48 protein-coding genes (2 of these 48 running past the window's edge) are annotated in these 57,671 nt (G+C 60.6%); 23 read left to right on the top strand and 25 right to left on the bottom strand.

What is annotated here, in order from left to right; genetic code table 11:
• Positions 1–99, top strand: partial view of a hypothetical protein gene (locus CKW38_RS29520; protein WP_003224520.1) — the 3' portion only. Its footprint begins 60 nt before the window's first position; only the last 99 of its 159 coding nucleotides appear in the window; its start codon lies beyond the left edge, outside the window; its stop codon occupies positions 97–99.
• Between the two features lie 136 nt (positions 100–235).
• Here CKW38_RS29520 and CKW38_RS05230 read toward each other — a convergent pair whose 3' ends face one another.
• Positions 236–748, bottom strand: a complete 513-nt coding sequence (locus CKW38_RS05230; protein ID WP_007919183.1) for an MgtC/SapB family protein — start codon at positions 746–748, stop codon at positions 236–238.
• Between the two features lie 123 nt (positions 749–871).
• Between CKW38_RS05230 and CKW38_RS05225 the strand changes: the two genes are divergently transcribed.
• The 3 genes from CKW38_RS05225 to mapR all read left to right on the top strand — a co-directional run bounded on the left by CKW38_RS05225 (position 872) and on the right by mapR (position 4,553).
• The gene (locus CKW38_RS05225) at positions 872–1,120 is read left to right on the top strand and encodes a DUF3203 family protein (protein WP_007919185.1); all 249 of its coding nucleotides are present in this window, start codon (positions 872–874) and stop codon (positions 1,118–1,120) included.
• 195 nt (positions 1,121–1,315) lie between these two features.
• The gene (gene ccoG, locus CKW38_RS05220; protein ID WP_095112068.1) at positions 1,316–2,746 is read left to right on the top strand and encodes a cytochrome c oxidase accessory protein CcoG; all 1,431 of its coding nucleotides are present in this window, start codon (positions 1,316–1,318) and stop codon (positions 2,744–2,746) included.
• A gap of 397 nt (positions 2,747–3,143) precedes the next feature.
• Positions 3,144–4,553: a GntR family transcriptional regulator MpaR gene (gene mapR / locus CKW38_RS05215; RefSeq protein WP_007919188.1), complete on the top strand. Its 1,410-nt coding sequence runs from the start codon at positions 3,144–3,146 to the stop codon at positions 4,551–4,553.
• Between the two features lie 149 nt (positions 4,554–4,702).
• On the opposite strand, the gene CKW38_RS05210 is transcribed toward mapR, so the two are convergent.
• The 7 genes from CKW38_RS05210 to tpx form a co-directional block, all read right to left on the bottom strand.
• Positions 4,703–5,449 carry an SDR family oxidoreductase gene (locus CKW38_RS05210; protein ID WP_007914361.1) on the bottom strand — a complete coding sequence of 249 codons (747 nt, stop codon included), beginning with the start codon at positions 5,447–5,449 and terminating at the stop codon, positions 4,703–4,705.
• Between the two features lie 189 nt (positions 5,450–5,638).
• Positions 5,639–7,720, bottom strand: coding sequence for a bifunctional diguanylate cyclase/phosphodiesterase (locus CKW38_RS05205; protein WP_095112067.1), 2,082 nt, complete (start codon positions 7,718–7,720; stop codon positions 5,639–5,641).
• Between the two features lie 221 nt (positions 7,721–7,941).
• The gene (locus CKW38_RS05200; protein ID WP_095112066.1) at positions 7,942–9,414 is read right to left on the bottom strand and encodes an efflux transporter outer membrane subunit; all 1,473 of its coding nucleotides are present in this window, start codon (positions 9,412–9,414) and stop codon (positions 7,942–7,944) included.
• Complete coding sequence (locus CKW38_RS05195) at positions 9,411–12,518, bottom strand: efflux RND transporter permease subunit (RefSeq protein WP_007914366.1); 3,108 nt, start codon at positions 12,516–12,518, stop codon at positions 9,411–9,413. The genes CKW38_RS05200 and CKW38_RS05195 overlap by 4 nt, the downstream gene beginning before the upstream one ends.
• A 142-nt stretch (positions 12,519–12,660) precedes the next feature.
• Positions 12,661–15,762 (bottom strand): MdtB/MuxB family multidrug efflux RND transporter permease subunit, encoded by a 3,102-nt coding sequence (locus tag CKW38_RS05190; RefSeq protein WP_095112065.1) that lies wholly within the window; start codon positions 15,760–15,762, stop codon positions 12,661–12,663.
• The gene (locus tag CKW38_RS05185; RefSeq protein ID WP_095112064.1) at positions 15,759–17,066 is read right to left on the bottom strand and encodes an MdtA/MuxA family multidrug efflux RND transporter periplasmic adaptor subunit; all 1,308 of its coding nucleotides are present in this window, start codon (positions 17,064–17,066) and stop codon (positions 15,759–15,761) included. Before CKW38_RS05185 ends, CKW38_RS05190 begins: the two co-directional genes overlap by 4 nt.
• Before the next feature lie 175 nt (positions 17,067–17,241).
• Positions 17,242–17,742, bottom strand: a complete 501-nt coding sequence (tpx, locus tag CKW38_RS05180) for a thiol peroxidase (protein ID WP_095112063.1) — start codon at positions 17,740–17,742, stop codon at positions 17,242–17,244.
• A gap of 342 nt (positions 17,743–18,084) precedes the next feature.
• Between tpx and CKW38_RS05175 the strand changes: the two genes are divergently transcribed.
• On the top strand, positions 18,085–18,510 hold the full coding sequence (locus tag CKW38_RS05175; protein ID WP_095112062.1) for a YciI family protein: 426 nt from the start codon (positions 18,085–18,087) through the stop codon (positions 18,508–18,510).
• A gap of 174 nt (positions 18,511–18,684) precedes the next feature.
• On the opposite strand, the gene CKW38_RS05170 is transcribed toward CKW38_RS05175, so the two are convergent.
• Positions 18,685–19,053 carry a DUF6124 family protein gene (locus CKW38_RS05170; protein ID WP_095112061.1) on the bottom strand — a complete coding sequence of 123 codons (369 nt, stop codon included), beginning with the start codon at positions 19,051–19,053 and terminating at the stop codon, positions 18,685–18,687.
• A 650-nt stretch (positions 19,054–19,703) separates the two neighbouring features.
• On the opposite strand from CKW38_RS05170, the gene CKW38_RS05165 reads away from it, so the two are divergent.
• The 14 genes from CKW38_RS05165 (at position 19,704) to CKW38_RS05100 (ending at position 36,220) form a co-directional block, all read left to right on the top strand.
• Positions 19,704–20,492: a hypothetical protein gene (locus tag CKW38_RS05165; RefSeq protein ID WP_095112199.1), complete on the top strand. Its 789-nt coding sequence runs from the start codon at positions 19,704–19,706 to the stop codon at positions 20,490–20,492.
• 10 nt (positions 20,493–20,502) lie between these two features.
• A complete protein-coding gene (locus tag CKW38_RS05160; protein ID WP_095112060.1) occupies positions 20,503–20,703 on the top strand; it encodes a hypothetical protein in 201 nt (66 codons plus the stop codon).
• 12 nt (positions 20,704–20,715) lie between these two features.
• Complete coding sequence (locus tag CKW38_RS05155) at positions 20,716–21,666, top strand: transporter (RefSeq protein WP_095112059.1); 951 nt, start codon at positions 20,716–20,718, stop codon at positions 21,664–21,666.
• A 23-nt stretch (positions 21,667–21,689) separates the two neighbouring features.
• Positions 21,690–22,670 carry a MoxR family ATPase gene (locus tag CKW38_RS05150; RefSeq protein WP_007914385.1) on the top strand — a complete coding sequence of 327 codons (981 nt, stop codon included), beginning with the start codon at positions 21,690–21,692 and terminating at the stop codon, positions 22,668–22,670.
• Entirely contained in the window at positions 22,667–23,602 is a 936-nt protein-coding gene (locus tag CKW38_RS05145; RefSeq protein WP_095112058.1) for a DUF58 domain-containing protein, read from the top strand. Before CKW38_RS05150 ends, CKW38_RS05145 begins: the two co-directional genes overlap by 4 nt.
• Positions 23,599–24,198, top strand: coding sequence for a DUF4381 domain-containing protein (locus tag CKW38_RS05140; protein ID WP_095112057.1), 600 nt, complete (start codon positions 23,599–23,601; stop codon positions 24,196–24,198). The genes CKW38_RS05145 and CKW38_RS05140 overlap by 4 nt, the downstream gene beginning before the upstream one ends.
• Entirely contained in the window at positions 24,185–25,177 is a 993-nt protein-coding gene (locus CKW38_RS05135) for a VWA domain-containing protein (protein WP_095112056.1), read from the top strand. Before CKW38_RS05140 ends, CKW38_RS05135 begins: the two co-directional genes overlap by 14 nt.
• Position 25,178: 1 nt before the next feature.
• Positions 25,179–26,759, top strand: coding sequence for a VWA domain-containing protein (locus CKW38_RS05130; RefSeq protein WP_095112055.1), 1,581 nt, complete (start codon positions 25,179–25,181; stop codon positions 26,757–26,759).
• Positions 26,756–28,198 carry a BatD family protein gene (locus CKW38_RS05125; RefSeq protein WP_095112054.1) on the top strand — a complete coding sequence of 481 codons (1,443 nt, stop codon included), beginning with the start codon at positions 26,756–26,758 and terminating at the stop codon, positions 28,196–28,198. The genes CKW38_RS05130 and CKW38_RS05125 overlap by 4 nt, the downstream gene beginning before the upstream one ends.
• A complete protein-coding gene (locus tag CKW38_RS05120) occupies positions 28,195–29,217 on the top strand; it encodes an HAD family phosphatase (protein ID WP_095112053.1) in 1,023 nt (340 codons plus the stop codon). Before CKW38_RS05125 ends, CKW38_RS05120 begins: the two co-directional genes overlap by 4 nt.
• A 70-nt stretch (positions 29,218–29,287) precedes the next feature.
• The gene (locus CKW38_RS05115) at positions 29,288–30,862 is read left to right on the top strand and encodes an arylsulfatase (protein WP_095112052.1); all 1,575 of its coding nucleotides are present in this window, start codon (positions 29,288–29,290) and stop codon (positions 30,860–30,862) included.
• Positions 30,863–30,994: 132 nt separating this feature from the next.
• Complete coding sequence (locus CKW38_RS05110) at positions 30,995–33,499, top strand: fused MFS/spermidine synthase (RefSeq protein WP_095112051.1); 2,505 nt, start codon at positions 30,995–30,997, stop codon at positions 33,497–33,499.
• A 100-nt stretch (positions 33,500–33,599) separates the two neighbouring features.
• Positions 33,600–35,228 (top strand): J domain-containing protein, encoded by a 1,629-nt coding sequence (locus tag CKW38_RS05105; protein WP_095112050.1) that lies wholly within the window; start codon positions 33,600–33,602, stop codon positions 35,226–35,228.
• Entirely contained in the window at positions 35,225–36,220 is a 996-nt protein-coding gene (locus CKW38_RS05100) for a DUF3829 domain-containing protein (RefSeq protein ID WP_095112049.1), read from the top strand. The genes CKW38_RS05105 and CKW38_RS05100 overlap by 4 nt, the downstream gene beginning before the upstream one ends.
• A gap of 48 nt (positions 36,221–36,268) precedes the next feature.
• Here CKW38_RS05100 and CKW38_RS05095 read toward each other — a convergent pair whose 3' ends face one another.
• Positions 36,269–36,943 (bottom strand): DUF3313 domain-containing protein, encoded by a 675-nt coding sequence (locus tag CKW38_RS05095; RefSeq protein ID WP_038368954.1) that lies wholly within the window; start codon positions 36,941–36,943, stop codon positions 36,269–36,271.
• A gap of 212 nt (positions 36,944–37,155) precedes the next feature.
• Between CKW38_RS05095 and CKW38_RS05090 the strand changes: the two genes are divergently transcribed.
• A complete protein-coding gene (locus tag CKW38_RS05090) occupies positions 37,156–39,516 on the top strand; it encodes a tetratricopeptide repeat protein (protein ID WP_095112048.1) in 2,361 nt (786 codons plus the stop codon).
• A 619-nt stretch (positions 39,517–40,135) separates the two neighbouring features.
• Here CKW38_RS05090 and CKW38_RS05085 read toward each other — a convergent pair.
• The 3 genes from CKW38_RS05085 to CKW38_RS05075 form a co-directional block, all read right to left on the bottom strand.
• Positions 40,136–41,110 (bottom strand): hypothetical protein, encoded by a 975-nt coding sequence (locus CKW38_RS05085; RefSeq protein ID WP_007919007.1) that lies wholly within the window; start codon positions 41,108–41,110, stop codon positions 40,136–40,138.
• Between the two features lie 234 nt (positions 41,111–41,344).
• Positions 41,345–41,824 carry a DUF934 domain-containing protein gene (locus CKW38_RS05080; RefSeq protein WP_095112047.1) on the bottom strand — a complete coding sequence of 160 codons (480 nt, stop codon included), beginning with the start codon at positions 41,822–41,824 and terminating at the stop codon, positions 41,345–41,347.
• Positions 41,821–43,494 carry a nitrite/sulfite reductase gene (locus CKW38_RS05075; protein ID WP_095112046.1) on the bottom strand — a complete coding sequence of 558 codons (1,674 nt, stop codon included), beginning with the start codon at positions 43,492–43,494 and terminating at the stop codon, positions 41,821–41,823. The genes CKW38_RS05080 and CKW38_RS05075 overlap by 4 nt, the downstream gene beginning before the upstream one ends.
• A gap of 352 nt (positions 43,495–43,846) precedes the next feature.
• On the opposite strand from CKW38_RS05075, the gene ccoN reads away from it, so the two are divergent.
• Positions 43,847–45,274 carry a cytochrome-c oxidase, cbb3-type subunit I gene (ccoN, locus tag CKW38_RS05065; RefSeq protein ID WP_095112198.1) on the top strand — a complete coding sequence of 476 codons (1,428 nt, stop codon included), beginning with the start codon at positions 43,847–43,849 and terminating at the stop codon, positions 45,272–45,274.
• A gap of 18 nt (positions 45,275–45,292) precedes the next feature.
• Positions 45,293–45,511: a CcoQ/FixQ family Cbb3-type cytochrome c oxidase assembly chaperone gene (locus CKW38_RS05060; RefSeq protein ID WP_095112045.1), complete on the top strand. Its 219-nt coding sequence runs from the start codon at positions 45,293–45,295 to the stop codon at positions 45,509–45,511.
• 306 nt (positions 45,512–45,817) lie between these two features.
• Here CKW38_RS05060 and CKW38_RS05055 read toward each other — a convergent pair whose 3' ends face one another.
• The gene (locus CKW38_RS05055; RefSeq protein ID WP_095112044.1) at positions 45,818–46,309 is read right to left on the bottom strand and encodes a hypothetical protein; all 492 of its coding nucleotides are present in this window, start codon (positions 46,307–46,309) and stop codon (positions 45,818–45,820) included.
• A 212-nt stretch (positions 46,310–46,521) separates the two neighbouring features.
• Here CKW38_RS05055 and CKW38_RS05050 point away from each other — a divergent pair, with 212 nt between their 5' ends.
• Positions 46,522–47,214, top strand: a complete 693-nt coding sequence (locus tag CKW38_RS05050) for an aspartate/glutamate racemase family protein (RefSeq protein ID WP_095112043.1) — start codon at positions 46,522–46,524, stop codon at positions 47,212–47,214.
• A gap of 1 nt (position 47,215) precedes the next feature.
• On the opposite strand, the gene CKW38_RS05045 is transcribed toward CKW38_RS05050, so the two are convergent.
• The 11 genes from CKW38_RS05045 to CKW38_RS30585 all read right to left on the bottom strand — a co-directional run.
• Complete coding sequence (locus CKW38_RS05045; RefSeq protein WP_095112042.1) at positions 47,216–47,734, bottom strand: GNAT family N-acetyltransferase; 519 nt, start codon at positions 47,732–47,734, stop codon at positions 47,216–47,218.
• Positions 47,735–47,926: 192 nt separating this feature from the next.
• Complete coding sequence (locus CKW38_RS05040; RefSeq protein WP_095112041.1) at positions 47,927–48,907, bottom strand: LysR family transcriptional regulator; 981 nt, start codon at positions 48,905–48,907, stop codon at positions 47,927–47,929.
• A 156-nt stretch (positions 48,908–49,063) separates the two neighbouring features.
• Positions 49,064–50,011 (bottom strand): peptidylprolyl isomerase, encoded by a 948-nt coding sequence (locus CKW38_RS05035; protein WP_095112040.1) that lies wholly within the window; start codon positions 50,009–50,011, stop codon positions 49,064–49,066.
• Positions 50,008–50,478 carry a YbjN domain-containing protein gene (locus CKW38_RS05030; protein ID WP_095112039.1) on the bottom strand — a complete coding sequence of 157 codons (471 nt, stop codon included), beginning with the start codon at positions 50,476–50,478 and terminating at the stop codon, positions 50,008–50,010. Before CKW38_RS05030 ends, CKW38_RS05035 begins: the two co-directional genes overlap by 4 nt.
• A 17-nt stretch (positions 50,479–50,495) precedes the next feature.
• Positions 50,496–51,125, bottom strand: coding sequence for a DNA repair protein (locus CKW38_RS05025; RefSeq protein ID WP_095112038.1), 630 nt, complete (start codon positions 51,123–51,125; stop codon positions 50,496–50,498).
• Between the two features lie 17 nt (positions 51,126–51,142).
• Positions 51,143–52,840 (bottom strand): putative porin, encoded by a 1,698-nt coding sequence (locus CKW38_RS05020; protein ID WP_095112037.1) that lies wholly within the window; start codon positions 52,838–52,840, stop codon positions 51,143–51,145.
• Positions 52,841–52,880: 40 nt separating this feature from the next.
• Positions 52,881–53,585 carry an energy transducer TonB gene (locus CKW38_RS05015; protein WP_007915486.1) on the bottom strand — a complete coding sequence of 235 codons (705 nt, stop codon included), beginning with the start codon at positions 53,583–53,585 and terminating at the stop codon, positions 52,881–52,883.
• A gap of 3 nt (positions 53,586–53,588) precedes the next feature.
• Positions 53,589–54,014: a biopolymer transporter ExbD gene (locus CKW38_RS05010; protein WP_007915482.1), complete on the bottom strand. Its 426-nt coding sequence runs from the start codon at positions 54,012–54,014 to the stop codon at positions 53,589–53,591.
• A gap of 11 nt (positions 54,015–54,025) precedes the next feature.
• Positions 54,026–55,822: a DUF2341 domain-containing protein gene (locus CKW38_RS05005; RefSeq protein ID WP_095112036.1), complete on the bottom strand. Its 1,797-nt coding sequence runs from the start codon at positions 55,820–55,822 to the stop codon at positions 54,026–54,028.
• A 14-nt stretch (positions 55,823–55,836) separates the two neighbouring features.
• Positions 55,837–57,435, bottom strand: a complete 1,599-nt coding sequence (locus CKW38_RS05000; RefSeq protein WP_095112035.1) for a ShlB/FhaC/HecB family hemolysin secretion/activation protein — start codon at positions 57,433–57,435, stop codon at positions 55,837–55,839.
• A 56-nt stretch (positions 57,436–57,491) separates the two neighbouring features.
• On the bottom strand, positions 57,492–57,671 hold the 3' portion of the coding sequence (locus tag CKW38_RS30585; protein ID WP_007915478.1) for a transposase. The gene runs 432 nt beyond the window's last position; the window shows 180 of its 612 coding nt (coding positions 433–612); its start codon lies beyond the right edge, outside the window; it ends in the stop codon at positions 57,492–57,494.

Raw genomic sequence — 57,671 nt, 5'->3', positions numbered from 1 at the left:
GAGACCGAGCCGCAGCCGATTCCCGAGCAGGAACCACCGGGAACCACACCGCCGCCCAAAGAAGAACCACCGACGACGATGCCACCCGTCATCGTCTGATTGATCGTTAACTGATCGTTCCCACGCTCCGCGTGGGAATGCAGCCCGGGACGCTCCGCGTCCCAAAGCGGACGCATAGCGTCCATTGAGGCGTTTCCACGCAGAGCGTGGCAACGATCATCCGGCGCAGGAATGATCAGTGGTCATCAGTTTTTTCCTCGTCCTTTTCGAAGAGCTTCACGATGCGCGGCATCACGCTGAAAATCCCCAGCGCCAGAAAGGTACTGAGCAGCGCCGTTGCCTCCCTGCCCAACCCCGCCGCGACACCAATGGCCGCCGTCATCCACAGCCCGGCAGCCGTGGTCAGGCCTTTGACATGGCCTTCATCGCCTTCCTTGTTTTTCAGGATAGTCCCGGCACCGAGAAAGCCGATCCCGGCGATCACCCCCTGCACCACCCGGCTCATCGCATCCGACTCCGCCCCTGACGTTTGCGGCACCAGCACAAACAGCGCGGCCCCAAGCGCTACCAGCATGTGCGTGCGCACCCCGGCAGCCTTGCCCTTGTGCTCGCGCTCAAACCCCAGAATCCCGCCCAGCACCGCCGCCATCAGCAGGCGAACGGTAATCCGCGTCAATTGCGAAGCATCGCCAACGTCGGCGAATTCCGCTTGCAGGGTTTCCCACACTTCATGCCACCACGCGTTCATCGTGCAGTCCTTGTTATTAGTCGGTAAACGATGGACAGCGGCGACCATTAATCAGTTGCGCAGAACGATCGGCAACGCGCGCGCCCTAACCTTGCAGACCTCCCTGAAAAAAGGACTGCTCCCATGCCTCTTCGAGTCGATGAATCCAACCCCGAACAAAAAGTGTGTTTTTTCGCCGTCGAACACGGCGAGGAAATTCGCATTTGCGACACCCTGGAAGTCATGACAGATAGCGAAAAATCCATGTCATTCGTGGAAATAGAAGGCCGGCGCGTTTACATCACAGAGGCAGAGGCTGACGCCTTGACCGTCGCAGGCGCCAAAGACGGGCGCAAACACCTGAAAGCCGACGAGAGTGATTCGGTGATTTGACTGACTTCGATCAACACCCCGCGCAAACGTCTGCGATAGGCGTTTGCGCCTTTGCCTGCGCGCTGCTTCAAGTTGTCGCAGACGCTACCCAAAATCTCATCTGATCCGCTTTTTATTGAAATACCTGAGTCTGTTATGCAAACAGATCGAAGCTCATAGTGCGCTGGCCTGATGGAGGCTGATGAGCGAATAATCATGAGCGAACAAATCCCCGTCCGAACCGTAGAAGCATCCCCGACTATAAAGAAGGTGCCCGCACGCCCAATGAAGGCGACGGCCAAGTCCAGCGACAACCAGATCCACACCCGCAGCTTCACCGGCCTGTTCCGCACCCTGCGCATGAGCGGCGCGGGATTTCTGTTCGTGCTGTTTTTCGGCACCGTGTGGCTGAACTGGGGCGGCCGTCAGGCGGTGCTTTGGGATTTGTCCGAAAGCAAATTCCACATCTTCGGCGCGACGTTCTGGCCGCAGGATTTCATCCTGCTCTCGGCGCTGTTGATCATCGCCGCCTTCGGTTTGTTCGCCATTACCGTGTTTGCCGGCCGGGTCTGGTGCGGCTACACCTGCCCGCAGAGTTCGTGGACATGGATCTTCATGTGGTGCGAGAAGATCACCGAAGGCGAGCGCAACCAGCGGATCAAACTGCAAGCTGCGCCGTGGAGCCTGAACAAACTGGCGCGGCGCGCCGCCAAACACACCTTGTGGCTGGCGATCAGCGTGCTCACCGGCCTGACCTTCGTCGGTTACTTCACGCCGATCCGGCCACTGGTCGAAGAGTTGCTGACCCTGCAAATCGGCGGCGTCAGCCTGTTCTGGGTGCTGTTCTTCACCGCTGCCACCTACATCAACGCCGGTTGGCTGCGCGAGGCGGTGTGCATGCACATGTGTCCGTATGCGCGGTTCCAGAGCGTGATGTTCGACAAAGACACCCTGGCGATTTCCTACGACGTGGCCCGTGGCGAAAACCGTGGCCCGCGTAAACGCGACGTGAAACCGCTTGAAGCCGGCCTGGGTGATTGCATCGACTGCCAATTGTGCGTGCAGGTCTGCCCGACCGGCATCGACATCCGCGATGGCCTGCAGATGGAATGCATCGGTTGCGCGGCGTGCATAGACGCCTGTGACTCGATCATGGACAAGATGAACTACCCGCGTGGTTTGATCCGCTACAGTTCCGAGCGCGAATTGCAGGGTGGCAAGACTCACCTGCTGCGTCCGCGTTTGATCGGTTACACCGTGGTGCTGGTGGCGATGATCGGCGCATTGGCATTGGCGCTGGTCGAACGGCCGATGGTCTCGCTGGACGTGACCAAGGATCGCGGCTTGTTCCGTGAAAACGGTCAGGGCCAGATCGAAAACATCTACACCCTCAAAGTCATCAACAAGACCCAGCAACGTCAGGACTACAACCTCAGCCTGGTCGACGGCGACGGCTTCCAGTTGCAAGGCAAGACTCAACTGAGCCTCGCACCTGGGGAAATTGTCGATGTGCCGGTGTCGGTGGCGATGACCACGGAACGCCCGGCCAGCAGCTCGCAGACCTTGAGTTTCAAGATTGCCGACAGTGATGAGCCTAAGGTTTATAGCGTGGCGAAGAGCAGGTTTGTTGCGCCGATGAATCGCTGAGCCGTTAGAATCCGCTCCCTCACCCCAGCCCTCTCCCAGGGGGAGAGGGGGCCGACCGAGGTGTCTGTCGCTATACATCGACCTGACAGACCGAGTCGATTATGGATTCAGCAAAACGCTTTCAGACCGAGTCGATTGGGATTCAGCAAAACGCTTTCAGACCGAGTCGATTGTGGATTCAGCAAAACGCTTTCAGACCGAGTCGATTGGGATTCAGCAAAGCACTTTCAGGCCGAGTCGATTATGGATTCAGCGAAGCACTTTCAGGTCGGTGTAGTTCACAAGCATCCCCCGATCAGTCCCCTCTCCCTATGGGCGGTCCGACGTTTCGGGAGGGCTAGGGTGAGGGGCAGTTCCCCTGACACACCTCATCATCAACCAGCACCAAGGCTCCTCGATGAAACGCTACGAAAAATTCGCCGACGACATCGCTGAACTGATCCGCTCCGGCGTCCTCGGCCCCGGCCAGCGCGTGCCTTCGGTGCGTTACGCCAGCCAGACCTACGGTGTCAGCCCGTCCACGGTGTTCCAGGCCTATTACCTGCTTGAACGCCGTGGCTTGATCCGCGCCCGACCGCGCTCCGGCTACTTCGTCAACACTCACGCGCCGAGCCCGTTCTCAGAGCCGGTGATCAGTAGCCACGTCAACGACTCCACCGAAGTCGACGTCAGTGAACTGGTGTTCTCGGTACTCGATTCGATCAAGGACCCGAGCACCGTGCCCTTCGGCTCAGCGTTCCCCAGCCCGACGCTGTTCCCGCTGCAACGCCTGTCGCGCTCGCTGGCCAGTGCCGCCCGCGAGATGGACCCGCGCATGGTCGTCACCGACATGTCGCCGGGCAACCCGCAACTGCGCCGGCAGATCGCCCTGCGCTACATGGTCGGCGGCCTGATGCTGCCGATGGAAGAGTTGCTGATCACCAACGGCGCCCTCGAAGCGCTGAACCTGTGCCTGCAAGCCGTCACCGAACCGGGCGATCTCGTGGCCATCGAAGCGCCGGCGTTCTACGCCAGCCTGCAAGTCCTCGAGCGGTTGAAACTCAAAGCTGTGGAAATCCCCGTGCACCCGCGCGATGGCATCGACCTCGGCGTGCTTGCGCAAACCCTGGAACGCCACCCGATCAAGGCTTGCTGGTGCATGACCAGCTTCCAGAACCCGATGGGCGCGACCATGCCCGAGGCGAAGAAACAGGAATTGGTCGAACTGCTGCGCCGCCATCAGGTGCCGCTGATCGAAGATGATGTCTACGCCGAACTCTATTACGGCCAGCAGGCACCAAAACCGGCCAAGGCCTTCGACACTGAAGGTCTGGTGATGCACTGCGGCTCGTTCGCCAAGAGCCTGGCCCCCGGCTACCGCATCGGTTGGGTCGCCGCCGGCCGCTACGCGCAAAAGATCGAACGGCTGAAACTGATGACCTCACTGTGTGCCTCAATGCCGGCGCAAGCGGCGATTGCCGACTATCTGCAACACGGCGGCTACGACCGGCATTTGCGCAAATTGCGTTATGCGCTGGAAGAACAGCAGAGCGCGATGCTTGCGGCGATCGCCCGCTATTTCCCGGCGCAGACGCGGGTCAGCCAACCGGCGGGCGGCTACTTTTTGTGGCTGGAATTGCCGCCGCAGATGGATTCGTTGAAGTTGTTTCAGATGGCACTGGCGCAAGGCATCAGCATTGCGCCGGGGCCGATCTTTTCGCCGACGCAGCGGTTCAGGAATTGTATTCGGTTGAACTATGGCAGCCCGTGGACCGAGGATTCGGAAAAGGCCATGGAGACGTTGGGGCGGATTGTGCGGTCGTTCTGACAGATTGTTGCTGACTGCAGTGGCCCCATCGCCGGCAAGCCAGCTCCCACAGTGTTCTATGTCACCGCGTATGTTGTGTACGACACAGAAACCTGTGGGAGCTGGCTTGCCAGCGATGGGGCCGGATCAGGCAACACAAATCCCAACGATCAGCGCCCGCCACCCAAATCAACAAACGTCCCGGTCGCATAAGAAGCCTTATCCGACAACAACCAGACAATCGCCTCCGCCACCTCATCCGGCCGCCCCCCACGGGCCATCGGAATCGCCGACTCCAGCTTGCTGACCCGATCCGGATCGCCGCTCAGCGCGTGGAAATCGGTGTAGATGTAACCCGGGCGCACCGCGTTGACCCGAATCCCCTCGCCCGCGACTTCCTTGGACAAGCCGATGGTGAAGGTGTCGAGCGCACCTTTTGAGGCCGCGTAATCGACGTACTCGTTGGGCGAACCAAGGCGTGAAGCCACTGACGACACGTTGACGATACTGCCGCCCTGCCCGCCGTGCTTGGGCGACATGCGCAGAATCGCGTGCTTGGCGCAGAGGATCGGCGCCAGAACGTTGGTTTTCATGATTTTCAGAATGCGGAATTCGGACATTTCATCGACCCGCGATTTGTGTCCGACGGTACCGGCGTTGTTCACCAGCGCAGTGACACGGCCCAATTCGCTGTCGACCCGCTGGAACAGCGCGATCACTTCGTCTTCGATGCTGACGTCAGCGCGCACGGCGATGGCGTGTGCGCCCAATGCACGGACTTGCTCCAGCACGCTTTGCGCAGCCTGCTCGTCTTGCTCATAGTTGATGCAGATCCGATAGCCTTGCTCGGCAGCCAACAGCGCCGTGGCGGCGCCAATCCCGCGCCCGCCACCGGTGATCACAATGACTTTATCCATGCTGGCCTTTCTCCCCCAATGCACACGTAACAGTCGGGGGGAAGAATAACCGCCATTGGCGGGTTTTGCATGAGGTCTGTTGTGTCTGGCCGGACGCCTTCGCGAGCAGGCTCGCTCCCAGACTGCATTCGTGCACCACGCCGTCCCTGTGGGAGCGAGCCTGCTCGCGAAGAACGATAGCGCGGTCGATCAGACCGCCGCCACCGGCTTGCCGCGCGCAATATCCTGCATGAATCTGTCCGCCGGCATCGGATGCCCCAACAGATAACCCTGCAACGAATCACATCCCAGCTCAGTCAGAAACGCCTGCTGCACACCGGTTTCAACACCTTCAGCGACAATGCGCAAACCGAGCGCCTGGCCCAATGCGACAATCGCCGAAACAATCGCGGCATCGTCACTGTCATGCTCCAGATCGCGCACAAAGCCACGATCGATCTTCAGCTCGTTGGCCGGCAAACGCTTGAGGTACATCAGGCTGGAATAACCCGTGCCGAAGTCATCGATCGACAGATCGACGCCCATGTCCGACAACTCCTGCAACACCGTCATGCTCGCATCGGCATCGCTCATGGCCGTGGTCTCGGTGATTTCCAGCGTCAGGCTGTTCGCCGGCAAGTGATGCGTGGCCAACGCCTTGGCCACGCTGCGCACCAGTCCGGCGTGGCAGAACTGCAGCGCCGACAGGTTCACCGCGATACGCCAATCGGTGTAACCGAGCACGTACCACTCGCGCATTTGCCGACAGGCTTCATTGAGCACCCATTCACCGATCGGAATGATCAGCCCGGATTTCTCCGCCAGTTCGATGAACTTGTCCGGCATCAGCATGCCGTGAATCGGATGCTGCCAACGCAGCAACGCCTCAGCCCCGACCGGACGGCCGTTGGCGGCGTCGAACTTCGGCTGGTAATGCAAACTGAACTGGCTGTGCTCCAGCGCTGCGCGCAGGTCCTGCAACAACTGCAACTGCTTGCGCGCGTTGTTGTTCATCGACGCGTCGAAAAAGCTGTAACCGTTCTTGCCGCCGCCCTTGGCGTGGTACATCGCCGCGTCGGCGTTCATCAGCAGTTCCTGCGCGGTCTGGCCATTCCCCGGGTACAGGGCGATGCCGACGCTGGCGGATATCTGCAAATCATGTTCGGCGACGCGGAATGATTGCGCGATCAGGCCGACCTGACGTGCCGCCAGTCCCAGTGCGTCATCGGGTTCGGTCAGACGCACCAGCAGCACGAATTCATCGCCGCCGATTCGCGCCAGTGTGTCCGGACCGCGCAAGTCTTCACGCAGACGCAAGCCCACTTCCCGCAATAACTGGTCGCCCATATGGTGACCGAACGCATCGTTGACCGGTTTGAAGCCGTCCAGATCGATGAACATCAAAGCAAAACAGCCACCCTGCTCATGGACCTTTTTCATCGCCTGATTGATCCGGTCATCCAGCAGCATGCGGTTCGGCAGGCCGGTCAGGGTGTCGTGCAGGGCCAGTTGCGTGAGTTCGCGGTTGGCCACGGTCAATGAGTGCGCCAGATCAGCGGTGCGCGCTTCCAGGCGTGCGTCGAGAATCGATGTGAGCAAGGCAATCGACAGCACTGCCAACGTGGTGATCAACACCAGACTGTCGAGGCCGTTGCCCTTCAAGCCATTGACGGTGGCACCACAGAAACTGCCATCAGGAAACTGCGCGGCGGCCATGCCGGTGTAATGCATGCCGACAATGGCGATGCCCATGATGATCGCCGCCCCGCCCCGAATCAGTCGCACATAAGGCGAATGCTGACGCAGGCGGAAAGCGATCCACAGTGCCGCCGCCGAGGCGCCGACGGCAATCAGCAGCGAAGCGCCAAACAACGTCGGATCGTAATCGATCCCCGGCGTCATGCGCATCGCCGCCATGCCGGTGTAGTGCATGGCACTGATCCCGCTGCCCATGATCAGCGCGCCGAACGCCAGTTGCAGAATCGGCAGTTTCGGCTGACTGACCAACCATAAGGCGAATCCACAGGACAACACGGCGATGAGCAGCGACAGCGCGGTCAGGGCGATGTCATAGCCCAGGTCGATCGGCAGTTTGAAGGCCAGCATGCCAATGAAATGCATCGACCAGACGCCGATGCCCATGGCAAACGCACCGCCGGCAGTCCAGAAATGCACCGCCCGGCCCTTGGCCGTGGCAATGCGACCGGTAAGGTCGAGCGCGGTGTAGGAAGCGAGAATCGCCACACACAACGAAATGAAAACCAGCGTGGAGGAATAACTACCGATGAGCATGGGAATTCTCGTGGCCACCCAACGCGGATTGCGTCCGTTCTCGGTCGGGCAAAGGCGGCGATTGTACTGATTGCGCAGAAGAACGCACTGAGAAAGTGAGCAATTGGCCATCAAGCCGATGAAACGCTTGTTCGATCGTCCGACGAGGCTCTTGCCCAGCGCTCACGGCTTTACCCGATCGTTCCCACGCTCTGCGTGGGAATGATCAGTGAAGCCAACCTTCAGCGGGTGTTATCGCTCACATCCAGCTGCCCGTCCCAACCACCGCCCAGCGCCGCAATCAATTGCACGCTAGCAATCAAGCGGCTTTGCAGAATGTTGAGCACGCTGCGCTCATTGCTCAGCGCCGTGGCTTGCACCACCACGACGTCGATGTAAGCAATCAGCCCGGCCTTGTACTGGTTTTCCGTCAGGCGCAGGGAGTCGCGCGCCGCATCGAGCGCCTCCTGGCGCACCGCCGCTTCGTCTTCATACACCTTGAGCTGCACCAGATAGTTTTCCACTTCGCGGAAACCGTCGAGCACGGTCTGACGGTACTTGGCCACGGTCTGGTCATACACCGCCTCGGTGCGGTCGACTTCCGCCGAACGAATGCCACCGTCAAACAGCGGCAGCGCCAGTTTCGGCCCCACCGACCAGAAACGGTTAGGCAGGCTGACCAGGTTCTGCGAAGTACTGCTGCTGTAGCCGCCGCTCAGACTCAAGCTCAGATCCGGGTAATACGCCGCTTTGGCCACGCCGATGTTGGCGTTGGCGGCAATCACCGAACGCTCTGCCGAAGCGATGTCCGGGCGCCGCTCGAGCAACTGCGAGGGCAGGCTCAACGGCACTTGCGGCAGCTTTGGAATGGTCTGCACTTCGGCAATGTTTAAATCCGCCGGGGCTTGCCCGGTCAGCACGGCAATCGCATTTTCGAATTGCGCGCGCTGCCAGATCAGGTCAACCAGATCGGCCTGGGTGCTTTTCAGTTGTGTCTGTGCCTGCGCCACCGCATCGCGCCCGGAAACCCCGGCGCGGTACTGGTTCTGGGTCATCTTCAACGAGCGTTCGTAGGCGGCGACCGTGGCTTCGAGCAGGCGTTTCTGCTGATCGATCACGCGCAGTTGCAGGTAGTTCTGCACCAGCTCCGATTGCTGGCTCAGGCGCATCGCAGCCAGATCGGCAAAACTGGCCTGAGCGCTGGCCTCATCGGCTTCCAGTCCACGGCGCAGCTTGCCCCACACGTCCGCTTCCCAACTGACGCCCAGTTCGGCGTTATAGGTGTCGCGGATACCGCTGGAAGAACTGCTCAGACTCGAACTGCTGTTGCCAGTGCCCTGACTGGAGCGGGTCTTGCCGAGGCTCAAGTCTACTTTCGGGTAAAACGCGCCACGGGCACTGCGCACCAACGCCTGAGCCTGACGGTACTGGGCTTCCGACTGCGCGACGGTCTGGTTGGAATTGTTGAGTTTCTCGATCAAGCCGTTGAGCTGCTGATCGCCATACAACTCCCACCAGGCCCCACGGGCCAGTGAATCGCTCGGGTTGGCCTGAGTCCAGCCCTCGGCCTCCTTGTACTGGGCGATTTCCGCAGTTTGCGGCCGTTGGTAGTCCGGGCCGACGGCGCAGGCACTGAGCATCGCCACGCACAGCGACAGGCTCAGCAGACGCGAGCCGCGAACGGTGGCCAGATTGAAAAGCGAACGGTCAGTCATAGCGGAGTTTCCAGAGCGGCGTCAGTGCGCACGCCACGCCATTTGTTGAAACGATGGCGCAGCTTGTCAAGATAGAGGTAAACCACCGGGGTGGTGTAAAGCGTCAGCACCTGGCTGAAAATCAGCCCGCCGATGATGGTCAGGCCCAGCGGCTGGCGCATTTCCGCGCCTTCGGCCCGGCCGAGCAGCAACGGCAAGGCACCGAGAATCGCCGCCAGCGTGGTCATCAGAATCGGCCGCAAGCGTTGCAGACAGGCGCTGCGGATCGATTCCAGCGGCGACAGCCCCTGATGCCGTTCCAGTTGCAGCGCGAGGTCGATCATCAGAATGGCGTTTTTCTTCACCACGCCAATCAGCAGGAACAACCCGAGCAACGAGATCAGGCTGAACTCGCCGCCCAGCGCATAGATCGACAGCAACGCGCCGACACCGGCCGACGGCAGGGTCGACAGAATCGTCAGCGGATGAATGTAGCTTTCATACAGCACACCCAACACCAGATACACCGCCAGCAACGCGCCGAGAATCATGAACGGCTGGCTCTTCTGCGTCGCGGCGAAGGCGTCGGCGGTGCCGGCCATTTTTGCGATGACGTCTTCCGGCAGGCCGAGCTTGGCAATCGCCCGCTCGATCGCAGCACTGCCCTGCTCCACCGTCACGCCTTCGGCCATGTCGAAGGAAATGTCTTCGGAGGCGAACTGGCCTTCGTGGCTGACGCGGTCGTCTTCCAGGCTGTTTTCGTAATGAGCGAACGTCGACAGCGGCACCCGCGCACCGTCAGCGGTGATCACCTGCACCTGCTTGAGCGTCACCGGGTCCTGGGCGTATTTCGGATTGACCTCCATCACCACCTGATACTGGTTGAGGCTGTCGTAGATCGTCGAAATCTGCCGCTGGCTGTAGGCGTTGTTCAATACCGAAGTAACCATGTCCATGTCGATCCCCAGGCGCTTGGCCTGATCGCGGTCGACGATCAACGTCACTTGCTGGGCACCCGCTCCCTCTCGGGCGTCAATCGCCGTCAGTTCCGGCAAGGCCCTTAACGCGGTAACCACTTTTGGATACCACTTGCGCAACTCGCCCAGATCACCACTTTGCAGGATGTAGCTGTACTGCGACGTGGTCTGTTCGCGGCCGCCGCCAAATTGCAGATCCTGATCGGCCATCAGCATCAGTTGCGCACCGGGGACCTTGGGCATTTCCTTGCGCAGGCGCTCGATGACTTTCTGCGCGTTGAGCTGGCGCTCCTTGATTGGCTTCAGACGCACCAGCATGAAGGCGTTATTGGTGCCGTTGCTGCCGCCAATGAACCCGGCGACACTTTCCACCGCTTCGTCCTTGAGCACGGCGCGGCGGAAAATTTCCATTTTCGGCTGCATCACGCTGAACGACAGGCCGTCGTCGCCGCGTACGAAACCGATCAACTGGCCGGTGTCCTGCTGTGGCATAAAGGTTTTCGGCACCACCACGTACAGCGCAACGTTGACGCCGACGGTGATCAGCAAGCTGAGCAAGGTCAGACGCCGGTGACGCAGCACCCAGTCGAGGCTGCTGGCGTATTTGCCGACCATCCAGTCGTTGGTGCGACGGCTCCAGCGTTGCAGGCGGTTTTCCTGGCCGGGTGTGTGCGGCTTCAGCCAACGGGCGCAGAGCATCGGCGTCAGCGTCAGGGAAACCACCAGCGACACGACGATGGCTGCGGCCAGGGTGATGGAAAACTCGCGAAACAGGCTCTCGACGATCCCGCCCATAAACAGGATCGAGAGGAACACCGCCACCAGCGAGACGTTCATCGACAGCAAGGTAAACCCGACTTCCTTGGCCCCGAGGTACGCGGCCTGCATCGGTTTGACGCCTTCGTCGATGTGCCGGGAAATGTTCTCCAGCACCACAATGGCGTCGTCCACCACCAGACCGGTGGCCAGAATCAGCGCCATCAGCGACAGGTTGTTCAGCGAGAAACCGTAGAGGTACATCACCGCAAAGGTGCCGACCAGCGACACCGGCACAGCCAACGTCGGAATCAGCGAGGCGCGGAAGTTACCGAGGAACAGGAACACCACCAGAATCACCAGCGCCACGGCAATCAGCAGGGTCATCTCGGCTTCGTGCAACGTTGCCTTGATCACCGGCGAGCGGTCCATGGCCAGATTCAGCTTCACGCTGGCCGGCAACACCGCTTGCAGGGCCGGCAACTGTGCCTTGATCTCGTTGACCGTCTCGATGATGTTGGCGCCGGCCTGGCGGTTGATCACCAGCAGCACGGCGGCGTCATCGTTGAAGAAGCCGCTGTTGTAGCGGTCTTCGACGCCATCACTGACCTTGGCCACGTCCTTGAGGCGCAGCGCTGCGCCATCGGCATAGTGGATGATCAGTGATTCGTAATCCTTGGCTTTTTCCAGCTGATCATTGGCCTGGATCTGCCACAAACGCTGGCCGTCTTCGACCGAACCCTTCGGCCGGCGCACGTTGGCATCGGCGATGGTCTTGCGCACATCGTCGAGCGCTACACCGTACTGATTCAGCGCCTGCGGTTCGAGTTCGATACGCACCGCCGGCAGCGAACTGCCGCCGATCTGTACTTCGCCGACGCCCTGCACCTGTGAAAGGCTCTGGGACAAAATGGTCGAAGCCAAATCGTAGAGCTGGCCTTTTTCCAGCACGTCCGACGTCAGCGACAGCACCATGATCGGCGCCTGCGACGGGTTGACCTTCTTGTAGGTCGGCATGCTGCGCATCCCGCTCGGCAACAGGTTGCGCGAAGCGTTGATCGCCGCCTGCACTTCCCGCGCCGCGCCGTTGATGTCGCGGTCGAGGTCGAATTGCAGAATGACCCGGGTCGAACCCTGACTGGAACGGCTGCTCATGGTGTTGACGCCGGCAATCGCACCGAATGAGCGCTCCAGCGGCGTCGCCACGGTGGATGCCATGACCTCCGGGCTGGCACCGGGCAGGCTGGCCTGCACGACGATCACCGGGAAGTCCATTTGCGGCAGCGGCGCCACTGGCAGCAGGCCGAAGCTGACGCCGCCGAGCAGCATGATTGCCAGGCTGAGCAGCATCGTCGCGACCGGACGCTTGATGAAAGGACCGGAGAGGTTCATTGACCGCAATCCCCAACGTCACACCAATCCCCTGTAGGAGTGAGCCTGCTCGCGATAGCGGTGTGTCTGTTTACATTGATGTCGCAGGTGCCGGCCTCATCGCGAGCAGGCGAAGGCCTACAGGGGTTATGTGTTCGGACAGTCATACCGACACCTCTTCAGTGTCAGCATTAGTCTTGCCAAAGCGTCGACCGAGGCGGTCGAAATACAGGTAGATCACTGGCGTGGTGAACAGCGTCAGCACCTGGCTCACCAGCAGACCGCCAACCATTACCAGACCCAACGGCTGACGCAATTCAGCCCCGGAGCCGGTGGCGAGCATCAACGGCACCGCACCGAACAGCGCCGCCAGCGTGGTCATGAGGATTGGCCGGAAGCGCAGCAGCGCCGCCTGATAAATCGCCTGTTCCGGCGCCATGCCTTGGGTGCGTTCAGCATCGAGGGCGAAGTCGATCATCATGATCGCGTTCTTTTTCACGATACCGATCAGCAGAATGATACCGATGATCGCGATCATGCCCAGGTCATTGCCGCTGAGCAGCAACGCCAGCAACGCACCGACCGCCGCCGACGGCAAGGTCGAAAGAATGGTGATCGGGTGAATGTAGCTCTCGTACAACACGCCCAGCACGATGTACATGGTCACCACTGCCGCCAGAATCAGCAGCAAAGTGCTCGACAATGACGCCTGGAAAGCTTCCGCTGCACCCTGGAACTGGGTCTGCACACCAACCGGCATGCCGATGTCTTTCTGTACCTGCTCGATGATGTCGACCGCATGCCCCAACGCCACGCCGGGTGCGAGGTTGAACGACATCATCACTGCCGGGAACTGGCCGATATGGGTGATCGCCAGTTGCGCCTGACGCTCTTCCACGTGGGCGAGACTCGACAGGCGCACCTGTGCGCCATCGGTGGTCTTGACGTGAATCTGGTCCAGCGCCTGCGGGCCGATCTTCTCCCCGGCCTGGGCCTGCAGCACCACGCGGTACTGGCTGGCCTGGGTGTAAATGGTCGAGATCTGTCGCTGCCCGAAGGCGTCGTACAGCGCATCGGTGATGTTCGCCACCGAAACGCCCAGGCGTGAGGCGGCATCGCGGTCGATCACCAGATAGACCTGCAAACCCTTGTCCTGCAAATCACTGGCGACGTCCGTCAGTTCCGGACGCTGGGCCAGCGCTTCGACCAAGCGGCCGCTCCACTGGCTGAGCAGTTCGGAATCCGGCGAAGACATGCTGAACTGGTATTGCGTGCGGCTGACGCGGTCCTCGATGGTCAGATCCTGCACCGGTTGCATGAACAGACGGATGCCAACCAGTTTGTCCAGCTGCGGTTGCAGGCGCGCAATCACTTCTGTGGCGCTCAGATCGCGCTCACCGTGAGGCTTGAGGTTGATCAGCAAGCGGCCGCTGTTGAGCGTGGCGTTATCGCCGTCGACACCGATGTAGGACGACAGGCTCTGTACGGCCGGATCTTCGAGAATGATCTTCGCCAGCTCTTGTTGACGCTCGCCCATCGCCGCGAAGGAAATCGACTGCGGAGCCTCGGAAATACCCTGAATCACCCCGGTGTCCTGCACCGGAAAGAAGCCCTTCGGCACCACCATGTACAGAAACACGGTCAACGCCAGCGTGCCGATAGCCACCAGCAAGGTCAGCGGCTGATGCTTGAGCCCCCAGCGCAGCATCCGACCATACTCGGCGATCATCCAATCGATGACTGCACCGCTGGCGCGGTAGAAACGGCCCTGCTCATGTGCTTCTGGCTCACGCTTGAGCAAGCGCGCGCACATCATCGGCGTCAGGGTCAGCGAGACCACCAGTGAAATCAGGATTGCCACAGCCAGAGTGATGGCGAATTCGCGGAACAAGCGCCCCACCACGTCGGCCATGAACAACAGCGGAATAAGTACCGCGATCAGCGACAGGGTCAGGGAAATCAGGGTAAAGCCAATCTGCTTGGCGCCCTTCAGTGCGGCCTGCATCGGGCTGTCGCCCTCTTCGATGAAGCGCGCGATGTTCTCGAGCATGACGATGGCGTCGTCGACCACAAAACCGGTGGCAATGGTCAGGGCCATCAGGGTCAGGTTGTTCACCGAGAACCCGGCCAGGTACATCACGCCAAAGGTGCCGATCAGCGACAGCGGTACGGCCACCGACGGAATGATCGTCGCACTGGCGCGGCGCAGGAACAGGAACGTCACCATTACTACCAGGGCGATGGCGATGAGCAATTCGTGTTGCACATCAGTGACCGAGGCGCGAATGGTTTGCGTACGGTCGGTCAGCACGGTGACATCGAGGCCGGCCGGCAGGTTGTCGGTGATGCTCGGCAGCAACGCCTTGATGCGGTCGACCACCTCAATGACGTTGGCACCCGGCTGACGCTGGATGTTCAGCAGCACGGCCTGATTCTTGTTGGCCCACGCCGCGAGACGCTCGTTCTCGGCGCCATCGACGATTTCCGCAACGTCCTTGAGCCGTAACGGCGCGCCGTTCTTGTAGGCGAGGATCAGATTGGCGTAGTCCTCGGGCGAGGTCAGTTGGTCGTTGGCGTCGAGCATTGACACGCGGGTCGGGCCGTCGAAGTTGCCCTTCGGCTGGTTGACGTTGGAGGCACTGATCAAGGTGCGCACGTCGGACAGGTTCAGGCTGTTGGCCGCCAGCGCCTCAGGGTTGACCTTGATGCGCACGGCCTGACGCTGACCGCCGGCAATGCTGACCATGCCGACGCCGCTGATCTGGGCGATTTTCTGCGCCATGCGCGTATCGACCAGATCATTAAGCTTTGGCAACAGCATGGTTTTCGAGGTGATGGCCAGGGTCAGCACCGGGGTGTCCGCCGGGTTGACCTTGTTGTACACCGGCGGTGCCGGCAAATCGGTTGGCAGCAGATTGGTCGCGGCGTTGATCGCGGCTTGCACCTGCTGCTCGGCAACGTCCATGTTGATGTCGAGGCTGAAACGCAACGTCAGCACCGACGCACCGCCGGAGCTGGTCGAGGCCATTTGCGTCAGGCCCGGCATCTGCCCGAACTGGCGTTCGAGCGGCGCCGTCACGGCACTGGTCATCACATCCGGGCTGGCGCCGGGATACAGGGTCATGACGCGGATGGTCGGGTAATCGACTTGTGGCAGTGCAGAAACGGGCAGCAAGCGATAAGCAATCAGGCCGGCCAGCACAATGGCCAGCATGCTCAGGGTGGTGGCTACCGGTCGGAGGATGAACAGCCGCGAAATGTTCATGCGCCCTTCTTGGCCTTGTCGGAAACAGCAGCGTCAGTCGGGGTGGCGGCAGATTTGCCTTGCAGGTGTTCGGTCGGCGTGGTCGGCACTTGATTGCTGTCGTTGACCACTTCCACTTCACTGCCTTCCTTCAGGCGGTCGGTGCCTTCCAGGACCACGCGGTCGCCAGCGGCCAGGCCCTCGGTAACCACGGTGTTTTCGCCATCACTGGCACCGATCTTCAGTTGGCGGATGGTGACTTTCTTGTCGCCGTCCAGTGCATAGACGAACGTGCCATTGGTACCGAACTGGATAGCCGCTGACGGTGCCAGCACCACGCCTTTGAGTGTGTCAGCCAGCAAGTGAACGTTGACGAACTGGTTGGGGAACAACGCCTGATCGCGGTTTTCGTAGCGGGCCTTGAACTTCAGGGTGCCGGTGGCGACGTCGATCTGGTTGTCGAGGCTTTGCAGAACGCCGGTGGCTTGCAGTTTGCTGTCGCCGCGATCCCACGCTTCAGCCGGCAGCTTGGCGCCGCTGCGATAACGGGCGAGCACGGTTTCGAGGCTGTTTTCCGGCAAGGTGAAGGCGACGCTGATCGGTTGCGTCTGGGTGATCACGGCGAGGAACGTGGTGTCGTTGGCGGTGACGAGATTGCCGACGTCGACTTGGCGCAGACCGACACGGCCGGCAATCGGCGCGCGTATCTTGGTAAATTCGAGATTGAGCTTGGCGTCGTTGACCGCGGCCTGATTAGTCTTGACCGTGCCCAGATACTGGCCGACCAGTGCTTCGGCGGTGTCCAGCGTCTGTTTGGCGATGCTGTCCTCTTTGTACAGACCGCGATAACGCTCGACATCGACCTGAGCGTTTTTCAGTTGCGCCTGATTCTGCAGCAAGGTGCCTTCGGCCTGCAGCAAGGCGTTCTGGTACGGGCGCGGGTCGATCTCGGCCAGCAGGTCTCCAGCCTTGACCATCTGCCCTTCTTCGAAATTGATCTTGACCAATTCACCGCCCACCCGGCTACGCACATTGATGGTGTTGAGAGCGGTCACCGTGCCCAGCGCCTTGTAGTACAGCGGGAAGTCGCCGGTGACTGCTGGCGCCACGCGTACCGGGATTGGCCCGCTACCACCACCGAAGCCCGGCCGCATCATCCCCGAACGCCCGGTGTGCCCGGCGGCTGCCTTGTCAGCGCCCTCCTTGTGGGCTGAACCGGCGGGCCAGAATTTCCAGCACAGGACGGCGATCACCAACAAGACCAGCAGGCTGATCAGCCAGCGACGGGAGTTACGGGGGGACGATTGCATGGAGTGATTAACCATTGGGCGCGTGGGCTTCTTTTACGGGAGGCTGAACGATAAGCACTGATGGGGAATTAGCAAAGCAGCTTTACCGGCAATTTACTTACACCTTACGTTTCAAGGTGTGAGGCAAAACACTGATACACAAATGAAAACGGCCTGGACAGGGCCAGGCCGTTAACAATTGTAAAAGCGCTTACTTGAGAACGGACAGGGCCGCTTCGTAGTTAGGCTCTTCAGCGATTTCCTTGACCAGTTCGCTGTGCAGGACGTTGTCGTTTTCGTCCAGAACCACAACGGCGCGAGCGGTCAGGCCTTTCAGCGGGCCGTCAGCAATGGCCACGCCGTAGTTCTCGATGAACTCGGCACCGCGCAGGGTCGACAGGTTCTGTACGTTTTCCAGGCCTTCGGCGCCGCAGAAACGCGCCTGGGCGAATGGCAGGTCAGCGGAGATGCACAACACCACGGTGTTGCTGATGTCGTTGGCCTGAGCGTTGAACTTGCGTACCGAAGTGGCGCAAGTCGGGGTGTCGACGCTTGGGAAAATGTTCAGGACTTTGCGCTTGCCGGCGAAGTCTTGCAGGGTGACGTCGGACAGATTGCCGGCAACCAGAGAAAAGGCTGGCGCCTTGGAACCGGCTTGTGGCAACTGGCCGTTGACTTGAACCGGATTGCCTTTAAGGGTGACTTGAGCCATGACTTGAGTCCTTCTGATGTTTTGATTGGAAAGCATGCAAGAGGCGGAAGTTAACCACGAAATTGTCCGACGACCTATGCCCTGTTTTTAAATTGTTGGGTGCCTGCTCGAAAAATTGTATACAAAACCACAACCATTCCCCTGTAGGAGTGTGCCTGCTCGCGATAGCGGTCTGTCAGTCAACATCTGCGTATATGACCCACCGCCATCGCGAGCAGGCTCACTCCTACAATGAGATCTGCGGTGTGAAAAATTCTCCGCACTTTTACCAGAGACCCTGTCGATTCAAGTGTGGCTCGTTCGACTAAACAACGAATCCCCACAATCCACGGAGTAAACGCCATGCGCTTCATGATCCTTGTAAAAGCCAACGCCGATTCGGAAGCCGGCATCATGCCCAGCGAAGAACTGATCACCGCAATGGGCAATTTTAACGAAGAACTGGTCAAGGCCGGCATCCTGATCGATTGCGATGGCCTGCATCCGAGCAGCAAAGGCGCTCGCGTGCATTTCTCCGGTGACAAACGCACGGTCATCGACGGGCCGTTCATCGAGACCAAAGAATTGGTGGCGGGTTACTGGATCTGGGAAGTGAAGTCGAAAGAAGAAGCCATCGAATGGGTCAAGCGCTGCCCTAACCCAATGCCGGGCGAGTCCGATATCGAAATCCGCCAGATATTCTCCGCAGAAGACTTCGGCGCCGAGTTCACCCCCGAAGCGCGTGCGCAAGAAGAACGCGTCCGCGAACAGGCCAAGAAAAACAGCTAAACCGGACATCACATGTAGGAGCTGCCGAAGGCTGCGATCTTTTGATTCTGATCGTTCCCACGCTCTGCGTGGGAACGCCTCAAGGGACGCTCCGCGTTCCAGCTTGCGAATTTGACGCAGAGCGTCAAGGGCTGCATTCCCACGCAGAGCGTGGGAACGATCATTCAACAGAGATCAGTCATTGAGTTCGACGTGATCGAGGGCTTGGTTGACGGCCAGTTCACCCAGCATGACGACTTGTGCGATGCCCAATGCGGTCTTGCGGTGCGAGGTTTCCAGCGAGGCGGCGAAGTTGATCAGCATTTCGCTGGCCGAGCCGAGGGTTTCGCTGGCGTTGGCAAGCAGGGATTCGGTGTTGTACCTGGGATTGGCGAGGTACATGGGTTCCGGCTCGTTGGCGCTGGACATGATGTGGGCGGAGGGGTTGAGGTAGAAATCGAGGGCGCGGTCGGCGGCTTCGTGGAGCTTTTTACTGTCGACCGAGGCGTAGGGGGATGTAGTGTCGGCTTCTGCTTCTGGGGGGTTGGGTGTTGGTTTTTTCATGGTGTAACTCCGCTGAAAGTTGGAGCTGTCCCATTCGGTTTCCGGACGAAGAGGTGGCAGCTGTACGCAGGTTGGAAACCCGGGCAGCGGCGACCCGGTCGACCCGAAGGTCTCCCGCGCACAGCCGCCATAACGGAGTGCACACATTTGAAGTGCGCAAGGATACGTTATGAAAGGCGTGTACGCGCCACTAATACCCGTCGGGGTTTCCAGTCCCGGTCGCTGATTTGGCAGCGACGAACACAGGCTAGAGACCCGACGTCCGACGGACAACCTGAAAACCTTGTGGGAACGTTCCGCAAAATCAAAACAACCTTTAAACATCCCGAATTGAAATACGTATGGGTAGGAGTTGCCGAGAGCTCAAACCGCGACCGGACGATTCTCTGATTTTGATCCACAAAACCAAGATCAAAAGATCGCAGCCTCGTTTCACTCGACAGCTCCTACACCGTAAGCAATGGAATAGTTGGTACACAATCACCTGTGAACCCGTACACAAAACCAAAGAATTAATCCATTCGGCTGGCTAACTCCCGATTAGCTGCTAGCGTCATTCAGACGTGTCCTACAGGCTTGATAAGAAAGGGATTACGCCGTAACGGCCGAGAAGTGCCGAGTATCCAGAAGCCACCAGGGAATCGGGGATGATGTTCAATCGAGTGGGGAAGACTCTTTTTCTGGCGAGTGCGCTGGCGGCTGCGTGTGGCGTGCAGGCGGATAACGCCGAGGACTCGAACAAAAGCAACAACCCGTTGAACGTGGCGCCCGGCGCCAATCTGCAGGACTACTACACTCCGAAACTCTACGACAGCAATGCGCACAGCAATGACGTGTTGCTGCGCGGCACCCTGCCGATTGCGCCCAACGATTTCATCGGCGTGCCGCAACTGGTCCGCGCCACGCTACCGATCAGCACCCGCCCCGATCCGCACAACGGTTACAGCACCGGCATCGGCGATCTGAACCTGTTCGATATCTTCATTCTGAAAACCGAAGGCGTGCAATTGGGCATTGGCCCGTTGATCACTGCGCCGACCGCCGAACAGGACGAACTCGGTACCGGCAAATGGCAAGGTGGCCTCGCCGCCGTGGCCATCGACGCCTCGCCGCGCGGACTGCTCGGCGCGCTGGTGCAGTACCAGAGTTCGTTTGCCGGTGACAACGATCGCCCGCACGTCGAGAGCGCAACCATGCAGCCGTTCATCATCCATAACCTGGAAAAAGGCTGGTACCTGCGCTCCACCGGCACCTGGACTTTCGACCTGAAAAACGACACCCACTACATCCCGCTCGGTCTGGGTGTTGGCAAAGCCTGGAAGTCCGGCAGCAACATCCTCAACGCTTTCGTCGAGCCGCAGTGGACGGTCGACCGCAAGGGCGACGGGCTGCCGCAGTTCGTTGTGTACACGGGTATCAATGTGACATTCGGCAAATAAGGAAAACGCCATGCACGCTGTTTTCAAAGCCACCGGATACGGCCTGATGACCATGTTTGTCAGCTGTGGCGTCGGCGCCCAGCAGCCCAACTGCCCGCCGACACCAAACGGCTCGGCACAGGGGATTGTTCGCCTTGATATACCGAAACCGGAAGTCGCCAGTGGTGAATGGAAAATGCCGTTGCTCAACCCGATCAATTCAAAACAATAAGCGGAGTTTTTGATGATCAAGCCCAACGTTGTGCGCCCGCTGTTGGCGCTGTGCATGATCGGCAGTCCTCTGCTTTACGCAGCAGAGGGCGGTGTCGGCCGCCCGATCACCGGCCAGCAGGTGTTCTCCAACGCCGGGATCGTCCCGCCCGAGCCGGGTTGGGTCATGTCGCTCACCAGCATCTGGTACGACGGCTCGCTCAAGGGCAGTGACGGTGCACCGATTTCCGGCGCAGTCAGCGGCGGGATCGACATGAAAGTCTCCTACACCATGGGCAACTTCACCCACGTCTGGGACACCGGCAAAGGTCCATGGAACTACGCCTCGGCAATCGGTGTGCCGGTGCAATACACCGACATCAAAGCCAGCATCACCGGCCCGCGCGGACGGACGTTGGGTGACAGTGACTCAGGTACGCAATTCGCCGACGCCTTGATCACGCCGATTGCCGCCGGCTATCACTTCGATGAGCTGAACCACATCTCGTTTTCGCTGCCGATCTACGTGCCAACCGGCGCCTACAACAAGGATCGTCTGGCCAACCCCGGACAGAACAACTACACCTTCATGCCAACGGTGGCGTTCACGCATCTGGATGGCAAGGGCGGCGAACTCACGCTGTCCAGCGGTCTTGAGTTCTATACCGAGAACGACGCCACCGACTATCGCAACGGCAACATCTTCACCCTCGACGCACTGTGGACCCATGGTTTTGGCGATGGCTGGAGCGCGGGTATTGCGGCCGGTTACATCCAGCAACTCACCGATGATAAAGGCCAGACCGCCGACACCTTCAATGGTTATCGCGGACGCTCTGTAGGCGCCGGCCCGGTCGTGGGCTGGACCGGTAAATTCGCCGACGCCCAAGCCAATATCAGTGCGCGCTGGGTACCGGAGTTCGACACCAAGAACCGCCCTGAAGGCAACGGCTTCAGCGTCAACCTGACCCTGGCCTTTTTCTAGACCGGACACAAAGGACTGCCCCCATGACTGCGCTTACCGACCTCAACGCCCTGCAAGCCAGTATCGCCGAAGCCGTACTCGGTCAGGATCAGGTGATCCGCCAGATCCTCCTCGGCCTGTTGGCCAACGGTCACTTGCTGCTGGAAAGTCTGCCGGGGCTGGCCAAGACCCGCACGGTCAAAGCACTGGCCAAACACCTCGACGCGAAGATGAGCCGCATCCAGTTCACCCCGGATCTACTGCCCTCGGACATCACCGGGGCCGAGGTGCTGCATCAGGTCGAAGGCAAAAACGAAATCCGCTTTCAGCCGGGGCCGCTGTTCGGCAACCTGATCCTCGCCGACGAGATCAACCGCGCCCCCGCCAAAGTGCAAGCGGCGTTGCTTGAGGCTATGGAAGAGCGCCAGATTACGGTGGCCGGCAACAGCCATGCCCTGCCCGACCTGTTTATTGTGGTGGCGACGCAAAACCCGATCGAACAGGAAGGCACCTATCCGCTGCCGGAAGCGCAGATGGACCGGTTTCTGATGAAAGTCCTGCTCGACTACCCGAGCGCGGAAAACGAAAGTCAGGTGCTGCGCCTGCTGCGCAACGAAGAGTTCGCCCAAGGCGCGAGCACCACGTCAGCCAAAGGTTTCAGCCTGCCGCAGGAGGTGATCTTCGCTGCGCGCAAGGAAGTCAGCGCGGTACATGTCTCTCCGGCCATCGACAGCTACCTGATCGACCTGATCAACGCCACGCGTCACCCCGCCGATTACGACGAAGACCTCGCGCGCTGGATTGCCATCGGTGCCAGTCCTCGCGGCGGCATTGGCCTGGACCGTTGCGCGCGTGCCGATGCGTGGTTGCAGGGTCAGGACTTTGTTTCGCCGGACAACGTGCGTGCGGTGGTGCATCCGGTGCTGCGCCATCGTCTGCAATTGAGCTACGACGCGGTGGCCGACGGCGTCAGTGCCGATCAGGTGCTCGACCGGATCCTCGACAAAGTGGCGATTCCGGCATGAACGACGAAGGTCTGGTCTACGTCTCTCTCGCGCAATTGATGGCGCTGGAGTTCAAGGCCCGTGACCTGAGTTTTCTGGCGCGGCAGCCTCGGGGCAGCATCCTCGCCGGCAACCATGCTTCGCGCCTGCGCGGGCGTGGCTTGAATTTCGATGAGCTGCGTCGCTATCAGCCGGGCGATGATTTGCGTCACCTCGACTGGCGCGCCTCGCTGCGCACCGGCAAACCGGTGGTGCGTACCTTCACCGAAGAGCGCGACCGCCCGGCGTTGATCGTCGTCGATCAGCGCATGTCGATGTTCTTCGGCTCGCAGCGCAGCTTCAAATCCGCCCTCGGCGCCGAACTCGCGGCATTGGCGGCGTGGATGGTGTTCAACGCCGGCGACCGGGTTGGCGGACTGGTGTTCAACGATCAGCGTATCGACAGCATCGCACCGTTGCGCAGCCGTAAACGTGTGGAAGCCTTGCTCAGTCGCATCGCCGAACAGAATCAGGCACTGAGCGCGGCTAATCCCGACGCCGAAGACGAAGACCAGCTGGACAAGGTCTTGCAACGCTGCCTCGCCCTGGCCGGACACGATCATTTGATCTGCATCGTCAGTGACTTTGCCGGGGCTGGCGAACGTACCTTGCAGCTGATGCGGCAATTGTCGGCGCACAACGATGTGATTGCGCTGCAGGTCTACGACCCGCTGGCGATGAAGCTGCCGAGCAATGGTCGCCTGCTGGTTACCCAAGGCGAATTGCAAGTGGAACTGGCGGTGGAAAAACGCAACGTGCACCAACCGCTGGGGGATTTTCTCAGCGGTCGGCTGCAGGACGTTGCGACCCTGCTGCGCCGCAGTCAGGTGCCGTTGATGATGTTCAGTACCGCCGAAGAAGCCCATGCGCAACTGCGTGCCGAGCTGGGTAAAAGTGCCGGAGCACGGCGATGAACCCGAATATCCCGAGCATTGAACAGCTCAAAGAGTTGGGCCTGCCCGAGCCGGTCAGTTATACGCCGCAGACGTGGGGATGGTGGGTGTTGCTCGCCCTGCTGATATTGGCCGCGTTGCTGATCGGCATTCGGCGTTATTGGCAATGGCGCAGGGACGCTTATCGGCGCGAAGGCCTGGCACGTCTGACGCAGTTGCGCAGCCGTAGTGATGACTTGAATGCCTTGCGTGAATTGCCGGAACTGCTCAAGCGCGTCGCCCTCTCGATGCCCACACAATCCCCAAAGTGGAACCCGATCCCTGTAGGAGTGAGCCTGCTCGCGATAGCGTCATCACGTTCAACACATGCATCGACTGACCGGACGCCATCGCGAGCAGGCTCACTCCTACAGGGTCCTGCGGCGCTGGGGAGGGAGGATTGGCAATTTTTCTTGCAGCGCCACTGCAAAAAGCCGCTCCCGGCCGATTTCAGCGAACAACTCGCGCAACTCGCCTACGCCCCCGACGACACCCTGCGCGCCCTCCCCGCGCCGCAACGCCTGGCGCTGTTCGACACCTGCCAATACTGGATGGAGCATCACCATGTGGCAGCTTGATTACCCCTGGCTGTTGCTTCTGCTGCCATTACCTTGGCTGGCTTACCGCTATCTGCCCGCCTACAACGAGGCCCGCAGTGCCGTGCGTGTGCCGTTTTTCGCAGCCATGAGCCGCGCGGTCGGTGAGGCCCCGGGCATCGTCGGCAACCGCCGCAATCACTGGCAACTGCTGCTGAATGTTCTGGTCTGGGCCTTGATTCTGCTGGCCGCCGCACGCCCGGTTTTCGTGGAAAAGCCCATCGAACGGCAACAACCGGTACGCGACCTGATGCTCGCCATCGACCTCTCGCAGTCAATGGAAACCGAAGATTTCACCAACGCCAGCGGCGCAAAAATCAACCGCCTCGCTGCCGTCAAAGACGTGGTGCAGGGCTTTATCGACAAGCGCAAGGACGACCGTCTCGGTCTGATCGTGTTTGGCACTGGCGCCTACCCGCAGGCGCCGCTGACCCTCGATCACGCCAGCCTCTCGCTGCTGCTGGCCGACACCGGTATCGGCATGGCCGGCCCCAATACGGCGATCGGTGACGCGATCGGTTTGAGCCTGAAGCTGCTGGACAAGGCCCACGAGCAGGAAAAAGTGCTGATCCTGCTCACCGACGGCAACGACACCAGCAGCGCGATCACCCCGGATCACGCCGCTGAAATGGCCGCGAACAAAGGCGTGATCATTCACACCATCGGCATCGGTGACCCGAGCGCGTCCGGTGAGGCCAAGGTCAACTTGTCGGCGCTGGAACAGATCGCCAAAACCACTGGCGGCCAGTTCTTCCGCGCCGAAGACCGCAACGCGCTGGATCAGGTCTACAGCACCCTCGATCGCCTCACGCCACACCAGGTGAAAACCCTCAGCCATCAACCACAACGCGAGTTGTTCTACTGGCCGCTGGGCGTGGCGGTTGCGCTGTTGGGGCTGTATCACCTTGGCGCGCTGCTGCGTGTGCGTCTGGCGTTTGCCCGTCAGCGGCAGGAGGCCTGAGATGGAGATCAACCTCAGCGACTTCCATTTCCTCCGCCCCCTATGGCTGCTGCTCGCACTGTTCGGTGCCGTGCTGCCGCTGCTCTGGCGGCGTGGTCGCGACCTGCAACGACGGCTGCGCGGCAATATCGCCGAGCACTTGTTGCCGCATCTGCTGGTGACTCCGCAGGACCATCAGCGCCTGCGCCCGGTGCACCTGCTGTGCGCACTGTTGATCCTCGGCGCCGTCGCCGCCGCCGGACCGACCTGGGAACAGGATCGGCCGGACTTCCTTGAAAATCGTGCGCCGCTGATTGTTGCCGTGGATCTGTCGCCATCGATGGACGCCAGCGATGTGCAGCCGAGCCGACTGGAAGCGGCGAAACACAAACTGCACGATCTGATACAGCGCCGCGCCGGCGCTCGCACCGCATTGATCGCCTACGCCGGCAGCGCCCATCTGGTGTTGCCGCCGACCGATGATCCGGCGCTGCTCGACACCTTCATTCAAGCCTTGGGCAGCGGATTGATCGACAAACCGGGCAAAGACGTCGGCGCGGTGATCGATCAGGCGAAACGCTTGCTCAATGCCGAAAAAACACCCGACAGCCTGCTGCTGATCACTGACGGCGCTGACACCGCAGAACTCGACGGCCTCGACAAGCGTGTGGGCGACAGTCCATTGCAAGTGCTGGTATTGGCCGTTGGCAGTGAGGACGGCGGCATCATCCATGATGCCAACGGCCAGCCGCGCACCGATGCCAACGGGCGCCCGGCACTGGGCCGTTTCGATCCGGCAGCAATCAAGCAACTGGCCTCCGCCCTCGATGCGCCACTGGGCAGCCTGAGCGTCAATGACGATGATCTGGACTGGATCGAGTTGCACGCGCAGCAGCATTTTCAGAGTGCCAGCGCCGAGCAGCGCGAATTGCACTGGAAAGACGCCGGTTACTGGCTGTGCTGGCCGTTGTTGCTGTTGGCGCTGTGCAATGTGCGCAAGGGCTGGAGCGTCAACTGGATGCCCGCGCTGGCACTGGCGATTGGCTTGGGCTGGCCAGCAGCACCGGCGCAGGCCAACGCCCTGACCGATGCGTTTTTCACCCGCGACCAGCAAGGTCGCTGGGCGTTCGAACATGAGCATTTGCCGCAGGCTGCCGCGCTGTTTGTCGACCCGTACTGGAAAGGTGTCGCGGCGTATCACGCGGCCGACTACGACTTGGCGCTGGCGACCTTCGCGCGGCTCGACACACCGCAGGCGTATTTCTATCTGGGCAATATTTACGTGCGCCGCTTCAAGTTCGATGAGGCCATCGCCGCGTATACCCAGGCCTTGAAGCTGCAACCGCAGTTCCCCGAAGCCACGGCCAATCTGGCGCTGGCGCAAGCGCTGCTCAAGGACACCGAAAGCGCCGAGAAAAACGCCCCGGAGACCAAGCCCGATGAGGTGAAATTCGACAAGGCGCCGGGTAAGGGTCAGAGCAAAAAGGTCGAGACCGAGCAGGCTGCGTCCGATGCTTTGTGGCTGCAGAACCTGACCACCTCGCCGGCGAAGTTTCTCAAGCAAAAGTTCAGCTTGCAGGATCAGCAGGGAGCCAGGCCATGAAGCGTCCAAACCCTGCTGGCCCTATCGCTGGCAAGCCAGCTCCCACAGGGAACTCCGGTGTTATCACCGATTTTGTGAACACCATAAAACCCTGTGGGAGCTGGCTTGCCAGCGATGGGGCCAGATTGATCACTACAAGAATCAGCTTCTGGTTCCTGGCCAGTCTGCTCAGCCTCAATGCTTTCGCCGCCGAACCCCAACTCAAAGTCCAGGCCCACCTGCAACCCGCCGAAGGCGCCATGGTTGGCGGTCTGGTCGAGCTGCAAATCGACGTCCTCACCGACACCTGGTTCACCAGCGCCGCCACCCTGCCCGACCTGAAGCTCGACGGCGCCCTGGTCATGCCGCCGGACGGTCAGGCGCAGCATCTCAATCAAACCATCGACGGTCAGGCCTTCAGCGGTTTGCGCTACAGCTACCTGATTACCCCGAACGTCGCGCGCAGCTTCGACATTCCGGCGCTGACCGTGCGCGCCACACCCGGTCAGGCCACGACAGAAATCAGTGCGCAGAGCCAACCGGTGCAGTTCAGCGCGGCCCAGCCGGCCGGCTTCAAACCCGGGGAAACACCGCTGGTGGCCAACGGTTTGCGTTTCACTCAGAGCATCACCCACTCGGCGACGCCGTTGAAAGTCGGCGACAGCATCACCCGCCAACTGACCCTGCAAGCGGACGGCGCACTGGCCATGGCCCTGCCGATTCCAATGCTCGGTGATGTTCCCGGTCTGAGCCGCTATGCGAAAACCCCGCAAGTCACCGCTCTGGACGACGGTCGCGGTGACATCCTCGGCGGTCAGCGCATCGACAGCGTCAGCTACCGCATCGACAAGGCCGGCTCGCACACGTTGCCGGCCATCGAGGTGAAATGGTGGGACGCCGGCACTCGCCAATCGCGCACCGCGCAAGTGCCGGCGGTGACGTTCGAAGCAGCAGCCGGCACGCCTTACAATGCGGTCTTTTCGATCAGCGAAGACCTCAAGCAACTCGGCCAGAATCGCCTGCACTTCTCTACACGCTGGCTGTGGTGGCTGACCCTGATCGTGGCGGTCGTCGGTGCCGCTTATCTGTTGCGTCCAGCGTTTAACCGCGCCCGGCAACAGTGGCAAGTACGCCGCCAGGCGCAACTACGGGCATGGCAGCAATCCCCTGACTTCGCCTGGCAGCAAGTCAACGCACAACTGCAAGCCCGCCCTCCTCAATTGAGCGCGCTGTACCTGTGGCTGCGCCGCAGTCGGCTGGGGCTGAAACTGGTCGATGCCGGCCCGCGCCTGCAAGGCCTGTTACGCGGGATTTACGGTCGTCAGCCAAGCACCGAGCAAACACTCGTTCAACTGCGCGAATCATTGACTACGCTTCACAGTCAGGCCGAACAGCAGCAGGCAAAACCGGCCTCGGCCCTGCGCCCGCTCAACCCCGTTCACGAGAAGGATTTCCCATGACGACTGCGCTACGGCAACGCCAACGTTTCGGACTCGCCCTGTTGTTTGGCCTCGCCCTGCCACTGCTGGCTCAGGCCAGCGAGCCGCTGCCGTCGTGGAATGACGGCCCGGCGAAGAAGAACATTATCGAATTCGTGCAGGCGGTGACCGACCAGACCAGCAAGGACTTCGTCAAACCGGCCGACCGTATCGCCGTGTTCGACAACGACGGCACGTTATGGAGCGAACAACCGGCCTATTTCGAATTGCTGTTTGCCTTCGATGAGGTCAAGCGCAACGCCGCGCAGCATCCGGAGTGGAAGACTACCCAGCCGTTCAAAGCCGTGCTGGAAAACGATCACAAGGCGCTGGCCGCTTCCGGCATGGAGGGCCTGCTGAAAATCGTCGGGGCGACCCACACCGGCATGACCACCGAAGCCTTCGATGACTACGCCAAAACCTGGCTCAGTCAGGCGCGCCATCCGAAAACCGGCAAACCGTACACCGAGATGATCTTCCAGCCGATGCTGGAAATGCTCGACTACCTGCGCAAACAGGACTTCAAGACCTACATCGTTTCCGGCGGCGACACCGGGTTCATGCGCGCCTTCGCCGAGAAGGTCTACGGCATCCCGCCGGAACAGGTGATCGGCACCACCTTCATCACGTCATTTCAGTACAAGGACGGCAAGGCCTCGATCGTGCGCACAGCGAAACTGGCGCACAACGACGACGGCCCCGGCAAACCGGAAAGCATTGATGCGGTGATCGGCAAACGGCCGATCCTCGCCTTCGGCAATTCCGACGGCGACCTGCAGATGCTGCAGTGGACGGCCGCAGGTCCCGGCAAGCGTTTCATGGGCTTGGTGCACCACACCGACGCCAAGCGCGAATGGGCCTATGACCGTCAATCCGATATCGGCCGGCTCGACAAAGCCCTCGATGAAGCAAATTCCCGTGGCTGGACCGTGGTCGACATGGCGTCGGAGTGGCGCCGGATCTACCCGTTCGAGCCTGCGGTCACCGGGCAGGTGCAATAAGAAAGCGTGATGCAGGACTGCAATAAACGTTAGTCGCAATAAACGACCCCCGCGAAAAGGAGCTAGTCATATGACTCGCATACGCAAGTGGCTACCGAAACTCGCCCTGGTGGCGACTTCGGTCATGGCGCTGTCGGCAACTGCCACAGCGGCTGAGAAACCCAACATTCTCGTAATCTTCGGCGATGACATCGGCCAGACCAATATCAGCGCCTATTCGATGGGGGTGGTGGGCTACAAGACCCCGAACATCGACCGCATCGCCAAAGAAGGCATGATGTTCACCGACTACTATGCGGAGAACAGCTGTACGGCTGGACGATCGTCGTTCATCACCGGGCAGACTCCATTGCGTACTGGCCTGTCGAAAGTGGGCATGCCTGGCGTGCCAGTCGGCTTGCAGCCCCGCGATATAACCATCGCCCAGGCATTGAAAGCACAAGGTTACGCAACGGGCCAGTTCGGTAAAAACCACCTCGGTGATAAAGACGAATATCTGCCGACTAACCATGGTTTCGACGAGTTCTTCGGCAACCTCTATCACCTCAATGCCGAAGAAGAACCGGAGCGTCCGTACTGGCCCAAGAATGATGCCGAGTTTGTCAAGGCAGCCTCTCCGCGTGGCGTGATCCACAGTTTTGCCGATGGCAAGATCGAGGACACCGGCGCGTTGACCAAAAAACGCATGGAGACCATCGACGACGAAACCACTGCCGCCGCTCAGGCGTTCATCGAGAAGCAATCGAAGGCGAACAAACCGTTCTTCGTCTGGATGAACACCACCCGCATGCACGCGTTCACCCACGTGCGTGAATCAATGCAGGGTCAAAGCGGCATGGTCGGCAACGAATATGCCGATGGCATGATCGAGCACGACGGCGACGTCGGCAAACTGCTCAAAACGCTCGATGACCTGAAGCTGACCGACAACACCATCGTGGTCTACACCACCGACAACGGCCCTAACCAATGGTCGTGGCCGGATGCGGCAACCACACCGTTCCGCAACGAGAAAAACTCCAACTGGGAGGGTGCGTATCGAGTGCCTGCAATGATTCGCTGGCCGGGTAAAGTCAAGGCGGGGGAAGTTTCGACGCAGCTGTTCTCGGGTCTGGACTGGTTCCCGACGCTGTTGGCGGCGGTCGGCGACACCGATATCAAGGATCGCCTGCTCAAAGGCGCCGACGTCGGCGGCAAGAACTTCAAGGTGCATCTGGACGGTTACAACCAGTTGGATTACCTGACGGGCAAAACCGACAAGAGCGCGCGCGAGGAGTTCTACTACTTCAACGATGACGGTGTGCTGGTCAGCATGCGTTTCAACGATTGGAAACTGGTCTTCTGTGAGCAGCGCGCTCCCGGTGGTCTGGAAGTGTGGAGCGAACCGTTCGTGTGCCTGCGTGTGCCGAAAATGTTCAACCTGCGCATGGACCCGTACGAACGGGCTGACATCGTGTCTGACCAATACTATGACTGGCTGACGAAAAACGACTATCTGATTTTCGACGGCACCCGCAGGGCTGCGAAGTTCCTGCAGACATTCGTCGACTATCCACCGAGTCAGCGTCCGGCGAGCTTCAGCATCGACCAGATTCGTGAGGACGTGGATCGTCGCATCGAAGAGAAAATGAAGAAAGCCCAGTAACACCGCTCGACTGCCGCTCGCCGTCACCGGCGGGCGGCCCTTTTTTTGACTTGGGACTGTGTTGGCTTCTTCGCGAGAAAGCTCGCGAAGGGGCCAGCACCGTCACAATCACTTTTGAATTAAGGCCTACGCATGTCCTCACGTATCGCCAGCAAGCCGTCGGCCATACCCGCCTCACATACCGCCGCTCCCGCGCTGCTGTTCCCCGCCCTGCTGCTGTGCATCTCCGGCGCAGCGGCGCTGGTCTATCAGGTGCTGTGGATCAAGCAACTGTCGCTGGTGGTCGGCGTCGAGGTGTATGCGATCACCACCGGTATCAGTGCGTTTTTCGCAGGACTGGCTCTTGGTGGCTGGCTGTTCGGGCGCTGGGCCGATCGCTTGCAGCAGCCGGTGTTGCTGTATGCCGGGCTGGAAGTGCTGGTGGCGATTCTCGGCGTCGGCGCGACCGTGGCCATGAGCCTGGCGGCCAGTCCGTTTGCCTGGCTGCAAGAGCATGTCGGCCTGATCGCGTGGATATTGCCGTTCGCATTGGTCGGCTTGCCGGCGGTGTTGATGGGCGGCACCCTGCCGGTGCTGGTGCGTTCGCTCGCCGCCGATCCGGGCAAGGCTGGCGGTCAGTTATATGCGGCCAACACCTTGGGGGCGGTTGTCGGCACCCTGCTCGCCGCGTTCGTGTTGATCGCCAGCCTTGGTGTGCGTGGCAGTGCCTTGTTCGCGGCGATGCTCAATCTGCTGGCAGCCATCGGTGCGTTATGGCTGGCCCGGCAGCATCCGGCGCCCCTGACCACCACCGTCAAACACCACGCGGAAAAAGCCCCGGATCGAACCGCGCTGTGGCTGTACTCCATCGCCGGTGGCGTGGCGCTCGGTTATGAAGTGGTCTGGTCGCAATCGATCGTGCAGTTCATGAGCACCCGCACCTACGCGTTTGCCGTGGTGTTGGCGACTTATCTGACCGGGCTGTTTATCGGCAGCGCCCTGCTCGCCCGGCGGGTCGAGCGCATTCGTGATCCGTGGGGCGTGTTCGGCTTGCTGATTGCCGGCGCCGGCCTGATCGCGTTGCTGGAAATCGCCGTGCTCGGGCGCTGGCTGGTGATCGCGCAAAGTCAGGCGGAAATGTGGCTGTTGAGTCTGGGCGCCAGTGAACTCGCCGGCATGAGTGCACGCTTCGCGGTGGCAGCGTTGAGCATTGTCTTTGTACCGACGCTGCTGCTTGGCGCGGCGTTTCCGCTGGCACTGCGTTTGAGTGTCGGCCATGAACGCGTAGGTCGGGATGTGGGTGCCGTGGTCGCTTTCAATACCCTCGGCGGGATCGTCGGGGTGATGCTCTGCGGCTTCCTGTTGATCCCGCTGCTGGGGCTGGTGCGCACCTTGGGCCTGCTGGCGATTATCGCCGCCGGCATCGGCTATTTTGCCGTACGCAGAGGTCATCACGTGAAGAAAGGCCGGCGTCAGGCCGTGGTTGCCCTCGGTCTGGTCTCGGTTGCATTTGCCGTGTTTACCCCGGTCGACAAACTCGCCAGCCTGCTGCCCGGTGCGCGCAACGGCAGCCTGTCGTTCTATGAAGAAGGACGGGGCGGCACCGTCGCCGTGGTTGCTCAAGGTCGCGGCGATAACACCTTCCATCGCTTGTATATTCAAGGCGTATCGAACACCGGTGATGCCATGCCCTCACTGCGCTACATGCGTGTGCAAGCCTTGCTGCCGCTGCTGATTCACAACGGTGAGCCGCGTTCGACGCTGGTGATCGGTTTCGGCACCGGCATCACCGCTGGCGCCCTGCTGCGCTACCCGAGGCTGGAACATCGGGTGGTTGCCGAGTTGCTGCCGTCAGTGGTCAAAGCCGCGCCGTTGTTCAAGGGCAACTTCAACGCCGCCAGCGATCCCGGCGTCGATGTGCGTCTGCGCGACGGGCGCCAGGAACTGCTGCGCAGCGCACAAACCTATGACCTGATCACCCTCGAACCGCCACCGCCCTCTGCGGCCGGCGTGGTCAATCTGTATTCGCGGGATTTCTATCAGTTGGCGGCGAGTCGCCTGGAGGACAAAGGCATCGTCGCGCAGTGGCTGCCGTTGCCGACGCAGAACATCGACGACTCGCGTTCGCTGGTGCGCAGCTTCCTTGATGTGTTCCCGTATGCCTCGCTGTGGACCAGCGAATTCCACGAGATGCTGCTGGTCGGTTCGCTGCAGCCGATGGAAATGGACGTCGCAAAAATTACCGCGCGTTTCCAGCAGGACAGCGTGCGTAGCACCTTGCAGGATGTCGGTATCGGCTCGGCCGCTGCCCTGCTCGCGACCTGGGTCACCGATCGCGCCGGGCTTGAACGCTTTGCTGCCGATGCGCCTGCGGTGACCGACGATCAGCCGAGGATCGAATATGCGCCATGGGTGCGCAGCAAGGAGATCACGCGCGTGTTGCCGGCACTGTTGGACCTGTATCAGGCGCCGTCACTGGTGAATGCCGATGCCGGTTTCAATGAACGTATGGAAAGCCATCGTCAGCGCCTGATGCAGTTCTATCGCGCCAGCCTGCATGCCTATGACGGCGACCGCGATGCCTGGGCACGGGATATCGGCGAGGTGATGCGCGGCGATGGCGGCAACCCGTATTTCCGCTGGTTCGTCGGCAAATGAATGGTGGCTGAGGACTTTTCGACGCGAAACAGGTAGGGTGCGCGCAATCAAAGTGCCACCACTGGACCGCGTCGAAGGTTTTCATGGAGTTGTACACGCAATGAGTTGCTGGACCGTCCTTGGCCTTACCGCCGACGCCGATACGCGCAGTATCAAACGCCAATACGCCGCCCTGCTCAAACAGACCCGCCCGGACGAAGACGCCGAGGGCTTTCAGCGCCTGCGTGACGCCTATGAGCAAGCCCTGAATTACAAGGAATGGGCGCAGGTCCACGAAGACAACGAAGCGCCGGACGACAGCTGGGATTTGACCGGCCTGACCGTGGTCGAAGTCGATGCCTTGCAACAGGCGACGCGCTCGCTGCACGGCACCAGCCTTGCGCAGTTGCAACAGCGCCATGCCCTCGCCGTTGAGCAGGGTTGTGCGCATATTCTCGAAGAAACCCTGCTGCAGCATTGCATCGAGCACCCTGACACGTCGGCGCCGATGGTCGATTGGGCGGTGCAGACCTATCACTGGTTCAGTGCCTGGCAGCGGCTTGAGCTGGATGAAGAGTCGATCGAACTGTTGCTCGATCAGCAGCGTGATCGCATGACTCGACCATTGCGTGATGCCCTCGAACGCGAAGACGGCGAAGCCTTTTTGCAGGCCTACGCACAGTGCGCGCAATACCTTTGGCTCGACGCTGAAGTGCACCGGCAGTGGTTCAACCTGTACCTGAGTCGATTGCTGCTGGACAGCGAATACTGGTCCTCCGCTATTTTCGAACAGGTGTGCGTTGGCCAGGGCTGGCACTCCGGCCCGGCCAATCTTTGCCCGAAAGATGAATGGAAGCGGCTGACCGCTCGCTACGAGGCACCGCGGTTTATCGCGCAGCAACGTCAACTCGCCGAAGAGCCGCCCGCCACCGCCGAACACCGCGCCGCCCGCCTGTTGCTCGGCAGCGGCCCGTTCAGCCAGCGCCGCGCATTGGCCCGGCGCCTGCGTGAGAAAGATTGGGAGCATTGCCGACACTTGAGTTCGGCGCTGTACGCCAATCATCCGAAGGTCTGCGCAGCGTTGCCCGGTGGCACCGCGTTCTTCTGGCGCGACTGGGAACTGAAACGCGGTGAATGGCCGACCTACGTTGGCGTGGTGCTGGCCTGTCTGATCGGTGCGTTTAGCCATTTCATCCCGCTGGGGCTGCGCGTCACCGGACTGATCAATATCGTCATGACCTCAACGATCGTGTTTGGCGTGATCGCTGCGGGCATCAACTGGCTGACTCACGAACTGGCGCACACCCATTGGCTGCTGGACGACCGCCTCAGCGCGCGGTTGTGGCCAGGGTTCGCCAAGGACGCTGCGCCGTTCGGCGTACTGCGTGACCTGATTCCATGCGCATTGATGGTGGCCGGGCTCACTTGGTTTTTCGGCCCCATCGCTGGCGTCGTCTACGCCGCCACACTGGCCTGCGTGGGTTTGATCCGTCGCCGTCAGGTCAAGCCACACACGTCCTGGGAAAAGACCAACCTGCCGGTGAAAATCGGCCTGTCGCTACTCGGGGTTGTCGCCCTGGTGCTGGTGCTGGGCGTGTTCAAAGTGGCCGCCAGCCAAGGCACGGTCAATCGCAATCAGGGCCTGCAACCCTGGGCCGAGCGCTTGTGCAGTCGGCTGCCGGCGAGTTCGTTCGACTGTGGCGCGCCCGCCACCCGTGAACAGTGGTATCCGGCGGAGGCACGACCATGACCTCAAGACTCATGTTTGTCAGCGGCGTAGTGGTCGTTCTGGTGGTGATGGGGCTGTCGAGCGCGACCCGGCCGTTCCTGAAGCTCGATCTGTGGCTTGATCAGCGCGAATCCCCCGTGACCGCGCAGGCCAACGCGTTGAGCCCGATCATCGCCTGCGTCAACCGCGTCGATGTGCACTGGCGCAACGCCTACGACAAAAACGAACATCAGCGGCCAACCAGTGATGCATACGGAAAGTATATTTCCGAGCCACAGGATTTCGATAACAGCGATGCGTTCACTGTGCGTGACATCCAGGAGGATACCTGCCTGCGGGATATCAACGAAAAGCTTGAGCTGCTGGCCTACCAGCCAGCGCTGTCGCAGAAAGTCCGTGACTACGCGCAAGCATTGAAGTGGGCATCGGTGATTTCTCCACCGACTCGACTCGATAAAAGTGCGAGCTTCTTTGTCGTCCCGTTCAACCAGACACCGCAGCTGCTTGCGCAAATTCAGACCGCCAGCAATGCCTATATCAGCGCATCGACTGCCTTGAGAGAAGAACTGCTGCCACTGGACGTCGCGCAGCGCCTCGCACAGCTCAAGCTTCTTGAAGCACGCGTAGGCAAGGAGATCCACTGGTCGCTGCTGGCGTACATGATTCAGGCCCGGGAGACACTGGAATTGCTGGAAGACGGGATGAAACACCGCACCCTGACCGCGCAAGCCGTGGCCGACACCAGCGCCGATCTGCAACAGGCATGGAATCGCGGTGGGCCTTTTATCGGTCCGCGCGAGCCTGGTTTCCGTAATAAAGACGATGATGCGCGCGAGCTGTGGCGCCACATCCGTGAGCCTGCGCAGCACTATCTCGACGCACTGAACACCCTGCACAAGGACTGGCAAAACCACGCCGAACCGCAACGTTTGAGCGACGATTACTACGCCGTCACCCGTGGCTACGACGCCCTGCTCAGCCACTACAACCGTCAGGCACGCGCCAATTTCTGAGGAGTTGCACCGGCCGGAGAACCCTCGCGGGACTCCGGCCGGGTGCGCTTATTTTGCTGCCTTGAGCTTCAGATACGACTGACGCATGTCCGAGGCCCAGCCATCGATCACCGGTTTGACGTCATTCGCCGTCATCGCCTGTGAGTCATTTTCCAACGGCTTGCCGGTGCCTTTGCGCACCACTTGCGCGACGACCTTGTTATTCGCGCCATCGAGGAACACCGCTTCGGTGGCCAGGGTAGTTTCCTGATCGCGAATACCGCTGGCGGTGCTGACCGCAGCGGCGACCAGAGCAATCGGAATCACCTCATAGGCGTGCAGGCCTTCAGTCTTGCTGCTCACGGCGGTGATCGCCGCACGCACCACAATCACGCCCGGGCCAGGACCGGTTGCCAACGGCAGGTCTTTGCCGATTTCACGCTTGAGTGCCTGATCGTAGTAGGAAGTGATGCCATTGAGGGTTTGCTGGGAGATCTTCGCGGTCGGTTGCGGTTTCGGGTACAGCTGGGTCGGCTCGATATACACACTGGTGAATTTCTTGATGTCGACCTTCGGATCGATCCAGCGCATGACCTCGGCACCGGACGGCGATTTGGCCTCCTTGAGCTGGCTGTAGTCTTTGAGGAAGCCGGAGTACTCTTTCGGGTCGACGGTTTTGCTGGAACAACCCACCACTGCGAGAGTGGCAAAACACAGAGTGCCCATCATCACTGCTAGCTTCATGCTGTAACTCCTGTCAGAAGGCCGAAAACTTTGCCTGGGGGAGTTACAGGTATAGCTAAAACCTCAGTAATTGCGATTGCAAAGCACAAAATTCACACAAACCTGCGCGACGGATCACAAGGGTCATTTGACAGACGCCGATGATCCGGCAAAGCTGCATCGAGCTTGAACGCACGCCAGACGGCAAATGCACCTGGACTACGGAAGTCGCAATGCCCAAGCATAAAAATAAAACCGCACAACCTGACCCTGATTCGACGCAACCTTCCATTTCAAAATACCTGTTCCCGATCACCATCGCTGTACTGCTCGCCGCCGTCGCGGGCATCGGCTGGTTTCTCTTCAGCCCTGCTCCGGCGCCGTTGAAACCCGCGCCGATCAGCGCCCCCGTCGCCCCGGCTGCCAAGCCACAACCAGTTGTGGCGAGCAAACCGGCGACGATGGTCGATGAACAACAATGCCAGGGCTGCCACAGCGAACAGGTCAAGGACTGGCAAGGTTCACATCACCAATTGGCGATGCAGCCGGCGAACGCTGAGACGATGCTCGGCGACTTCAACAACGTCACCTTCAAAGGCGAAAACGAGACCACGCGTTTCTCGCGCAAGGGCGATGAATTCTGGGTCAATACGCCCGGCATCGACGGCAAAAACGGCGACTTCAAAGTCGCCTACACCTTCGGCATCGCGCCGCTGCAGCAATACCTGATCGAAGTCGGCGAAGGTCGTTTGCAGGCGCTCGGCGTGGCCTGGGATACCGAGAAACATCGCTGGTTTCATCTCTATGCCGGCCAAGGCGTCAACTTCAAGAATCCGCTGCATTGGAGCAAGCCGAGCCAGAATGCCAACTTCATGTGCGTCGAGTGCCACACCACCGGCTTCAAGCGCAATTTTGATGCGGCCAGCAACACCTTCAACAGTCAGTGGAACAGCCTCGGTGTCGGTTGCCAGGCTTGTCACGGTCCGGCCTCGAATCACCTGGAGTGGACGCAGAAAAAAACCGACCTGATTCATCAGGGGTTTGACGTCGACCTCAAGGACAAGAACGCCACCGTCGAGATCGAAACCTGCGCCCGCTGCCATGCACGTCGAGCGCCGTTGGGCGATGGCTACACCGTCGGCAAGCGGCTGATGGACGACTACCTGCCGAGCACCCTCACCCGCGAACTGTATGCGCTGGACGGCAAGATCAAGGATGAGGTGTTCGAACATGGCTCGTTCCTGCAAAGCAAAATGTTCGATAAGGGTGTGCGTTGCAGCAACTGCCACAACCCGCACAGCAACGAGCTGAAGGCACCGGGCAACGCGGTGTGCCTGCAATGCCATAACACCGCTGGCAAGACTTCAATCGAAGGTGTCGACGGCAAAGGCCTGCAAGCGAAGAACTACGATTCCATCGAGCATACGCGCCACACCATGGGCCAGCCCGGTTCGCAGTGCGTCGATTGTCACATGCCCGGCAAGTTCTACATGGGCAATGACTTCAGGCATGACCACAGCTTCAGCATTCCCAACCCGGAACGGGCGCAGAAGCTCGGCACACCGGACGCCTGCCTGACCTGCCATCAAGGCAAGGCTGGCGACAAGGTCACCGCGCAGTTCAAGTTGTGGAGCGCCTCTGCCGCGCCGCTGGCACCGCGTTATGACGAAAGCTTGTGGTTGATCCGCAACGGCCAGCCGGGCGCCGCGGATGCGCTATATGAGCAGTTGCAGCGCAGCAATTTGCCAGCGATTCAACGGGCGACGTTGCTCGCTGAATTGCCGCTGTACCCGAGCGAACAGGCACTGAAACTGGCCACCCAGGACTTGAAGAATCCGGCGCCGCAAGTACGTGAAAGCGCTGCGCGAGCGATCAGTGCATTCCTGCCGCCAGCGGAGCGTGCGCCATTGTTGTCGCCGCTTCTGGGTGATCCAGTGAAAGCCGTGCGCATTGTGGCTGCGCGGGATCTGTTGAGTGTTGCGCGCAACAATGGTCTTGGCGCTGCGCAAGCCAATTGGGAGGCTGCGATTGCCGAGTACGAAGCGGTGCAGAAAAGCCTGCTGGAACGTGCCGAGGCCAATCTGAATCTGGCGATGCTGTATCAGGCCAATGGCCGTGGTTCGGAAGTTGAAGGTCTGCTGCGCTCGGCACTCAAACGCGATCCGGATTTCTACCCGGCACTGGTGACGCTGGTGCAATGGCTGGAAGCCAATGGCCGTGGCCAGGAGGCGCAGACGCTGTTGGATGACAGCCTCAAGCAGCATCCGGACGCCGCACTGTTGCAGCACACCCGTGGCTTGTCGCTGATCCGCGCCGGCAAGACCACCGAAGCCATGTCACCGCTGAAAAAAGCTGCGCAACTGGAGCCGCAGAACGCGCAGTACGGTTATGTGCTGGCGGTGGCGCTGCATGAAAGCGGCAAGGTCGATGAGGCGTGCGCGGTGCTGGAAGGTTTGCTCAAGGTACAACCGGCGAACCGCAACGCGCGGTTGTCGCTGATTCAGTGGTATCTCGACAGCGGGCAGGAGCCGAAGGCGCAGGTGCTGTTGCAGGGGTGGAAGAGGATGAATATGGGGGATCCGGCGCTTAAGTGATTGGCTGGAGATTGGCTTCCCTCACCCTAGCCCTCTCCCAGAGGGAGAGGGGACCGACCGGGGGAGATTCAAGAATTCCGCCGACTTGAACGATTGGCTTTGAATCCATAATCGACTCGGTCTTTCACGTCGGTGGAGGACGACAGACACCCCGGTCAGTCCCCTCTCCCAGAGGTAGATGGAGGGGACCGATTGGGGGAGATTCAAGAGATGCACCGACGTGACCGATTGGCTTTGAATCCATAATCGACTCGGTCTTTCACGTCGGTGGAGGACGACAGACACCCCGGTCAGTCCCCTCTCCCAGAGGTAGATGGAGGGGACCGATTGGGGGAGATTCAAGAGATGCACCGACGTGACCGATTCGCTTTGAATCCATAATCGACTCGGTCTGTCACGTCGGTGTCGCTCGCCAGACAACTCGGTCAGTCCCCTCTCCCAGAGGTAGATGGAGGGGACCGATTGGGGGAGATTCAAGAGATGCACCGACGTGACCGATTCGCTTTGAATCCATAATCGACTCGGTCTGTCACGTCGGTGTCGCTCGCCAGACAACTCGGTCAGTCCCCTCTCCCTCTGGGAGAGGGTTAGGGTGAGGGGCTTTTCAGGGTTCACGCCATTACCAGGACGACGTCTCACCACTGCGCAATGCCATCTCGCGCCGGCTGTTGATGTGCATCGCCTTGATCAGCGACACCGTGCCCACCAGCAAAATCGCCGCGCCCAACAGGAAGTCGATGTTGTAGAGCTGGAAGTCCTGCACCGGCCCGATCAGCAACACCCTCACGATCGCCGCGCCCAACAGCGTGGCGAGGAAGTCGATCCCCGGCTCGTTACGGTAGAACACCAGCAGCAACGGCAGGCACAACACCAACAGCAGCAACAACACGACAACCTTGAACGAACCTTTGCGCTCGACGCTGAACGCGCATTCGTGCGGGCCGTAAGCCTTGTAATCGTTGTCGCGGATCATCGAGTTGTTCTCGTTGATATAGTCGACGCGGTTGTATTTTTGAATCGGTGTGAAGGTATTGGACATCTCCATCAGCGTGGTGATGTTCTTGAAGCGCAGGTCGATGCGCTCGCTGCCCTTGAGGTAATAAAGCACCGGTTTGTAGCCGTAGCGGTAGGTGTCGAACGGGAATTCGGTGACCTGACCCTGTACGCCGATCGGGCGCGGTTCAAGTTCGGCGTAGGCGCTTTTGTTGGTGGCCGACAGGTTGCGGCTCAGCGGCTGCACCTTGACCTGTTCAAGGAAGATCGGCGTGACGCCGTAGGACCACTGCAACGGTTCCAGACGCAAACGCAGTTCGTTGCGGCTGAGGTCGTAACGGTTGAAGGTGCGTTCCGAAACCACAAGGGAGCCACTGAGCATGAACTCGCCGCGCAGGTTGTTGGTGACGCGCAAGGTCAGTTGGTCCTTGCCCAGCAACGCCGCTTCGGTGGACGGTGGCGTGCCGCACCACGCGGTGCTTTCGCCGACACCGCCGAGCTGACCGCTGCGGTTTTCCTTGAATACGTAAAAGTAACTGGCCCACAGCGTCACCATTAAAAGCAACGCTGTGAGGCCGAGGATTTTTTTGCCCGGACTCACTGATCAGACTCCCTTCTTCGGTTCCATCGTCCAGCCGAAAACCCGCTGGCGACGGCGACTCTACCAAAAGGCCAGCATCGACCCAAGGAAAAATCCCCGATTGACCAAGGTTGTAAGGGTTTCCCCGGTGTTAAAAGCCAGATCAAAAGATCGTCCGAACGCGGCCCGAACCTGCGGCAGCTCCTACACGGGATCAAATGTAGGAGCTGCCGAAGGCTGCGATCTTTTCAACCGTCAACGCCGACGGAAAAGCGGGCGCGGCTCGATCACCGAACGCCCATACAACACGCTCATGCCGGCCAAGCCTTTCAACGCATCCTCGGCAGATTTGTCCTCACGCACCGCAAAACTGTCGAACCCGCACTGGCGCATATGGCTCAGTTGATCACGCAACACATCGCCAATCGCGCGCAACTCCCCTGCCCAACCGAAACGACTGCGCAGCAGATACGCCTGGCTGTAAGCACGGCCATCGCGAAAACTCGGAAAGTCCAGCGCGATCAGCGGCAACGAGGCCAGCCACGGCACCAGGCTTTCAACCTCATCGTCCGGGCCCAGCCACACCGCGTGGGTCGACGGCGACTCCAGCCAGTGCGCCAGCGGCAACATCAGCAAACCTGCCGGCCTTGGCGTCGATGGCTCACGCACCAGCGTCCATGGGTCATCCGTGACTATTCGCGCCACGCCCTGCTCCAGCCGCAACAGATTGTTCATACCGCGGCCTCCAGCGTTTTCGGATAGACCCGCTCCTTGAACGGCTCCAGGCCAATCCTTGCCACGGTGTCGACAAACAATTCCTCGTGCTCGCGATAGCGCACAAACGTGCCGATGATGCGCTCGATCACCTGCGGCACTTCAGCGGCGCTGAACGACGGGCCGATGACTTTGCCCAATGCGCTGTTTTTGCCTTGCGCGCCGCCGAGGGTGATCTGATACCACTCGCTGCCGTTCTTATCGACGCCGAGGATGCCGATATTGCCGATGTGGTGATGGCCGCAGGCGTTCATGCAGCCGGAGATGTTCAGGCTGATATCGCCCAGATCATGCAGGTAATCGAGGTTGTCGAAGCGTGCCTGAATCGCCTGGGCAATCGGGATCGATTTGGCGTTGGCCAAGGCACAGAAATCGCCGCCGGGGCAGGCAATAATGTCGGTCAGCAGGCCGACGTTGGCGCTGCCCAGATCGTGTTTGCACGCCAGTTGCCAAAGCGCATAGAGATCGGTTTTCGGTACATCGGGCAGGACGATGTTCTGCTCGTGGGCAATACGAATCTCGCCGAAACCGAAACGCTGCGACCAGTCAGCGACTGCGAGCATCTGCACGCCGGTGACATCCCCCGGCGGCGAGGCCATGCCCGGTTTGGTCGACAGCACGACGCTGGTGTAACCCGGCACTTTGTGCGGCTGCACATTGCGCGCGACCCAACGAGCGAACGCCGGGCTTTCGGCCAGGCGCGTGCCGAAGTCCAGATCGGTGTCGGCCAAGGTGTGATAAACCGGCGGCACGAAGGCGCTGGCGACCCGTTGGTATTCGGCCTCGGTCAGTTGCGCCGGGCCGTCCTTGAGGTGTTGCCATTCCTCTTCGACTTCCTTGGCGAACGCCTCGATGCCCAGCGCCTTGACCAGAATCTTGATCCGCGCCTTGTACTTGTTGTCGCGCCGGCCGTGGCGGTTGTACACCCGCAGCACAGCTTCGACGTAGGACAGCAAATGCTGCCACGGCAAGCCTTCGCGGATCTGCAAACCGAGAATCGGTGTGCGACCCAGGCCACCACCGACGATCACTCGCAGGAGCATCTGCCCGTCGCGACCGGGGTAAAGGTACAGACCGATGTCGTGCATCATGATTGCGGCGCGATCCTGTTTGGCCGAGCAGATGGCGATCTTGAATTTGCGCGGCAGAAACAGGAATTCCGGGTTGATCGTCGACCACTGCCGCAGGATCTCGGCCAACGGGCGCGGGTCGATCAGTTCGTCAGCCGCGACCCCGGCGAAAGCCTCGGTGGTGATGTTGCGCACGCAGTTGCCGGACGTCTGGATCGCATGCATGTTGACCTGCGCCAGACGTTCGAGAATATCCGGCACGTCGCTCAGTTCGATCCAGTTGAACTGCATGTTCTGCCGCGTGGTGAAGTGGCCGTAACCGCGATCGTAGTCGCTGGCGATGCTCGCCAGCGTGCGCATCTGCTCGGCGCTCAACGTGCCGTAGGGAATCGCCACGCGCAGCATGTAGGCGTGCTTTTGCATGTACAGGCCGTTTTGCAGGCGCAGCGGCAAAAACTCCTCTTCGCTCAGTTCCCCGGCCATGAAGCGCTCGACCTGATCGCGAAACTGCGCAACGCGCTCGAACACCAGCGCCCGGTCGTAATCATCGTATTGATACATGCAACTGCCACCTCATCAGGATTGATCACGGATCAAAACTGTGGGAGCGAGCTTGCTCGCGAATGCGGTGTGTCAGGCAACGAATAGGTTGTCTGACATACCGCATTCGCGAGCAAGCTCGCTCCCACAGGATTTTCCCAGACTATGGCCGAACAGCGCAGCACGTTACAGATTCACCTGAAGCGATAAAAACCATATCAGGGCGCGGCAGAACGCCGCAGTCAGCCCTTCAATCTGATCCGCACAAATCAAAGATTCCTGAGCCTGTTTTGTTTCTGGCGGGGTTTCTACAGTGCAGCTCATGCCAGACCGGGTGGCCTGGCAAGACTTTGCAACCGTGGATGAACTGACCATGAGCACAGCAACAATCGGACAGGCTTATAACTACAAGGTCGTCCGCCAATTCGTCATTGCCACAATTTTCTGGGGCGTGGTGGGCATGGCGATGGGGGTTTTGATCGCCTCGCAACTGGTGTGGCCAGAGATGAATCTGGATCTGCCGTGGACCACCTTCGGCCGTCTAAGACCGCTGCACACCAGCCTGGTGATTTTCGGTTTCGCCGGCAGCGCGCAATTTGCCGCCAGTTACTACGCAGTGCAACGTACCTGCCAGGTGCGGCTGTACTCGGACACCCTTGCCGCGTTCACTTTCTGGGGCTGGCAATCGGTGATCGTGATCATGCTGATCACCCTGCCAATGGGCTACACCACCACCAAGGAATACGCCGAGATCGAATTCTCCGGCGCGGTGTGGATGGCCGTGGTCTGGGTCGCCTACGCCGTGGTGTTTTTCACTACCGTGGTGAAGCGCAAGACCAAGCACATCTACGTCGGCAACTGGTTTTTCGGCGCGTTCATTCTGGTGATCGCCATGCTGCATGTGGTCAATCACCTGTCGATTCCGGTGGACTGGTTCAAGTCCTATCCGGTGTATTCCGGCGCCACCGACGCCATGGTGCAGTGGTGGTACGGGCACAACGCGGTGGGTTTCTTCCTGACCACCGGGTTCCTCGGGATGATGTATTACTTCGTGCCGAAACAGGTCAATCGCCCGGTGTATTCGTATCGCTTGTCGATCGTGCATTTCTGGGCGCTGATCACCCTGTACATCTGGGCCGGCCCGCACCATCTGCACTACACAGCGCTGCCGGACTGGGCGCAGTCGCTGGGCATGGCCATGTCGCTGATCCTGCTGGCGCCGAGCTGGGGCGGGATGATCAACGGCATGATGACCTTGTCCGGCGCCTGGCATAAGTTGCGCACCGACCCGATCCTGCGCTTCCTCGTGCTGTCGCTGGCGTTCTACGGCATGTCGACATTTGAGGGGCCAATGATGGCGATCAAAACCGTCAACGCCCTCTCCCACTACACCGACTGGACCATCGGCCACGTGCACGCCGGCGCCTTGGGCTGGGTGGCGATGATCACCTTCGGCGCGACCTATCACATGGTGCCGAAAGTCTTCGGTCGCGAGCAGATGTACAGCACGCCGCTGATCAACCTGCACTTTTGGCTGGCGACGATTGGCACGGTGTTGTACATCGCTTCGATGTGGGTCAACGGTATCACCCAGGGCCTGATGTGGCGGGCGATCAACGAGGACGGCACACTGACCTATTCGTTCGTCGAGGCGCTGCAGGCCAGTCATCCGGGGTTCATCGTGCGTTTCGCCGGAGGGGTGTTCTTCCTCACCGGGATGTTGCTGATGGCTTACAACGTGTGGCGCACGGTGCGGGTTGCCGACGTTGCACTGGCGCGCAGTGAAGCGCAGATCGCCTGAGGCAGGGAGCCGCTCGTGATGGAGATTTTCTTTGATGCGTTGGGCGTGGTGTTTCTGTGGCTGGCGGTGGAGTACTGCTTGCGGCGGGAGACAGCGGACAGTCTGGATGAGGCGAGCATGGTGCCGTTTGCCGATGATCCGGAGGTGGCTCGGCGGGTGGAGCTGGCTACCGGAAAAACCGTGAAAGCGGTGGCGCCGGAGGTGGCGAAGCCGGGGTGGGTCAATCTGGAGATGTGAGGTGTGTCAGGTGGGCTGCCCTCACCCTAGCCCTCTCCCAGAGGGAGAGGGAACTGACCGAGTTGTTTGTTCGGGTTACGCCGACCTGAAATATCTCGGGTGAATGCAATCTCAAAAACAATGAAGATCGGCTCCCTTTCCCCCTCGCCCCCCTGGGGGAGAGGGAACTGACCGAGTTGTTTGTTCGGGTTACGTCGACCTGAAATATCTCGGGTGAATGCAATCTCAAAAACAATGAAGATCGGCTCCCTTTCCCCCTCGCCCCCTTGGGGGAGAGGGCTGGGGTGAGGGGGTAAGCTCTTGATCTTAACCGCGATCGCGAGGAATCAGACTCTGCAACTGCTGGGCAAGGAAATTGGCGTCGAAGGCAAACGTATCCGGATCCTTCAAACCATTGGTCTTGCGCCACTGCCACTCACCATTCGCCAATCCCACCAGCGAAATGCTGCCATAACGCGCCGCCGTCAGCCCCATCACCGCAAGCGAGATCTGTCCCGCGCTGCCCATCACATCCGGCACAAACTCCACCGGTTTACCGGCAATCACAATGCTCAGCTTCTCTGTCTTGAAGGTCGAGGTCTCCACCGGTGTGCTCGGCCCGAACGCGACATACGCCTCACGACTCACCTCCAGCAGATTCGGCGCCTGCACCGGTTCCAGCCATTGCTGAATATCACCGAACAACGCGGTAATCCGTGTAGCCCAAGCCGCCGATTGCGTCTCGAACAGTTGCTTCTTGTGCGCTTCGCTCTCGGCGTAATGACGAAGCATCTCGCCCAGTTGTTGTACGTCGTCCATAGCGGTGTTCCTCGGAAAGGACCTGCAAAGGTCGATAGTGGCAGATACCAGCCCCGGCGTACGTTTAACCTGCACCCGCCCCGATAAAGCACCATGACACTTGCGTGAAAGATCAGCGGTACAGTCACTTGCTGCTGGCATCGAAGCATGAAGAAAAGGAAACTCCGGGCAGACCTGAACGCTCGACACTGTCATTTGCCTGAGGACATCCAATGCGCACCATCGGCCTGATTGGCGGCATGAGCTGGGAATCCAGCGCCGAATACTATCGACTCATCAATCAGCAAGTCCGTGATCGTCTCGGTCCTTTGCGCTCGGCACAATTGCTGATGTACAGCGTCGATTTCGGCCCTGTCGAACAGGCCCAGCACGCCGGGCGCTGGGACGATGCGGCAGCGATTCTGGTCGATGCTGCGCGCAGGCTCGAAGCCGGCGGCGCCGAATGCGTGGTGCTGTGTACCAACACCATGCACAAGGTTGCCGAGCAGATTCAGGCGGCGATCAGCATTCCGTTTTTGCACATTGCCGAACCGGCCGCACAGGCGGCTCTGAACATAGATGCACGCACGGTCGGATTGCTCGGCACCGCATTCACCATGGAACAGGATTTCCTCAAGCAACGCCTGGTCGCCAAGGGTTTGACCGTGTTAGTGCCGGACGAAACAGAGCGCAAGGATGTACACCGGATCATCTACGACGAACTCTGCGTCGGCGTGATCAGCGATCAGTCGCGGCAAATCTATCAGCGGGTGATCGAATCCCTCACCGCGCGCGGCGCTCAGGCAATTATCCTCGGCTGCACCGAAATCGGCATGTTGGTCAAACCCGAACACAGCGCCCTGCCCCTGCTAGACACCACCGAACTGCATGCACAGTCGGCGGTGGCGTTCGCGCTAGGCGACTGAGTCAGGTTTTCGGGCGATTGCGCAGGCGGGCCATGCTCAGGGTGTCGACCCATTGCCCGTCGCGCACCGCGTAATCGCGAAACAGGCCTTCGGTCTCGAACCCGAATTTGCGGTAGAGCGCGATGGCGGCCTCGTTGTCGGCGTAAACCGAGAGTTCAACGCGGTGCAGGTTCATCCAGTTGTCGGCCACATCCAGCGCCGCCGCCAGCAACTTCGAACCGACGCCTTTGCCCTGCCACGCCACAGCGACTGCCATACCGACGCTGCCGGCATGACTGCGACGAATCCGCGAATAGTTTTCCAGCCCCAGATGGCCGATGACCTGACCCTGATGCAGCGCGACCAGCTTCAACACCCGCTCATTCTCCGCCAGCAGCCTTTGGCGCCAGACGTCGACGGACTGAAACGGCATCTGCAACACCTGCCGGGTGACGGCCCGCTCGTTGTAAAGCGCCGTGACAGCCTCGATGTGTGACTCGCTGAAGCGTTCAATATGAATGGCGGTGTTGTGATCGGGCATGGCGGATCCTTCCTGGATCGATGTGTGGCTGATCACTCTAAACCGCCAAACACGACATCTGCCATAAGTAAATACTTGTAGGAGTGAGCCTGCTCGCGATAGCGGTGTGTCAGTCAATATTGATCAATCTGACACACCGCTATCGCGAGCAGGCTCACTCCTACAGGGGAATGCGGGCACAGGAGGATTGCGTCAGGGCTGAAACCATTCCCGGCGTTCGTTGAAGGTGTGGTGAATGAGGTCCGTGAGGGTCAGCACTTCGGCCACATTCTGTGACTCGGCGTTGACCGCCAGCCACGCCTGCAATTGCATGGGTTCTTCAAACAACCCCGGCAGTGCGATCAGCCCCCGATCAAAGCGGCTCATGTACGCTGGCAATAAACCGATGCACGCGCTGCATCGAATCATCTCCAGCATCAATTCATACGACTGCATCTGCACAACCCCGGCCAACCTCTGCTCGACCAAGTCATTCCACGGCCGGAAACTGTCGATCTGCCGGTCGTGTTGCCATTGCACCAGCATGAAGTCGGCCAGGTCGTCGGGGGTGTCCGGGCGCGCGGTGACGCGGGAGTAGCGTTTGGCGATGTGTGGCAGGTAGTCGAGACGTGCCAGCGCTTGCGGTTCGCTGGTGGCGAAGGTCGGGCCCGGGTGTGGGGTTTCGCCGTGGGAGAGCCAGAGGACGACGTCGGCGCTGACGGCACGCAGCGACAATTCGCTGTCCAGCGCGATGATTTCCAAGCGTACGCTGGCATTGCGCCGCAGCAGTGCGATGAGGTCGCGGCCGAGGATGTCGTGGAGGATCGATTCGGCGACGGCGAGGCGGATCAGTGGCTGTTCGATCACCGGCAGTTTGCGTTCGTTGGCCAGCGCTATCAGTTTGGCCTGCAGTTGCTGGCCTTCACGGGTGAGGCTCAGTGCGCTGCCCTGGAAGCTGAACAGCGTGTGTTGCACTTCTTGTTCGAGCTGGGCCAGTTGTTTACGCAGCAAGGTCGAGCGCACGTTGAGGCTGCGCGCGGCTTGCATGAAGCAACCGCAGCGGGCGCTGACCAGGAAGTATTGGGCGACGTCAGCGTCGATGGTCGCGGCGTGGGCGAGCCACGGTTCGCTGTGGTCGTGTGGCCAGTGGTAATCGGTGGTGCCCGGTCGTCCTGCGGGTTCGGTGAATGACATCGATGACTCCCTGTCGATCTTTGTATTTGTCTTACGCAGTTCCCTGTAGGAGTGAGCCTGCTCGCGATAGCGTCCGGTCAGTTGACATTGACTAACCTGCCCCACCGCTATCGCGAGCAGGCTCACTCCTACAGAGGGTTTGTGGTGTAGGTGAAATCAGTGTTTTTCCTCTAGGACTTTGTTGAGCTCGGCACCGTCGATGCTGAGCGTCGCGGTATTGAGCATGCCGTCGAGGTACGCTTGGGCAATCTGTTCCTGCCGCTGCGCACGCAAGGCCTGGGTCAGTTGATCGCGCAGTTCGTCGAGGGTCGCCAGCCGCGCCGGTTGTTGCTCGGTGAGCTTGATCACATGGAACCCGGCGGCACTTTGGACGGGATCAGAGATGGCGCCAACCTTGAGCCGCGCCACGGCGCCTCGCACTTCCGGCACCAATTGCTGCAACGGTTGCAGGCCACTATCGCCGCCGCGTTCAGCGGTGACGCGATCCTGCGAATATTGAGTCGCCAGTGCAGCAAATTCTGCCGGTGTCGCCTGCGCTTTCTTGCTCAGTTCAAGCGCCTGCTTACGCACCGCTTCAAGATTCTGCGGATCATTGACGCCGAGGAAAATCTGACTGACCCGATACAACGCTGGGGTCTGCCAGCTTGCCTTGCCCGCGTCATAAGCCTGCTGCAATTCCGCTGCACTCGGATAATCCGCCGGCACTTGACTGACCGAACGCAAGTAATCGCGGAACACAATCTGCTCAGTCGCCGCACGGGTCTGCCGCGCAACCTCCGGGCGCTGCGCCCAACCCTGCGCATCAGCCTGTTCCAGCACCGCTTTCTCGGCCAGCCGCGTGCGAATCCAGCGTTCCAGTGCCTCACGATTGCCGCGCAGTTGCTCGCGGGTTTCCGCTGGCACCGTCGCCAGCAACGTTTGAAGTTCCGCAGGGGTTACTTGCTGATTGCCCAAGCGCGCCACCGCCGGCCCCGTTGCAACCGTCGCCAGCGGTGACGATTGCTGGGCGGCGACCGGGTCACTGCCCGGCCGCACCACCAGCGCCACGGTCACCACCAATAGCGCCACTGCCGCAGCGCTGATCACCATGGCAGGCTTTTTCACAGCGCGACTTCCTCTTGCTCAGCGACGGCGACTTTGGCGGTCTGCGCGCTGCCGTTCTGGGTGAAGTCACGCAGATAAACAATAAACTCTTGCAGCAGGCGATCCCACAATTCCAGGTTGCCACGCAGGTGATCATTGCTCACGCCCGCCGCCACCACCACGTCCATTTCCATCACCAGAAACTCGCCCTGCAACGACAACCGCGCAAACCGGCGGCTCGCGTTCCACTGCTCGGCCACACCGTGTGGCAACTCACCCTGCACGCGCAGCGCACAGCTGAACGTGAAGTCGACGTAACTGCCCTGCTCCACCGCAGGGTTGCCGAAACGCACGGCATAGCCAATGCCCTGACTGGCGCTGAGCAACTGGACGATGCCGTTCTGTTCAGTCTGGTTGACGCGATAACCGGCGGCTTGCAGGACGTCGGTCAGGGATTGTGGGGAAACATGGCTGATCAATTGAGTCATTACTTCTTCCTTGTTTATCAGTGCGAGAGCGCGGCTTGCGGCGCGTCGAATTGAGTCTTGTAGAGCTCGTCACCGAACCCCTGCGCCAGTTCATCGAACTTGACCCGGGCGCTGCCCGCGAAGGGCTGGCGGATCTTCATCACCTCGGCCACGTCGATGTTTTCGTAGGCAGTGAGGATCTGTTTGGCGACGCCGTACATCTGCTGATTCTTGACTGAACATTGCTGCACTTGTGTGTCACGTTCAGCCAATTGCGCTTGAAGCTTAGACCGTTCTGCTTCTTTGGCACGGGCCATGACCAGCAACTCGTCGTAGGCCTTTTTGAACTTGCCGGTCTGCTCGGCGCTGGCTGCCACTTGTGCCTGCGCCTGGCTGTGCAGGCTCTGTTGCTGCCCGGCGAGTTGCTCGGCGACGCCTTTGGCCTTGGCCAGCTCAGCGCTCAATTGCTTGATTTGCGCCTGCGCAGCCTTGGCTTCGTTTTGCGCCGCCAGTTGCGCGGCGCTGGCCTGGGCCTGCTGACTTTGCAGGGCCTGCAACTGTTGCGTGGTGCTGCGCAATTGCGTGCGCAGGCGTTCTTCCATGCCTTCGGCATGCGCTCCAGTGGCGATCAAAAGCCCGAGCCCGAGCCACACAAATCGCGTTTTCATAACCCTCTCCCGGCGCCTTAGAAGCGCGTGTTGATCTCAAGCTGCAAGACGTCGATGTCGAACGGCGCGCCGTACACCGCTTCGGTGCTCATCCAGCGACCGGTCGCGTATACGTTCTTCGCCAGACCGTAGTTGCCGCCGATGAAATAGCCCTTGGCGTTGGTGCCGCCAAGGTGGAATGACGAGTCGTTGAAGCCATCAGGCAAGGCATCCGGTTGGATGTATTTGTAGCCAGCGAACATGTTCCAGTCGCCCTGCTTTTTCAGGTCCAGCGCGCTGCCGAGGGTGAACTGCACCATCCACGCATTGGCGCCGCTTTCGATGTCGCCGTTGCTGTCGAGGTTGTTGACGATCTGCCCGGCCGAACGCTTGCGCATGTCGCCTTCGTCGTACGCGAGGTTGTGGATGTAGTTGCCCTGGCTGCGCAGTTTGAAGTCTTCTGGCAGGTCGGCGTCCCACACTACGTTCAAGTCCAGCAGATTGAATTCGGAAGCGAGGCCAACGAATTGCGGCTGCGGCGTGGTGGTCGGGTTGAGCGGGTTCGGCGTGATGTCGCGCAGCAGGAACACGCTGTTGCCCTTCTGCATGAACGCCGCGCGGCTGCCGTCGCTGTCACAGCCCGGCGCGCCGGCCCACGGTTCGCAAGGGCTGGAACGCTGGCCTTGAATGTCGTCGAAGCGGTAGTAGGCCAGCGCGCCTTTCAAGCGGTTGTTGCTGTTGATCGCCCATTTGGCGCCGATCTGCGCGCCGTACAACCACTTGTTGTCGCTCTCTTCCTTGTCAAAGCCGTTGCTGCTGGCGGTGTCGTTGGTGTAATCCACCGGGAACGCGCCGACGGTGCCGAACACGCCCCAATCGCGATTGAGTTTGTGGTCGAAAATCGCCGCGACGCCGTCGAAGTTCAGGTCGTTGGAATAGAGCATGTCGGTGGACATGAACGGGTTGGCGAAGCGCCCGCCGGTCAGGGTCAATTCATCCGTAGGCTTCCAGTTCAGGTAGCCCTGATCGAGCCAGATGTCCTTTTTGGCGAAACCGCCGCCGAGGTTTTGTGTGGTCGATACCGGGTTGTTGTCCGAGCCGGTGCCGATACGAATGCCAGCGGTCCATTGCGGCGAAATCTCTGCTTTCATGCCCAGCCTTGCGCGGATGCGGAACTGGTTGGTGCGATCTTCGCGGGTGTTGAGCAGCGGCGGCAGATTGGTGCTGCTGTTGGGGTTCACGTCGTACGGGCCGTTGTTGTTGAGCTTGGCGAAGTCGACGATCTCGTTGCTGTTGCTGTCCGAGTAGTAGCGCGATTCGTTGCGCAAGCGAATGTCGCCGTCGAAACTGATGCGCGCAGCCCATTCCGGGAAGCTGTTGGGCGCGGCCCAGTTTTCCTGTTTGGCGGTGGCCATGACCTCGGCTTTGACCTGATCACGAATCTGGTCGCGCACCGCTGCCGGCACGTATTGCACACGGACGTCACCCGGCGCCGCCACTGGCCCGGCCGCCACGGCGGTGGATGCCGCAGCCTGTTTGGCCTGGGCCGCTTCGTTCTGCGCCTGAGCAATCAGTGCGTCGGCCTTGTCCTGCTTCAGAATGCCCTGCTCGACCAGCAAGCGGATCAGATTGATCGTGGCGTTCTCCGAGGGCGCGGGCGCTGCCACGGCCTGACCGACCAGGGTCGCAATGACCATGCCGACCGCCAGGGACAATCGATTCACGTTGGAAATCATCTGCACACAACTCCTTTTGCCAAAGCTTTAAAAGTGGGGGTCAACCTGGACGCCGCCCTTGCAGGGACAGGCGCACAGGCAAAGTGATGGAGGCCGGTGGCCGTTCGCTCAGCGCCGGCGCACCGCGCAACGCGGCCAGCACTTGCGTATCAATCTCGGGGTTACCGCTCGACTTGATCAGCTCGACGCGGGTGATCTCGCCGACGCTGCTCAGCCAGACATCGGCCTGCAACGAAAACGCGAGGTTGCGCAGCTCAGGGTTCTCACGCAGCAAACGCTGGAAGGTGAACGCCAGAAACTGGCTGTACGTGCCCGTGCCCAGACGCCCGCCACCAGTGCCAGCCATGCCGCCACCCTTGCCCGCGCCGATGTTGAAAGCGTCGTTGCCGGACTGCGCATCGCCGTCCATTTGCATCGGGTTGGCCAGATCATCCGCCGGGGATGGCGGCGCTTCTTCCTCGGGCTTGACCTCTTCTGGCTCGGGCGTTGGCTCGGGCTCGACGACTTTTTCTTCCACCGGGGTTTCCGGTTCTGGCGGTTTTTCTGGCGGCGGAGGTGGCGGTGGCGGCAACGGAATGATCGTCGGCACCTTCGGCGCTTCGCGGCGGATGCCGCTCATGTCATTGGCCCACTGCCACAGAAACCATGCGGCGAGCGCACCGATGAGCAATCCGGCGCCCCACTTCGCGTAACGCAGCGCTGGCTTTTTCACCGGCAGCGGCTCGATCGGGAGTTGTGCGGTCATGACTCAGCCCTGACTCGGTTTGCCGGTCACAAGACCGACTTGGGACAGTTCGAGCCGGCGCAACAGATCCAGCACTTCAATGACTTTTTGGTATTGCACCGTCGCGTCGCCGCGCACGATCACCGGGAAATCCGGACTCTGTGCCTTTTCGATGCGCAGGCGTTCCTCCAGCTCGGCCAACGTCACCGGATAGGCGTCGAGGAAAACCTGGCCGCCGTCGTTGACCGAAATCGCTTTGGTCTTGGCCTCGGACAGCGACACGGAGGCGCTGGCCTTGGGCAGGTTGATCTGGATCCCGGAGACCTGCGCGGTGGCGGTGAGGATGAACATCACCAGCACCACCATCAGCACGTCGACCAGCGGGGTGATGTTGATGCTGTCTACCGCGGCATCTTCGTCATCGTCGTGGGAGGCATTTACAGACGCCATGTCAGTGCTCCTCAGGCCGGTACGGAGTGGTTGGCGTGATGGCCGCGATGCGCCGACTCACTGAACTGACTCTCGCCGTGCATCTCCGCCAGCCGCGTGATGAACTCGTCGACAAACACGCGCATGTCGGCGCTGACTTCCTTGTTGCGGGTGATCAGGCGGTTGTAGCCAAACAGCGCCGGGATCGCGACGAACAGGCCCATCGCGGTGGCGAGCAATGCGGCAGCCATGCCCGGTGCGATGGCGTTGATGTTGACGTCACCGGCCATCGCCGTGCCGAGGAACACCACCATGATCCCCAGCACGGTGCCGAGCAGACCGATGTACGGGCCGCCGGCGATGGCGTTGGACAGGGTCGAGAGCTTCGAGCTGAGCTGCTGATTTTCGCGGGTACGCACGCCGTCCATCGAGCAACGGATCGCTTCGATGGTCGCAGCCGAAACCGAGGAGGTATCGGCGCCCTGTTCGCGGCGAGTGCGGATCTCTTTGACCGCCACCAGGTACAGGCGCCACAGCGATGAATGCTGCAAGCGCTGGGCGAGTTGCGCGTCGTCGGCGAACATTTCCAGACGCGTACCGACTTTGGCGAACTGCACACGGAAGTCTTCGTTGGCGGCAGTGACGCGGCTGAGGCTGCGGTTCTTGCGCAGCATGATGATCCACGACTGGAACATCATCAGTACCAGCACGGCGATGATCACCCAAGCGTCGATTGGCACGGCGTTGAGCAGGAAGCCGAGACTGCCGAAGCCGAAACCGGATTGCTCTTCATCAACACCGTAAGAGACCAGTTTCGACTCGGCGCCTTGCGAAGTGGCGTCGGCCAGCAACAGCGCTGCCGGACGTGAAACCTTCGACAGGCGCAATTCATCGATAGCGCCCACAAACGGCTGGAACGGACCTTCGTGCACGTCAGCACCGATGGCCATGACCGAGTTGAAGGCCGGCACCGCTTGAGCGAGCGTGGCCGCTTCGCGACCGTTGATGAACAGGGTCACTTTCGAGCCTTCAGCGGTCAGCGCGACGTGTTGCCATTGGCCCGGATTCAGCGCTTGTGTGGCGACAGCGCGTTGGCCATCGATTTCTACAAACGGCACACCTTGGTTGGCACCGATCAGCAAGCTGTTGGCGCCTTCACGGCGGGCGAGAATCAGTTGCTCGCCACTGGCCTGATCCAGGCGCAGCCAGGCACTGAAAGTGAACGCACTGCCGGCGTTGTGTTGCAGCGATGGGCTGGCCGGCAGCAACAACGGCTGGCCGCTGAACTGCAAGGCGCGCCCTACTACGCCGTCAATCGCCGCGCCGGTCGCGCTTTGTGCGGTGTTGCCGTAGGCGGTGGTGTCTTTCGGCGGGGTGCCGGTGGCGCCGTCGAAGTGATACAGCGCGGTGTAATTCGGATCAAACGTCAGTTGGCCGTTGCCGGTCGCCGGCGCCTTCTGATTGCCGTAATACATCCAGATGTCCTGGCGCTGACCGCCCTCGACATTCGGCACATCGACCCAGATCAGCGCCATGCCCATCAGCGCATCGAAGCTTTCGATCTGGTGGTTGAGCACGGTCTTGTCATCGGCGGCGACGAAGCGCAGGTCCGAGCCGTCCTCTTTCACGCCGTCGAAGGTGAAATTGCCAGTGTGCAGGCGCACCAGCAGCGCGGTGCGGCCGAGGGCCTGATTGATCGCCGCGCCTTGTGGCGTGGTGTCGACAGCGATCTGTTTGCGGTAATGCCAGTCGTCCTGCCACCAGGCCTGAGCCGTGGCCGGGAGCACGAAGCCCAGGCAGATCAACAACGAAAGAAAGAGGCGCTGCATGAACGTGCTCCTTGTCAGAAAGTGGCTTGAAGGTTGAAGTGCAGGCGCGATTCCTGTTTCGAGGTGTTCGGCCCTTCGAGTAGCGGATAGCCCCAGTCGAGGCTGCCGGACAGCCATTTGCTCAGGCTGGCGCGGGTGCCGAGGCCGACGCTGGCCAGGGCGTAATTGGCGTCTTGGTCCGGCAGTTCGTCGCGCAGATAAAGCTGTGCGCCTTCGGCGAAGGCATAGAAACGCCAGTCCTGCATCCACGTGCCGGCGTACTTGGCCAGCGATGGCGTGCGCACTTCCTGACTGAGCAGCAAGCCGTCATCGCCGGTACGCTCGGCGGCCAGATAGCCCCGCACCGAGGTCGCACCACCGGCGGAGAATTGTTCGTTGGAAACCAGTGGCCCGGACGCCAACTGGAAAGCGGCTTTGCTCGCGCTCTGCCAGTCGCTGTCGAAGGTCCAGGTGTAGTTGGTGTCGCCCTTGAGCACGGCAAAACTCGGTTTGGCGCGGTAGCGTTTGTAGTCGAAGTCTTCGTCGGAGCTGCCGTAGCCGAAGATGCTGCGAGTGGCGGCGACCAGGCTCAGACCGAGGCCGAGCTGGCTCTTCTCGGTGTAGCGATAGCCGTTGTAAGCGAAGGTAAAGGGTGCGTATTGCAGCGGGACTTTGTCGCTCTCACCGGACAAGGTCAGGCGTTCGTCGAAGTCCTTGAAGTCGATGCCGGCGGACAGCGAATTCGACCAGTTACCGCTGGAGGGCAGCGTGTAAATCGCCGAGACGCCATAGGAGTGGCCCTTGCCGAGCACGTTGCTGCCGCCGATGGTGGCGACGTTGCTGTCGGACTGGTAACCGGAGAACTGCACGCTCCAGCGATCGGTCAGCGGCGCGGTGTAGGAGCCGGACCAGACCTTGGCGTTATCGGTTTCCTGCGGCGCAGTGAAGAACGTCAGGTTGACGCTATGGCCGAGTTGCCAGAGGTTGTTGTAGCCGAGGCTGGTGACCGTGCGCAGTTTTTCCGTGTCGGCGCTGTAATCGTTGTTGAGGCCGACACTCGCAGTCCACGGGTTTTGATCTTCGACCTGCAAATCGACGTCCATGGTGCCGGGGCGCTGACCTTCGCGCACCAGTGGCATGACTTGCCGCCCCGGGGTTTTGTTGAGCTGCGCGAGTTCGCCCTGAACCTTGGCGAAGTCCGGCACCTCGCCTTCCTTCAGCGCCGGGACGTCGTCGCGGATGTCCAGCGGCGAATAGTGTTTGGCGCCGACCACACGCACGCGGCCGACCTTGGTTTCGCTGACTTGCAGATAGACGATGCCGTCGGCCACGGCTTGCTCGGGCAGCTCGACGAACACTGATTGATAGCCGCGTTGCTGATAGGCCTTCTGCAATGCGTCGCGCGCACCTTCGATGTCACTGAGGGCTTTTTGCGGACCGAGGAACGGGTACACCGCTTCTTCAATCGCCCGCGCATCGAGCACGGTGTTGCCGCGCACGAAGTATTCGTTGACGTCGACCAGACGCTGCGCCGCTGCGTTGTTGGCGGCCACTTCGGCCAATGCCGGCTGCGCGCCCGCCGTCACCAGCAGCCAGCCCCACAGCGCCAGCCGTGACTTGAAAATCGGTTCCACACTACCCCCTGAATTCGCGATGACCTGTTGGCGTTTCGAACGCCGCGTGTATGGCGTCAATTGCTGGCTGTCGAGGCGCAGGCGTGTTTGCCCAGCCACGTGTGCAAAAGCGCGAAGTTCAAGGAGAACTCGGGCATTTGCAGCAACGCGCCGCAGAACACTTCGCCGATGATTTTTTGAATGAGCAGCACCGCCCGGGGCTCGTTGAGCAGCGTGGCGATGTCGCGACTGAGGGC

The sequence above is a fragment of the Pseudomonas sp. Irchel 3H7 genome, assembly GCF_900187605.1.
Classification (GTDB): domain Bacteria; phylum Pseudomonadota; class Gammaproteobacteria; order Pseudomonadales; family Pseudomonadaceae; genus Aquipseudomonas.
Note: the sequence above shows the minus strand (reverse complement) of the source record. Positions and strands in the feature narration are given on the sequence as shown.

Excerpts from the sequence above, each read along its gene's own strand:
- CKW38_RS05230 (WP_007919183.1), bottom strand. The coding sequence starts at position 748 with ATGAACGCGTGGTGGCATGAAGTGTGGGAAACCCTGCAAGCGGAATTC.
- CKW38_RS05225 (WP_007919185.1), top strand. The coding sequence starts at position 872 with ATGCCTCTTCGAGTCGATGAATCCAACCCCGAACAAAAAGTGTGTTTT.
- ccoG (WP_095112068.1), top strand. The coding sequence starts at position 1,316 with ATGAGCGAACAAATCCCCGTCCGAACCGTAGAAGCATCCCCGACTATA.
- mapR (WP_007919188.1), top strand. The coding sequence starts at position 3,144 with ATGAAACGCTACGAAAAATTCGCCGACGACATCGCTGAACTGATCCGC.
- CKW38_RS05210 (WP_007914361.1), bottom strand. The coding sequence starts at position 5,449 with ATGGATAAAGTCATTGTGATCACCGGTGGCGGGCGCGGGATTGGCGCC.
- CKW38_RS05205 (WP_095112067.1), bottom strand. The coding sequence starts at position 7,720 with ATGCTCATCGGTAGTTATTCCTCCACGCTGGTTTTCATTTCGTTGTGT.
- CKW38_RS05200 (WP_095112066.1), bottom strand. The coding sequence starts at position 9,414 with ATGACTGACCGTTCGCTTTTCAATCTGGCCACCGTTCGCGGCTCGCGT.
- CKW38_RS05195 (WP_007914366.1), bottom strand. The coding sequence starts at position 12,518 with ATGAACCTCTCCGGTCCTTTCATCAAGCGTCCGGTCGCGACGATGCTG.
- CKW38_RS05190 (WP_095112065.1), bottom strand. The coding sequence starts at position 15,762 with ATGAACATTTCGCGGCTGTTCATCCTCCGACCGGTAGCCACCACCCTG.
- CKW38_RS05185 (WP_095112064.1), bottom strand. The coding sequence starts at position 17,066 with ATGGTTAATCACTCCATGCAATCGTCCCCCCGTAACTCCCGTCGCTGG.
- tpx (WP_095112063.1), bottom strand. The coding sequence starts at position 17,742 with ATGGCTCAAGTCACCCTTAAAGGCAATCCGGTTCAAGTCAACGGCCAG.
- CKW38_RS05175 (WP_095112062.1), top strand. The coding sequence starts at position 18,085 with ATGCGCTTCATGATCCTTGTAAAAGCCAACGCCGATTCGGAAGCCGGC.
- CKW38_RS05170 (WP_095112061.1), bottom strand. The coding sequence starts at position 19,053 with ATGAAAAAACCAACACCCAACCCCCCAGAAGCAGAAGCCGACACTACA.
- CKW38_RS05165 (WP_095112199.1), top strand. The coding sequence starts at position 19,704 with ATGTTCAATCGAGTGGGGAAGACTCTTTTTCTGGCGAGTGCGCTGGCG.
- CKW38_RS05160 (WP_095112060.1), top strand. The coding sequence starts at position 20,503 with ATGCACGCTGTTTTCAAAGCCACCGGATACGGCCTGATGACCATGTTT.
- CKW38_RS05155 (WP_095112059.1), top strand. The coding sequence starts at position 20,716 with ATGATCAAGCCCAACGTTGTGCGCCCGCTGTTGGCGCTGTGCATGATC.
- CKW38_RS05150 (WP_007914385.1), top strand. The coding sequence starts at position 21,690 with ATGACTGCGCTTACCGACCTCAACGCCCTGCAAGCCAGTATCGCCGAA.
- CKW38_RS05145 (WP_095112058.1), top strand. The coding sequence starts at position 22,667 with ATGAACGACGAAGGTCTGGTCTACGTCTCTCTCGCGCAATTGATGGCG.
- CKW38_RS05140 (WP_095112057.1), top strand. The coding sequence starts at position 23,599 with ATGAACCCGAATATCCCGAGCATTGAACAGCTCAAAGAGTTGGGCCTG.
- CKW38_RS05135 (WP_095112056.1), top strand. The coding sequence starts at position 24,185 with ATGTGGCAGCTTGATTACCCCTGGCTGTTGCTTCTGCTGCCATTACCT.
- CKW38_RS05130 (WP_095112055.1), top strand. The coding sequence starts at position 25,179 with ATGGAGATCAACCTCAGCGACTTCCATTTCCTCCGCCCCCTATGGCTG.
- CKW38_RS05125 (WP_095112054.1), top strand. The coding sequence starts at position 26,756 with ATGAAGCGTCCAAACCCTGCTGGCCCTATCGCTGGCAAGCCAGCTCCC.
- CKW38_RS05120 (WP_095112053.1), top strand. The coding sequence starts at position 28,195 with ATGACGACTGCGCTACGGCAACGCCAACGTTTCGGACTCGCCCTGTTG.
- CKW38_RS05115 (WP_095112052.1), top strand. The coding sequence starts at position 29,288 with ATGACTCGCATACGCAAGTGGCTACCGAAACTCGCCCTGGTGGCGACT.
- CKW38_RS05110 (WP_095112051.1), top strand. The coding sequence starts at position 30,995 with ATGTCCTCACGTATCGCCAGCAAGCCGTCGGCCATACCCGCCTCACAT.
- CKW38_RS05105 (WP_095112050.1), top strand. The coding sequence starts at position 33,600 with ATGAGTTGCTGGACCGTCCTTGGCCTTACCGCCGACGCCGATACGCGC.
- CKW38_RS05100 (WP_095112049.1), top strand. The coding sequence starts at position 35,225 with ATGACCTCAAGACTCATGTTTGTCAGCGGCGTAGTGGTCGTTCTGGTG.
- CKW38_RS05095 (WP_038368954.1), bottom strand. The coding sequence starts at position 36,943 with ATGAAGCTAGCAGTGATGATGGGCACTCTGTGTTTTGCCACTCTCGCA.
- CKW38_RS05090 (WP_095112048.1), top strand. The coding sequence starts at position 37,156 with ATGCCCAAGCATAAAAATAAAACCGCACAACCTGACCCTGATTCGACG.
- CKW38_RS05080 (WP_095112047.1), bottom strand. The coding sequence starts at position 41,824 with ATGAACAATCTGTTGCGGCTGGAGCAGGGCGTGGCGCGAATAGTCACG.
- CKW38_RS05075 (WP_095112046.1), bottom strand. The coding sequence starts at position 43,494 with ATGTATCAATACGATGATTACGACCGGGCGCTGGTGTTCGAGCGCGTT.
- ccoN (WP_095112198.1), top strand. The coding sequence starts at position 43,847 with ATGAGCACAGCAACAATCGGACAGGCTTATAACTACAAGGTCGTCCGC.
- CKW38_RS05060 (WP_095112045.1), top strand. The coding sequence starts at position 45,293 with ATGGAGATTTTCTTTGATGCGTTGGGCGTGGTGTTTCTGTGGCTGGCG.
- CKW38_RS05055 (WP_095112044.1), bottom strand. The coding sequence starts at position 46,309 with ATGGACGACGTACAACAACTGGGCGAGATGCTTCGTCATTACGCCGAG.
- CKW38_RS05050 (WP_095112043.1), top strand. The coding sequence starts at position 46,522 with ATGCGCACCATCGGCCTGATTGGCGGCATGAGCTGGGAATCCAGCGCC.
- CKW38_RS05045 (WP_095112042.1), bottom strand. The coding sequence starts at position 47,734 with ATGCCCGATCACAACACCGCCATTCATATTGAACGCTTCAGCGAGTCA.
- CKW38_RS05040 (WP_095112041.1), bottom strand. The coding sequence starts at position 48,907 with ATGTCATTCACCGAACCCGCAGGACGACCGGGCACCACCGATTACCAC.
- CKW38_RS05030 (WP_095112039.1), bottom strand. The coding sequence starts at position 50,478 with ATGACTCAATTGATCAGCCATGTTTCCCCACAATCCCTGACCGACGTC.
- CKW38_RS05025 (WP_095112038.1), bottom strand. The coding sequence starts at position 51,125 with ATGAAAACGCGATTTGTGTGGCTCGGGCTCGGGCTTTTGATCGCCACT.
- CKW38_RS05020 (WP_095112037.1), bottom strand. The coding sequence starts at position 52,840 with ATGATTTCCAACGTGAATCGATTGTCCCTGGCGGTCGGCATGGTCATT.
- CKW38_RS05015 (WP_007915486.1), bottom strand. The coding sequence starts at position 53,585 with ATGACCGCACAACTCCCGATCGAGCCGCTGCCGGTGAAAAAGCCAGCG.
- CKW38_RS05010 (WP_007915482.1), bottom strand. The coding sequence starts at position 54,014 with ATGGCGTCTGTAAATGCCTCCCACGACGATGACGAAGATGCCGCGGTA.
- CKW38_RS05005 (WP_095112036.1), bottom strand. The coding sequence starts at position 55,822 with ATGCAGCGCCTCTTTCTTTCGTTGTTGATCTGCCTGGGCTTCGTGCTC.